The organism is Granulosicoccus antarcticus IMCC3135 (assembly GCF_002215215.1).
Classification (GTDB): Bacteria; Pseudomonadota; Gammaproteobacteria; order Granulosicoccales; family Granulosicoccaceae; genus Granulosicoccus; species Granulosicoccus antarcticus.
The window spans coordinates 4,304,574-4,361,852 of sequence record NZ_CP018632.1; the positions used below are offsets into that span (position 1 = coordinate 4,304,574).

The 57,279-nt window shown below is 51.4% G+C and carries 56 protein-coding genes and 3 pseudogenes (2 of these 59 running past the window's edge); 29 read left to right on the plus strand and 30 right to left on the minus strand.

All coding sequences use genetic code 11. The features are described 5' to 3' along the window. A protein-coding gene (locus IMCC3135_RS18570) for a multidrug effflux MFS transporter (protein ID WP_157736097.1) crosses the window boundary here: on the minus strand, positions 1–535 show its beginning. It extends 680 nt beyond the left edge of the window; 535 of the gene's 1,215 nt are visible here — the first part of the coding sequence; it begins with the start codon at positions 533–535; its stop codon lies beyond the left edge, outside the window. Between the two features lie 80 nt (positions 536–615). Between IMCC3135_RS18570 and IMCC3135_RS18575 the strand changes: the two genes are divergently transcribed. Together IMCC3135_RS18575 and IMCC3135_RS18580 are read left to right on the plus strand one after the other, a co-directional pair. After that, the gene (locus tag IMCC3135_RS18575; protein WP_169727490.1) at positions 616–1,518 is read left to right on the plus strand and encodes a LysR family transcriptional regulator; all 903 of its coding nucleotides are present in this window, start codon (positions 616–618) and stop codon (positions 1,516–1,518) included. Further along, positions 1,515–1,847 carry a hypothetical protein gene (locus IMCC3135_RS18580; RefSeq protein WP_088918971.1) on the plus strand — a complete coding sequence of 111 codons (333 nt, stop codon included), beginning with the start codon at positions 1,515–1,517 and terminating at the stop codon, positions 1,845–1,847. The genes IMCC3135_RS18575 and IMCC3135_RS18580 overlap by 4 nt, the downstream gene beginning before the upstream one ends. 10 nt (positions 1,848–1,857) lie before the next feature. Here IMCC3135_RS18580 and IMCC3135_RS18585 read toward each other — a convergent pair whose 3' ends face one another. The 3 genes from IMCC3135_RS18585 to IMCC3135_RS18595 form a co-directional block, all read right to left on the minus strand. Continuing rightward, positions 1,858–2,277 carry a GNAT family N-acetyltransferase gene (locus IMCC3135_RS18585; RefSeq protein ID WP_088918972.1) on the minus strand — a complete coding sequence of 140 codons (420 nt, stop codon included), beginning with the start codon at positions 2,275–2,277 and terminating at the stop codon, positions 1,858–1,860. A gap of 205 nt (positions 2,278–2,482) precedes the next feature. Then, positions 2,483–3,211 carry an alpha/beta fold hydrolase gene (locus tag IMCC3135_RS18590; protein ID WP_088918973.1) on the minus strand — a complete coding sequence of 243 codons (729 nt, stop codon included), beginning with the start codon at positions 3,209–3,211 and terminating at the stop codon, positions 2,483–2,485. A 261-nt stretch (positions 3,212–3,472) separates the two neighbouring features. Next, on the minus strand, positions 3,473–3,937 hold the full coding sequence (locus IMCC3135_RS18595; protein WP_088918974.1) for an Lrp/AsnC family transcriptional regulator: 465 nt from the start codon (positions 3,935–3,937) through the stop codon (positions 3,473–3,475). Positions 3,938–4,085: 148 nt separating this feature from the next. Here IMCC3135_RS18595 and mdeB point away from each other — a divergent pair, with 148 nt between their 5' ends. Further along, positions 4,086–6,764, plus strand: a complete 2,679-nt coding sequence (gene mdeB / locus IMCC3135_RS18600) for an alpha-ketoglutarate dehydrogenase (protein WP_088918975.1) — start codon at positions 4,086–4,088, stop codon at positions 6,762–6,764. A 113-nt stretch (positions 6,765–6,877) separates the two neighbouring features. On the opposite strand, the gene IMCC3135_RS18605 is transcribed toward mdeB, so the two are convergent. The 3 genes from IMCC3135_RS18605 to IMCC3135_RS18615 form a co-directional block, all read right to left on the minus strand. Next, positions 6,878–8,509 carry a dihydroxyacetone kinase subunit DhaK gene (locus tag IMCC3135_RS18605; RefSeq protein ID WP_088918976.1) on the minus strand — a complete coding sequence of 544 codons (1,632 nt, stop codon included), beginning with the start codon at positions 8,507–8,509 and terminating at the stop codon, positions 6,878–6,880. Between the two features lie 7 nt (positions 8,510–8,516). Beyond that, entirely contained in the window at positions 8,517–8,882 is a 366-nt protein-coding gene (locus IMCC3135_RS18610) for a cupin domain-containing protein (RefSeq protein ID WP_088918977.1), read from the minus strand. A 198-nt stretch (positions 8,883–9,080) separates the two neighbouring features. Further along, positions 9,081–10,382: an NAD(P)/FAD-dependent oxidoreductase gene (locus IMCC3135_RS18615; RefSeq protein ID WP_157736099.1), complete on the minus strand. Its 1,302-nt coding sequence runs from the start codon at positions 10,380–10,382 to the stop codon at positions 9,081–9,083. A 250-nt stretch (positions 10,383–10,632) separates the two neighbouring features. Between IMCC3135_RS18615 and IMCC3135_RS18620 the strand changes: the two genes are divergently transcribed. The 5 genes from IMCC3135_RS18620 to IMCC3135_RS18640 all read left to right on the plus strand — a co-directional run bounded on the left by IMCC3135_RS18620 (position 10,633) and on the right by IMCC3135_RS18640 (position 15,720). Then, positions 10,633–11,397 (plus strand): IclR family transcriptional regulator, encoded by a 765-nt coding sequence (locus IMCC3135_RS18620; RefSeq protein WP_088918979.1) that lies wholly within the window; start codon positions 10,633–10,635, stop codon positions 11,395–11,397. A 624-nt stretch (positions 11,398–12,021) separates the two neighbouring features. Beyond that, positions 12,022–13,014, plus strand: coding sequence for a TRAP transporter substrate-binding protein (locus IMCC3135_RS18625; RefSeq protein WP_088918980.1), 993 nt, complete (start codon positions 12,022–12,024; stop codon positions 13,012–13,014). Positions 13,015–13,154: 140 nt separating this feature from the next. Beyond that, positions 13,155–13,724 carry a TRAP transporter small permease gene (locus IMCC3135_RS18630; RefSeq protein WP_088918981.1) on the plus strand — a complete coding sequence of 190 codons (570 nt, stop codon included), beginning with the start codon at positions 13,155–13,157 and terminating at the stop codon, positions 13,722–13,724. Further along, positions 13,721–15,064 (plus strand): TRAP transporter large permease, encoded by a 1,344-nt coding sequence (locus IMCC3135_RS18635; RefSeq protein ID WP_088918982.1) that lies wholly within the window; start codon positions 13,721–13,723, stop codon positions 15,062–15,064. Before IMCC3135_RS18630 ends, IMCC3135_RS18635 begins: the two co-directional genes overlap by 4 nt. Before the next feature lie 161 nt (positions 15,065–15,225). After that, the gene (locus IMCC3135_RS18640; RefSeq protein ID WP_088918983.1) at positions 15,226–15,720 is read left to right on the plus strand and encodes a universal stress protein; all 495 of its coding nucleotides are present in this window, start codon (positions 15,226–15,228) and stop codon (positions 15,718–15,720) included. Between the two features lie 95 nt (positions 15,721–15,815). On the opposite strand, the gene IMCC3135_RS18645 is transcribed toward IMCC3135_RS18640, so the two are convergent. The 9 genes from IMCC3135_RS18645 to IMCC3135_RS18685 all read right to left on the minus strand — a co-directional run bounded on the left by IMCC3135_RS18645 (position 15,816) and on the right by IMCC3135_RS18685 (position 23,692). Next, positions 15,816–16,211: a CBS domain-containing protein gene (locus tag IMCC3135_RS18645; protein ID WP_088918984.1), complete on the minus strand. Its 396-nt coding sequence runs from the start codon at positions 16,209–16,211 to the stop codon at positions 15,816–15,818. After that, positions 16,211–16,408: a (Na+)-NQR maturation NqrM gene (gene nqrM / locus IMCC3135_RS18650; protein ID WP_205737602.1), complete on the minus strand. Its 198-nt coding sequence runs from the start codon at positions 16,406–16,408 to the stop codon at positions 16,211–16,213. The genes IMCC3135_RS18645 and nqrM overlap by 1 nt, the downstream gene beginning before the upstream one ends. Positions 16,409–16,435: 27 nt before the next feature. After that, the gene (locus IMCC3135_RS18655; protein ID WP_157736101.1) at positions 16,436–17,494 is read right to left on the minus strand and encodes an FAD:protein FMN transferase; all 1,059 of its coding nucleotides are present in this window, start codon (positions 17,492–17,494) and stop codon (positions 16,436–16,438) included. A 25-nt stretch (positions 17,495–17,519) separates the two neighbouring features. Beyond that, positions 17,520–18,743 carry an NADH:ubiquinone reductase (Na(+)-transporting) subunit F gene (gene nqrF / locus IMCC3135_RS18660; RefSeq protein WP_088918986.1) on the minus strand — a complete coding sequence of 408 codons (1,224 nt, stop codon included), beginning with the start codon at positions 18,741–18,743 and terminating at the stop codon, positions 17,520–17,522. Positions 18,744–18,809: 66 nt separating this feature from the next. Further along, positions 18,810–19,418: an NADH:ubiquinone reductase (Na(+)-transporting) subunit E gene (gene nqrE / locus IMCC3135_RS18665; protein ID WP_088918987.1), complete on the minus strand. Its 609-nt coding sequence runs from the start codon at positions 19,416–19,418 to the stop codon at positions 18,810–18,812. Continuing rightward, positions 19,418–20,080, minus strand: coding sequence for an NADH:ubiquinone reductase (Na(+)-transporting) subunit D (locus tag IMCC3135_RS18670; RefSeq protein WP_088918988.1), 663 nt, complete (start codon positions 20,078–20,080; stop codon positions 19,418–19,420). Before IMCC3135_RS18670 ends, nqrE begins: the two co-directional genes overlap by 1 nt. A gap of 2 nt (positions 20,081–20,082) precedes the next feature. Then, entirely contained in the window at positions 20,083–20,994 is a 912-nt protein-coding gene (locus IMCC3135_RS18675; protein ID WP_236994616.1) for a Na(+)-translocating NADH-quinone reductase subunit C, read from the minus strand. After that, a complete protein-coding gene (locus IMCC3135_RS18680) occupies positions 20,991–22,211 on the minus strand; it encodes an NADH:ubiquinone reductase (Na(+)-transporting) subunit B (protein WP_088918989.1) in 1,221 nt (406 codons plus the stop codon). Before IMCC3135_RS18680 ends, IMCC3135_RS18675 begins: the two co-directional genes overlap by 4 nt. Positions 22,212–22,216: 5 nt before the next feature. Beyond that, entirely contained in the window at positions 22,217–23,692 is a 1,476-nt protein-coding gene (locus IMCC3135_RS18685) for a Na(+)-translocating NADH-quinone reductase subunit A (RefSeq protein ID WP_236994617.1), read from the minus strand. A gap of 590 nt (positions 23,693–24,282) precedes the next feature. On the opposite strand from IMCC3135_RS18685, the gene IMCC3135_RS18695 reads away from it, so the two are divergent. The 4 genes from IMCC3135_RS18695 to IMCC3135_RS18710 all read left to right on the plus strand — a co-directional run bounded on the left by IMCC3135_RS18695 (position 24,283) and on the right by IMCC3135_RS18710 (position 28,838). Further along, the gene (locus tag IMCC3135_RS18695) at positions 24,283–25,302 is read left to right on the plus strand and encodes an ABC transporter substrate-binding protein (protein WP_088918991.1); all 1,020 of its coding nucleotides are present in this window, start codon (positions 24,283–24,285) and stop codon (positions 25,300–25,302) included. A 148-nt stretch (positions 25,303–25,450) separates the two neighbouring features. Continuing rightward, positions 25,451–26,929, plus strand: a complete 1,479-nt coding sequence (locus tag IMCC3135_RS18700) for an ATP-binding cassette domain-containing protein (protein WP_088918992.1) — start codon at positions 25,451–25,453, stop codon at positions 26,927–26,929. After that, the gene (locus IMCC3135_RS18705) at positions 26,926–27,858 is read left to right on the plus strand and encodes an ABC transporter permease (protein WP_205737604.1); all 933 of its coding nucleotides are present in this window, start codon (positions 26,926–26,928) and stop codon (positions 27,856–27,858) included. Before IMCC3135_RS18700 ends, IMCC3135_RS18705 begins: the two co-directional genes overlap by 4 nt. Then, on the plus strand, positions 27,855–28,838 hold the full coding sequence (locus IMCC3135_RS18710; RefSeq protein WP_088918993.1) for an ABC transporter permease: 984 nt from the start codon (positions 27,855–27,857) through the stop codon (positions 28,836–28,838). Before IMCC3135_RS18705 ends, IMCC3135_RS18710 begins: the two co-directional genes overlap by 4 nt. Positions 28,839–29,420: 582 nt before the next feature. Here IMCC3135_RS18710 and IMCC3135_RS18715 read toward each other — a convergent pair. From IMCC3135_RS18715 to IMCC3135_RS34210, 3 genes are all read right to left on the minus strand, one after another. Further along, positions 29,421–29,945: a hypothetical protein gene (locus tag IMCC3135_RS18715; RefSeq protein WP_088918994.1), complete on the minus strand. Its 525-nt coding sequence runs from the start codon at positions 29,943–29,945 to the stop codon at positions 29,421–29,423. 5 nt (positions 29,946–29,950) lie between these two features. Beyond that, a complete protein-coding gene (locus IMCC3135_RS18720) occupies positions 29,951–30,682 on the minus strand; it encodes a hypothetical protein (protein ID WP_088918995.1) in 732 nt (243 codons plus the stop codon). 227 nt (positions 30,683–30,909) lie between these two features. Then, the gene (locus IMCC3135_RS34210; protein WP_169727491.1) at positions 30,910–31,098 is read right to left on the minus strand and encodes a hypothetical protein; all 189 of its coding nucleotides are present in this window, start codon (positions 31,096–31,098) and stop codon (positions 30,910–30,912) included. Positions 31,099–32,387: 1,289 nt separating this feature from the next. Here IMCC3135_RS34210 and IMCC3135_RS35600 point away from each other — a divergent pair. The 5 genes from IMCC3135_RS35600 to IMCC3135_RS18745 all read left to right on the plus strand — a co-directional run bounded on the left by IMCC3135_RS35600 (position 32,388) and on the right by IMCC3135_RS18745 (position 38,001). Then, the gene (locus IMCC3135_RS35600) at positions 32,388–33,140 is read left to right on the plus strand and encodes an FG-GAP repeat domain-containing protein (RefSeq protein WP_088918996.1); all 753 of its coding nucleotides are present in this window, start codon (positions 32,388–32,390) and stop codon (positions 33,138–33,140) included. A gap of 648 nt (positions 33,141–33,788) precedes the next feature. Beyond that, a complete protein-coding gene (gene istA, locus IMCC3135_RS18730) occupies positions 33,789–35,348 on the plus strand; it encodes an IS21 family transposase (protein WP_088918997.1) in 1,560 nt (519 codons plus the stop codon). Next, positions 35,329–36,120, plus strand: coding sequence for an IS21-like element helper ATPase IstB (gene istB, locus IMCC3135_RS18735; RefSeq protein WP_088918998.1), 792 nt, complete (start codon positions 35,329–35,331; stop codon positions 36,118–36,120). The genes istA and istB overlap by 20 nt, the downstream gene beginning before the upstream one ends. Further along, positions 36,117–36,626, plus strand: coding sequence for a hypothetical protein (locus IMCC3135_RS18740; protein WP_088917073.1), 510 nt, complete (start codon positions 36,117–36,119; stop codon positions 36,624–36,626). Before istB ends, IMCC3135_RS18740 begins: the two co-directional genes overlap by 4 nt. Positions 36,627–36,687: 61 nt before the next feature. Continuing rightward, positions 36,688–38,001, plus strand: a complete 1,314-nt coding sequence (locus IMCC3135_RS18745; protein WP_088918999.1) for an FG-GAP-like repeat-containing protein — start codon at positions 36,688–36,690, stop codon at positions 37,999–38,001. A gap of 555 nt (positions 38,002–38,556) precedes the next feature. Here the strand turns inward: IMCC3135_RS18745 and IMCC3135_RS18750 are convergent. Further along, positions 38,557–40,115 (minus strand): IS3 family transposase gene (locus tag IMCC3135_RS18750; RefSeq protein WP_418251401.1). Its coding sequence is split into 2 segments (ribosomal slippage): positions 38,557–39,647 and positions 39,647–40,115, totalling 1,560 coding nucleotides; the frame shifts between segments, so codons are not numbered across the junction. A gap of 679 nt (positions 40,116–40,794) precedes the next feature. Here IMCC3135_RS18750 and IMCC3135_RS18755 point away from each other — a divergent pair. The 4 genes and pseudogenes from IMCC3135_RS18755 to IMCC3135_RS18765 form a co-directional block, all read left to right on the plus strand. Further along, positions 40,795–41,169 (plus strand): annotated as a pseudogene (locus tag IMCC3135_RS18755) (tyrosine-type recombinase/integrase); the annotation flags it as partial. After that, positions 41,162–41,656 (plus strand): annotated as a pseudogene (locus tag IMCC3135_RS18760) (IS91 family transposase); the annotation flags it as partial. The pseudogenes IMCC3135_RS18755 and IMCC3135_RS18760, both read left to right, overlap by 8 nt. A 112-nt stretch (positions 41,657–41,768) precedes the next feature. Further along, complete coding sequence (locus IMCC3135_RS35605) at positions 41,769–41,903, plus strand: transposase (RefSeq protein ID WP_157736105.1); 135 nt, start codon at positions 41,769–41,771, stop codon at positions 41,901–41,903. Then, positions 41,878–42,435 (plus strand): IS91 family transposase, encoded by a 558-nt coding sequence (locus IMCC3135_RS18765; RefSeq protein WP_157736107.1) that lies wholly within the window; start codon positions 41,878–41,880, stop codon positions 42,433–42,435. The genes IMCC3135_RS35605 and IMCC3135_RS18765 overlap by 26 nt, the downstream gene beginning before the upstream one ends. 361 nt (positions 42,436–42,796) lie before the next feature. Here IMCC3135_RS18765 and IMCC3135_RS18770 read toward each other — a convergent pair whose 3' ends face one another. Further along, entirely contained in the window at positions 42,797–43,108 is a 312-nt protein-coding gene (locus IMCC3135_RS18770) for a helix-turn-helix domain-containing protein (protein WP_088919003.1), read from the minus strand. Between the two features lie 14 nt (positions 43,109–43,122). Beyond that, positions 43,123–43,482 carry a type II toxin-antitoxin system RelE/ParE family toxin gene (locus IMCC3135_RS18775; protein WP_205737606.1) on the minus strand — a complete coding sequence of 120 codons (360 nt, stop codon included), beginning with the start codon at positions 43,480–43,482 and terminating at the stop codon, positions 43,123–43,125. 448 nt (positions 43,483–43,930) lie between these two features. Here IMCC3135_RS18775 and IMCC3135_RS18780 point away from each other — a divergent pair, with 448 nt between their 5' ends. From IMCC3135_RS18780 to IMCC3135_RS34535, 3 genes and pseudogenes are all read left to right on the plus strand, one after another. Continuing rightward, positions 43,931–44,215, plus strand: coding sequence for a hypothetical protein (locus IMCC3135_RS18780; protein ID WP_088919004.1), 285 nt, complete (start codon positions 43,931–43,933; stop codon positions 44,213–44,215). Positions 44,216–44,314: 99 nt separating this feature from the next. Then, positions 44,315–45,271, plus strand: a pseudogene (locus IMCC3135_RS18785) (IS4 family transposase); the annotation flags it as partial. Then, positions 45,271–45,555, plus strand: a complete 285-nt coding sequence (locus IMCC3135_RS34535) for a hypothetical protein (protein ID WP_088919006.1) — start codon at positions 45,271–45,273, stop codon at positions 45,553–45,555. The pseudogene IMCC3135_RS18785 and the gene IMCC3135_RS34535, both read left to right, overlap by 1 nt. Positions 45,556–45,632: 77 nt before the next feature. Here the strand turns inward: IMCC3135_RS34535 and IMCC3135_RS18795 are convergent, their stop codons facing one another. Together IMCC3135_RS18795 and IMCC3135_RS18800 are read right to left on the minus strand one after the other, a co-directional pair. Continuing rightward, positions 45,633–46,550 (minus strand): SEL1-like repeat protein, encoded by a 918-nt coding sequence (locus IMCC3135_RS18795; protein WP_088919007.1) that lies wholly within the window; start codon positions 46,548–46,550, stop codon positions 45,633–45,635. Positions 46,551–46,626: 76 nt separating this feature from the next. Then, entirely contained in the window at positions 46,627–48,375 is a 1,749-nt protein-coding gene (locus IMCC3135_RS18800) for a DUF7453 family protein (protein ID WP_157736111.1), read from the minus strand. Between the two features lie 220 nt (positions 48,376–48,595). On the opposite strand from IMCC3135_RS18800, the gene IMCC3135_RS34225 reads away from it, so the two are divergent. Beyond that, entirely contained in the window at positions 48,596–48,733 is a 138-nt protein-coding gene (locus tag IMCC3135_RS34225; RefSeq protein ID WP_157736112.1) for a hypothetical protein, read from the plus strand. A gap of 18 nt (positions 48,734–48,751) precedes the next feature. On the opposite strand, the gene IMCC3135_RS18805 is transcribed toward IMCC3135_RS34225, so the two are convergent. Beyond that, positions 48,752–49,144, minus strand: coding sequence for a hypothetical protein (locus IMCC3135_RS18805; RefSeq protein WP_157736114.1), 393 nt, complete (start codon positions 49,142–49,144; stop codon positions 48,752–48,754). Between the two features lie 35 nt (positions 49,145–49,179). Between IMCC3135_RS18805 and IMCC3135_RS18810 the strand changes: the two genes are divergently transcribed. The 3 genes from IMCC3135_RS18810 to IMCC3135_RS18820 are packed head-to-tail and all read left to right on the plus strand — an operon-like array spanning position 49,180 to position 51,667. Further along, positions 49,180–49,614 (plus strand): hypothetical protein, encoded by a 435-nt coding sequence (locus IMCC3135_RS18810; RefSeq protein ID WP_088919010.1) that lies wholly within the window; start codon positions 49,180–49,182, stop codon positions 49,612–49,614. A gap of 20 nt (positions 49,615–49,634) precedes the next feature. After that, a complete protein-coding gene (locus IMCC3135_RS18815; protein ID WP_088919011.1) occupies positions 49,635–50,645 on the plus strand; it encodes a transposase in 1,011 nt (336 codons plus the stop codon). 35 nt (positions 50,646–50,680) lie between these two features. Then, positions 50,681–51,667, plus strand: a complete 987-nt coding sequence (locus IMCC3135_RS18820) for a tyrosine-type recombinase/integrase (protein ID WP_088919012.1) — start codon at positions 50,681–50,683, stop codon at positions 51,665–51,667. Between the two features lie 333 nt (positions 51,668–52,000). On the opposite strand, the gene tnpA (IMCC3135_RS18825) is transcribed toward IMCC3135_RS18820, so the two are convergent. Then, a complete protein-coding gene (gene tnpA, locus IMCC3135_RS18825) occupies positions 52,001–52,435 on the minus strand; it encodes an IS200/IS605 family transposase (protein WP_088915928.1) in 435 nt (144 codons plus the stop codon). Between the two features lie 227 nt (positions 52,436–52,662). Next, the gene (gene tnpA / locus IMCC3135_RS18830) at positions 52,663–53,097 is read right to left on the minus strand and encodes an IS200/IS605 family transposase (RefSeq protein WP_088915928.1); all 435 of its coding nucleotides are present in this window, start codon (positions 53,095–53,097) and stop codon (positions 52,663–52,665) included. A 324-nt stretch (positions 53,098–53,421) separates the two neighbouring features. Here tnpA (IMCC3135_RS18830) and IMCC3135_RS18835 point away from each other — a divergent pair, with 324 nt between their 5' ends. Continuing rightward, positions 53,422–53,853, plus strand: coding sequence for a DKNYY domain-containing protein (locus tag IMCC3135_RS18835; protein WP_157736116.1), 432 nt, complete (start codon positions 53,422–53,424; stop codon positions 53,851–53,853). Between the two features lie 148 nt (positions 53,854–54,001). Here the strand turns inward: IMCC3135_RS18835 and IMCC3135_RS18840 are convergent, their stop codons facing one another. From IMCC3135_RS18840 to IMCC3135_RS18850, 3 genes are all read right to left on the minus strand, one after another. After that, positions 54,002–54,529, minus strand: coding sequence for a hypothetical protein (locus IMCC3135_RS18840; protein ID WP_088919014.1), 528 nt, complete (start codon positions 54,527–54,529; stop codon positions 54,002–54,004). A 126-nt stretch (positions 54,530–54,655) separates the two neighbouring features. Beyond that, a complete protein-coding gene (locus tag IMCC3135_RS18845) occupies positions 54,656–56,503 on the minus strand; it encodes a hypothetical protein (RefSeq protein ID WP_157736117.1) in 1,848 nt (615 codons plus the stop codon). Between the two features lie 355 nt (positions 56,504–56,858). Further along, positions 56,859–57,279: the 3' portion of an IS66 family transposase gene (locus tag IMCC3135_RS18850; protein ID WP_088919016.1), read on the minus strand. The gene runs 185 nt beyond the window's last position; only the last 421 of its 606 coding nucleotides appear in the window; its start codon lies beyond the right edge, outside the window — the gene reads right to left on this strand; its stop codon occupies positions 56,859–56,861.

The window sequence follows — 57,279 nt, forward strand, 5'->3', positions numbered from 1 at the left end:
ACAGGTACAACGCCAAGCCATAAACTGCCAGGAACAGGAAAATAGGACGCCAGCCCCAGGTTGCCAGAATTGCCGAACCAACGATCGGCGCAACCAGCGGCGCTGCCATCATGATGAACGCGATGGTAGACATCACCTGTGCTGCCTGCTGGCGTGGGAATCGATCCCGCACGATGGCCGGAACAACAACCGTGGTAACGCCCCCGCTTGCCGCCTGCAAAAAGCGCAGCAACAGCAATGACTCGAAACTTTCACACATCGTGATAGCCAGGCTTGCCACCATAAAGCACAACAACCCGATCCCGGCCACAAGACGGCGACCTTTGTGATCGCTGAGCGGGCCGCCGACCAGACTGCCAAAGGCGTAGCCGATGAAAAAGCTGCTGACTGTCAATTCCAGGTGGTGCAGGTCCGTTCCCAGATCCCGTGATATCTGCGACAGAGCAGGCAGATAAGCATCAATGGAGAACGGGGTAAGACTGATTATGGCCGCTAGCAGCAGGCTGAGCTGGGGGGTTGAGAGTGGTTTGGGCAACGAGGTCAACCGACAGTGGATTCAGGCCTAGACTGCCTGTTACTAGTCATGCAGTCAAATACATGTTATGCATATCATCTATGAAAAAAACCGATTACATGTCTCTTGACGGTAAAAGCCTTGTTCAGCTGCAATTGATCTATCGATTAGGCTCCATCAGTGCTGCGGCGTTGGAGCTGGGAGTCAACCAATCTACCGTTAGCCATAACCTGGAACGACTGCGACGCATCCTGGACGACCCTCTGTTCATCAAGAGTGGTCGCGGCCTGGTGGCCAGCGCAAAAATGGAAGCCATGCAGAGCCCGATGGAAGAGGTAATGGCAGGCCTGGCTCGTATTGCCAACCCCCTGCCCTTTGACCCTGCGACCTGTGTCAGAGAGTTCAATATCATGGCCAATGATTTTGAACATGACATCATCATTCCCGGCTTGTTCAAGTTACTGGCCCAGCAAGCACCGCAGGTCAGCTTGCGTACACAGATCTCATCACTGGGTGACTCCGACCCCCTGCTGGTTTCGCGTGCGGATGTCGAATTGACTCCTCGTGCGCCTACCGAAGGCAGCGGTCTGATAGCCCAGCCTTTACTGCAGGATGAGCTGGTCATGTTCTACGATGCCCAGCAGCGCTCGGCCCCGGCTACGCTGGAAAAGTGCCTGAACGCAAGGCATGCCATTGCCCAATTTGATACCAACCCGACGGCTGGTCGCGTTGACAGAGCACTGTACCAGATGGGCAAAAGCCGAAAGATTGCCTACAAGGCACCCGGCTTTGCGGCCCTGGGAGCCGTGCTGCGCGGCAGCACCCTGGTCGCCAGCTGCCCGTCGCGACTGGCACAAGGTGCTTTGCAGGGGCTGCAAACATGCCCACTGCCGATGCCGATCGAACCGCTGACTTTTTTCATGACCTGGCACGTCAGACATCGTGAGTCTGCCGAGCACCGCTGGCTAAGGCAGCTGATTCGTTCGGTGGCAGACTCATTATGATTAGACTCCTGATTGCAGGTGCCTTTTTTCTTTCAGCCAACCTGGGCGCATCCTCTGTCAATGTAGATATTCGCGACATCATTACCGGGTCTGACAAAATATTGATAGGCACCATAAAAAGCGCCTCTCCCAATGAACGTGTACTGCTAATACTCTACAAGCTTGCCCACGCCTATGAACCAAACTATTCACAAGGCATTTTTCTGATTCTGCCCGACGGTACGGTCGTGAACAAGACGGGGGAACAGCTGATAGGCATCAAGAGCCAGTGCTTGCCGCAAAATCAATACATCAAGGGCAAGTTGATAATGCAACAACTCCACACTTAGCGGGACACTCTTAATCTGGCTGAAAATTCATCGACATTCTGTAATACGACACGTTCGCCTTATAGAATCTTTCACCCTCAATACTCAGCCCGAACCTTTCATAGAACGCCCGCGCACTTTCCCTGGCATCGCACCAAAACACAGTAGCTCCAGCGCATTGCACATAGTGAATGACATGGCGAATCAATGCCGCCCCCAAACCCATTCCCTGGTGCTCTGCCTCAACTGCGAATTTCCTGAGTCGTACTGCTCCTGCATCCTCATAGACGGAAGCGACACCCACCAAGACCTCCTCCAGGTAGATCCCATAGTGCAAAGCACTCTCATCGCCTTCCACCTCACAGTATTCTTTTGGCTTATCTGGCCATAGCACTCGTTGACGAATATCCAGCGTCGCCACACAGGTGATCTTCCTGATTTTCATTTCCATTACAGCACCCTGCGCTACAAAAACAGTATTTGACGCTCATCTGGCAGATTCACTGGTCGGAGTCGCAGGACTACACCACAGCAGCTACTTCTGCCTATTGGAAACCAAGCTGCGAAAGAAAGTGAACTGAGAACCCCAGATCACTTTGATGTCGTCAAGCGAAATATAAACCTGCTGCAAAAGCTGATTGCTCAATCAACCTTTGTCAAACGTGCTTCAACAACTCCTTGGCAAGCTCTTCAGGCAAGTCCACCATCACATCATGGCTACTGGGCAGTTTAACCACTTGCCAGCTCGGATCACTTGCGTACTTCTCGGCAAAATACCGGAACGGGCTAGGATCCCAGCCATCGGCCAGTATGAATACCTTGTTTGCCACTGCCTGAGCCTTACCCGTTAACAGAGCTGGCATCTCAAAGGTTGCCAGTGCCTGAGGGACGCAGCGACGATCAACCCACGGTCTGTTTTTCTCCGCTATTCCAAACATTTCAGCCGGAATCGGCGGCATCATGCCTTGCAAATCCACCTCACCATTCCCTCTGAACGCCTGCATGAAGACTTCAGCGACCTCAGGCACCAAGGCTGTTTGCAACAAGTCGATCAACGAGTCACCATTTTCTGGAACAAAGGCATCCAGGTAGACCAATGTCTTGATTTTTTCAGGAATTCGTTCCGCCAACTGAGTAATGACCATGCCGCCATAGGAGTGGCCACATAACAGCACATCGTCCAGCTCTTCAGATTCAATGCAACCCTGGACATCACGCACATGTGTCTCCAGTGTGATCGCCTCATTCGCCTGATGCGCCCTCTCTCCAACACCTGTGTGTGTTGGTGTGAATACAGCATGCCCCTGGCTTCTCAACAAAGCGGCCAAATCCCGATAGCACCAACCACCATGCCAAGCCCCATGAACCAGAACGATATTTGCCATTTTGCATTCCTCTGTGTGTTGTTCGGTTGACCCTGCACTCAAGATACCACCCTTGAATAAGTGCGCAAGCCTTTAAAGCTATAAGCCATTTTGCATGGCTAGCACCGGCAAGTAGCTTGCACCCAAGGTTTTCAGCCGCTCAGTTGTGAGCATCACAACCTTGTTCGAAGCACCCCAGCCTTCAATCATACGAGTTGTATCGGGACCAAGTTGCTGGCAGAGCAAGTTACGGAACCGATTCATAGCGTTTGTCGAACGACGTCAAAAAAGTCGCGCCATCTGCCCCTTGACCCGTCGAATGGGAATTGATGATTCGATATTGGCCACGCCCACCACCTTGGTCAATCGCCCCGTGAGAAACCGTTCAAACTCATGCAGATCGACAACGGCAACGCGTAGCAAATAATCCCTATTGCCTGTCATCAGCCAACAGTCCATGACTTCGGGTAGTAGCTTGATTTCCTCTTCGAAGTGGCTCAGGCGCTCATCAATCTGATGATCAAGCTTGATCGACACGAAGACAGTGAAGGCAAATCCCAGTTTGCTTTCATCAATATTGGCGCTGTAACCGGTAATGATGCCCAGACTCTCCAGGTTACGGACACGCCGGGCACAGGGCGTTGCTGATAGCCCGACCTGCTCGCTGAGTTCCTGATTGGATAATCGGGCATTGTGCTGCAGGGCTGCCAGAATCTTGTTGTCGATCTTGTCGAGTGAATAGGCCATTCGTTGATTGTAGTGAAATTCTTCAACATTTTCGACATTAGTAGCTCAAACCTCCAACTTATCGTGTTTTAACATACGTATTTGAAGAAATTGAGCAGACAAGCATCGCTATTATTTCCCCATTGAATCTGTTTGGAATGTCTTTGCGATGAACGACGGTCAGTCAATTGCCCCCGGCCAGGATCCAGACCCGCAAGAAACCTCGGAATGGATCGAGTCATTGGAAACTCTGACTGAAACCCAGGGAGCTGAACGCGCCCGATTTGTGCTGTCTCAAGTACACCAGCGCGCACGCTTGCTGGGTGTCACGACTCAAGCTCTGCCTTACTCTGCCTATCGCAATACCATTCCCGTCTCCCAACAAGCACCCTACCCGGGTGATCTGGAGATCGAACAACGAATCAACACCCTGATTCGCTGGAACGCACTCGTCATGGTTGTCCGAGCTAACAAAGCTTATGGGGAACTGGGCGGACACATCGCATCGTATGCCTCGGCTGCGGAGATTTTCGAAGTGGGATTCAATCACTTTTTCAAGGCTCGAAGTGACCAGTCAGCAGGTGACCTGGTCTACTTCCAGCCGCATTCCGCACCCGGGATCTACGCACGATCCTATCTGGAAGGACGCTTGAGCGAGGCCGATATTGCCAGCTACCGACAGGAGCTCTCAGGCAACGGCCTGTGCTCCTATCCACACCCCTGGCTCATGAACGAGTACTGGCAGCTGCCGACAGGCTCCATGGGGATCGGACCCTTGTCAGCGGTCTACCAGGCGCGTTTCATGCGCTATCTCCAGGCGCGCGATCTGGCACAGACTGATCAGCGACATGTCTGGGGTGTGTTCGGCGATGGTGAAATGGATGAACCTGAATCTGTGGCCGGACTGACGCTGGCCGCCCGTGAGAAACTGGACAACCTGACGTTCATCGTGAACTGCAATCTGCAACGCCTGGATGGACCGGTACGCGGCAATGGTCAGATCATCCAGGAGCTGGAATCCCTGTTCGTGGGTGCCGGCTGGAACGTCATCAAGGTACTGTGGGGATCGGAATGGGATGATCTTTTCGCACGCGACACGAACAATGTGCTGTTGCGTCGTTTTGCAGAAACCGTGGATGGCGAGTATCAGAACCTAGGCTCAAAGGACGGTGACTATAATCGTCACAAATTCTTCGACGCCGATCCGGAGACCGCCGCTCTGGTGGACTCCATGTCCGATGCACAAATTCATGCCTTGAAGCGTGGCGGCCACGATTACCAGAAGCTGTATGCAGCCTTCGCGGCAGCCAAGGCACACAAGGGCCAGCCAACCGTCATCCTGACCAAGACGAAAAAAGGCTTTGGTATGGGCGGCGCTGGCGAGAGTCGCATGACAGCGCACCAGGCAAAAAAACTGGATGTCGAGGCATTGCTGGAATTTCGTGATCGCTTTGCCCTGCCACTGGACAACCAGCAGGTCGAGGAGTTGCAGTTCTACAAACCAGCCGATGATAGTGCCGAGATTCGTTACCTGAAAAAGCGTCGTGAAGAGCTGGGGGGCTATCTCCCCATGCGTTCCCTTAACGCTTCTACAGCCATTGCGCAGCGTCCACCGCTTGAGAGCTATGCAAAGTTCGCACTCAACGCCAATGGCAAGCAGATGTCCACCACCATGGCGGCAGTGCGCATTCTTTCCGCACTGTTGAAGGACAAGCAGTTCGGCCCTCGTATCGTCCCCATCGTGGCAGATGAGGCACGCACGTTTGGCATGGACAACCTGTTTCGCCAGATAGGTATCTATGCTCCTGAAGGTCAGCTATACGAGCCGCAAGATGCCAATTCGATGTTGTTCTACAAGGAAAGCAGCAACGGTCAGTTACTCGAAGAAGGCATCACGGAGGCCGGTGCGATCAGTTCATGGACCGCTGCGGCCACCGCCTATTCGACTCATGATATCGAGCTTCTGCCTGTCTATATCTATTACTCGATGTTCGGATTCCAGCGTGTCGGCGATCTTATCTGGGCAGCAGCAGATCAACGTGCGCGCGGGTTCCTGCTCGGTGCCACCGCCGGTAGAACCACACTGTCGGGAGAAGGCTTGCAACACCAGGATGGCTCCAGTCATATTCTGGCGGCTGCAGTCCCTAATTGTCGTGCTTTTGATCCGAGTTTTGCCTGCGAGGTCGCTGTCATCATGGAGTACGGCATGGAACGCATGCTGGATGAGCGATGCGATGAATTCTTCTACATCACGGTAATGAACGAGAACTATGCACAGCCCTCGCTGAACGAGACCAACAGACAGGGCATCATCAGAGGCCTGTATCACCTGGAGAATCGGGGCACAGAAAACAGCCCACGAGTGCGACTGCTGGGCTCTGGCACCATCCTGATGGAAGTCATTGCAGCTGCGCACATTCTGGCTGAACAGTTTGGCATTGCCAGCGATATCTACAGTGCTACCAGCTATACCGAACTGGCCAGAGAGGCCGCCACTGTTGAGCGTGAAAACCGCCTTGGCCTCAATACGCCGCCCGCCAAAAGCCATGTAGAAACATTATTGCAAGGCCACGCCCCCGTCATTGCCGCCAGCGATTATATCCGTGCTTTCCCACAACAGATATCACCCTATATTGATGCACGCATGACTGTTCTGGGCACTGACGGCTTCGGACGCTCGGCCAATCGCAAGGCCTTGCGCCGATTCTTCGAAGTCGACCGTGAGCACATTGCACTGGCCGCCATCGAAGCACTGGTGCGAGCCGGATCACTGGATCCGTCCATGACTGCCGAAGCCATCGACACTCTCGGGATTGATACAAGTGCATCTGCACCCTGGACGGTTTGATTGGGTAGGTGCAAGGTATGTGGTGTCACATCGTACTGGTCTACAGCTGTAGACCAGTACGAAAATACTATCGCTTATAAGCAAATGCTCAAGTAGACGGTATTACAACGCCCTTATAGCTGAGCGATTTTTTCGAATATTCTTGCAACACCTTCAGCCCCAGGGTCAGCATACCCATCCAGAGAGCGGGCTTCCAGATACGCAGAACGCCCAGCCTTTGCCGATAACATTTTAGCTGTTGCATCAGCACCAGCACGTGCCTGTACAGCGGCATCCTGAATGCTCGACCCGGAAACAAGTGCATCTAACGCAGGCTTCAAGGAATCGATCATGGTGCGATCTCCCGGACCCGCTCCTCCGTATTTCTGCATCGCATCCAGACCTGCAGACAGAGAGCTTGCCCAATCAGAATTGTTTCTGAATGCTTCTGCGGCATTCGCAAACAGGATGGCAAACAATACGCCACTTGAGCCCCCCATCAACTTACTGGTCAAATCGCTTAGCGTCGTGAACAGCTCGGCCCCGTTGGCCATGGGTAAATTATCCAACTCGCCCTGAATGGTTCGAGCAGCAGCGGCAAATGTGGTTCCAGTGTCACCGTCGCCTACCTTTGCATCAAGCTCGTTAAGGTCAGCCTCGCTGGAAAGACAGGAAGCAATGATGGCTTCTATGACTTTTCGAACCTCCGGCTCGTTCGAGCTTGCAAAACTGGGAACCCCCGGTAACGCAGGTGGAACAATTGGCTCTGACTTGACTACCGGACTAATTTGCGGCCATGCATTGCAATCAATATTACTTAGCAATGCCTGCCTGTAACTCGATTCCAGTGGCACCAGCGAAATTGAAAAACCAGGCATGTCCAGAGCTGTCATGATCGGTACCGGACCCATTGTAAAGTCCACTACTTTTGCCAGATCACTGGCCATGAACTCCTTGAACAATATCGAGCATTCCAGGCCGTTGAGACCGCCCAGGTTATTAAACAGAGCTAAATGTCGCTTGGATTCATCAACACAAGCCAGGAGTCGGCTGGAAAAATTCTGCATCAGCGCCGTGCAATCCGAGAAACTTTTAACATCGACACCTGGCTCCCCGTGAATGCCCAGTCCCACTTCCACTTCATTGTCGGCAATCCTGTCTTGCTTGTCACTGCCTGGGACCGTAGAAGTATCACGTGAAAGACCCAAAGTTTTGATATCACCCGCAACCGCCTGTGCAGCTTCAAAGACTGCTTCCAGAGACTCTCCCTGTTCAGACAGATATCCTGCAACCTTGTGGACGAAAATAGTTCCAGCAAGACCACGAGGCTGTACAGCGTCGGCAATTGCAATATCGTCACCCACGATCACCATTTCTACTTTGTAGCCCATCGCCTTGGCTTTCTCGGCAGCCAGACCAAAGTTCAAACGATCACCCGTATAGTTCTTGATTATGAGCAGGCAGCCACTTGTGCCACAGACATTCAAGATGGCCGACAAAACCGCATCGACACTGGGTGATGCATTGACTTCGCCGCAAACTGCTGCCGTTAACAGACCCGGACCGATCAACCCCGCATGAGCTGGCTCATGACCGGAACCACCTCCAGAAATGATAGCCACTTTGTTCTTATCCCAATCGGCACGAACAACGACTCGTGCATGACTCGATGGATCAAAACGTCGCAACCGACCACCTGCTGATGCAATAAGACCATCGATTGCATCTGTCACTATCGTTCGTCGTTCGTTGTAGAAATTTTTCATGTCTATTTCACTTGATCAGATCGCTAATGGCGAAGCACTTCTTGATATGTACCGGCACATGCCATTGTGCTTCAAAGCCTGCCTCCATCACGAAACTGTCACCCGCCTTTACAGTCTGTATTGAGCCATCAGCCAGATTGGTTATATGAGCCTCACCTTCCAGAATATGACAAAACTCGGTAATACTTTTATAGCTGGCGTTGAACTTTCCCGCCGAACATTCCCAAATTCCAAATCGCGTTCCGGTTTGAGTGTCATTGCTGTACAACCAGGACCCTTGCTCAGGGTTCCCTTCAACAATATCAGCACCAATGTCTTTTGAAACGCGCTCGATCTCTGGAGATCCGAAACGAATGAATGTCGCCTGTGTCATTATTAATTCCTGGTCAAGTGATAAAAAACTAACGCCATCTTAAACATTCGATATTTCGTTCATCGCACCAGGCTTTATCCTTGCGTGGCACCAGACATCAGCCCGTGAAAAACTACTTACTACAACTACTGAACGCTGTAATAAATTCCGATTTAAAGTCTGTTTAATCAATAAGCATAAAAACTGTAGACATCGCACTTAAATACCGCTCGTTAACTTGTCAAATTTGTCTTTCAAACTCAATACCGGAGCGCCCAGCGGCAGAAGCGCATTCAATGCAGCATGACACGGTATGGATTTCATCGACTGAACCGGGAACGGTAACGCATGCTCTGGTTCACCCAATATCTTGGATGTTAAAGCTCGTCCCATAACGGATGTCATGGCAATACCACGGCCACTAAAGCCCAAAGCTGCCGTTATACCGGGCGCTGGCTCATGAATATGCGGAATCATTTCTTGTGTCACCGCAATACGGCCGCCCCAGGTACGCTCAAGCCCAATGCCTCGAAGTTGTGGAAAAACAGTCTCAACACCCTTACGTAATCGCTGGTGCCCACCTAACAGGCCAACACTTTCGGAACTGCCAACGCAACCAAATATCAAGCGCCCGTCGCGATCATATCGGGAAAAATAGATTGCCTTGCGCGTATCAGCTATCGTGACTTTATTGGGTAGAACAGAGGCCTGCTGCGCCGCACTCAAAGGCTCTGTTGCAACGGCAATGCTCACCAGAGGGAAGAACGTTTTTCGAATTCCAGGCGTCAATGCATCACGCGAATAGGCATTTGTTGTCAAGACAACCTGCTCGGCACTCACCGAGCCTGCAGCTGTGCTCACACGCCAACGACCGTTCATGCGATTCAAGCCCTGGACAGCTTCGCCACAAAATATTCTGGCACCGCGGGCCTGAGCAGCTTTCGCATAGCCTCTTGTCAATGACAATGGCTGAACGCTACCGCCTTTTCGATGAAAAAGCGCAAAACGATACTCCGGTGATCCGCTCACACTCTCGACATCACCACCTTCCAGAATATCGATCTCCGCACCCACACCTTGCCAAGCTGCATGCAGACGCTCCAACGACTTGAGTGAACCACTGGTATGCGCAGCTTGCACCCAACCGTTCTGAACATCATCGCACTCAACTCCAAAATGCCTGATGTCACGAAATAGCTCATCTGCAGACTGCAACGTGGTCTTTACTAACAGCTCGGCACGAGCACCTCCGAAACGCTTGGCAAGCTCATCGGGAGTTTGCCGCCAGAGTGGATTGCATTGACCGCCACTGCGCCCGGACGCACCCCATCCAATGTCGCGCTCTTCGAGCAACACTACGGATAGCCCAGCCTCGGCCAGCCCGACAGCCGTTCGGCAACCTGTAAGTCCGCCGCCAACGATGACGACGTCTGCGTCTATATCCCCTTTCAGTGACTCACACTCAGGCTTGGCAGACGCCGTTACCGACCAATGGATTTCTTCGACAGGATGCTTGCTCATACCTTCACCCATTTTTCGCCTACGGCGGTCGTGTCGTATTGATCAATCATGATTTGAAAGTTCCGGTTCAGAGCCCAAACATTAGTTTTACAATATGATATATCTATTTCACAATACAATAACAAAAAATGTGAAACCAAACCAAACACATCTTCCTTTAATTGCAAAATCAGGCATTTTTATTCATACTGCGCGCGTTCTCAAATAATGCCATTCTAGTGGCACACCTTCTGGTCATTGGAGCCCGCGCGTGGCACGTGAAGTACAAAGCTCTATCATTGAAAAGCTTGTGGTTGTCCTGGACGTATTAGCTCGCACCCCAGGCAAACTGAGCCAGTCCGAGATTGTGACGGCAACCGGCTTCAACAAAAGCTCAATCCACCGAATCCTGTCAATACTGCTAGGCCAGGGCTTGGTGCGTCTTGACGAAAGAGACAAAACGTACTCGGTAGGCCCCAAGCTGGTGAGCTGGGCCAGATCTGCCTGGCAAAAAACCGATCTAGCGCAAATAGAAGATCAAGACCTCATAGATCTCAGCAACGCCACAGGCATGAATGTCGCGATCTCTGTACTGAGCGATTACACCGTCACCTTCATCCGCACACGAATAATCAATCCCTACAAGCTAGCCGTCAAGGTTGGCGGACAATCAGACCTGCACTGCACAGCAGCAGGCAAGCTCTTTCTGGGCTTCATGAGCAAGTTCGAGCTAGACACCTATCTGGACACAACCGAACTCGAAAAATACACAGAGACAACGCTGACAGATCAAAAGTCACTTTTAAACGATATAGAACTGGCACGAGAACTCGGCTACGCAAAAGGCAACCGCGAGGAGTTCTGGCAGGTTGTTGGCATTGCAGCCCCAATTGTCGACTACGATAACCGCATCATGGCGGCATTGAGCCTATGGACACCAACACGCTTTGCCTCCATGTCAACGCTTGAGCAGGACGTTCCTGCGATGCTGGAGACTGCGGCCAAAATATCTGCTCGATTTGGATCAATGGCCTGACTTCACGCCCCCAATATCAAGCTAGCTTCAACGCAATGACGACACTTGCGGCAGCCTAACTGCTACCACACAAACTCAAACCACTTACCCTCGCACGATCTGGATTCAGCACCTGACCCCTTAGAGCGACAACAACATTTCGCAGATGCACCAGCCTGCGCACCCTATCCGTCATTGCCACTGCACTTTACCTGCATTGACGCGCCCTTCTCTGTGATTTCACCATGAGACTGAGCCAACTCAAACTAATATCCTGAATATCAGCTGAAATACAAGCACTTAGTGTCGTCACAACACTCAGAAGCGTCCGCTTGAATCTTATCAATACTATTATTTCTGTGTTGCGCATTGTGTTTTTTATATATAACATTGTAAAACTTCGATGTTATTTTATCGGTACCGGAATCTGCATGTAGATGTGACAGAACGATTCGAAATGAATCGCCTGGTGATCAATCAGCACGCAACATTCGAATCGATAGCAATACCGATCGAGGTGTCTCGCTCGCAATCACAGATTTGGAACCAACCACAGTAACGCCATCACTACAGCGTCATTGCATCTGGTGAATAGCCAATTAGAGGCAGATCCAGCACCCCCATCCACCCCGCGAAGGAAATAAAATGAAATTGTCATTCAAACTCAAAGCCTCTTCTGCGCTGTTAAGCGCAGCATTGCTGGCCGCCGCCTCTTCGCCAGCCATGGCAAAAGAATTTAAAATTTCTTTAGGTGGCGGAGAAGGCACTGCTCAACATGCGTTGGCAGCAAAATTCGTTGAAGGCCTGGAAGCGAATACAGAGCACACCGCTCGCATCTATTCCAACAGCCAACTGGGCTCAGAACAAGACACAGTCAACGATGCATCCATGGGTGTTCTGGATTTTTCAGTGGTTGCTATCAATAACATCACCCCGTTCTCACCGACTGTCGGCGTATTCACCCTGCCCTATATCATTGAAACTCTTGAAGAGGCTGAAACTCTGGTGCAAAGCCCCGCTGCACAGGAGCTGATAGAAAACACGGTTCGCGATGCGGGTGTACGCATAGTCGGCTGGACTTTCTCCGGCTTCAGAGTGCTGACCAATTCCAAGCGACCTGTAGAAGGTCTTGCCGACTTACAAAATCTTGTTATTCGCGTACCTAAAAACGAAATAATGATCGATACCTACCGCGCCTGGGGTGTCAACCCGACACCCATGGCCTGGGCTGAACTTTTTTCAGCACTACAGCAAAAAGTAGTTGACGGTCAAGATCTTGCCCTCGTTGATATCGCCTCTTTGAAATTCTACGAGGTTCAAAAGTACATCACCAACATCCACTACAACTTCCTGCTCGAGCCGATGATCATATCTGAAGGTGTGTTCCAGGATCAGTCTGAAGCTGACCAGGCAGCGATTCTGGCTGCAGGTAAAGAGGCAACGCTATACAGCGCCGAATTCCTACGCTCAAGCGAAGCAGACGCGATTGCCAAGCTCAAAGAGAAAGGCATGGAATTTTTTGACGTGGACGAATCAGAATGGATTGAAAAGGCGACTACCACCGTTTGGCCCAAGTACTACGACAGCGTTGGTGGCAAAGACAAAGTTGATGCCGTCATCGCAGCTCTTGGTCGATAAATAGCCAACATCCGTAACTGAATGCTCGCCAGCTCAGTTGAACTGGCGAGCTCCTTCCCTCAACCAGACCCCACAAGCGCCACTTCCAATGATGCATCTTGGGCGCACGGGCTAATTAACCAAATTTCAGAGAAACAGCTATGGGCAAAAAACTTTTGTATTTCATAGACAATTTCGAGGGCTATGTCTGCAGAACCCTTCTAGCGGTTTTTGTCACTCTGCTGTTCGCACAAATTATCTCTCGTCAGGTATTCGGGCATTCCTTAGCCTGGACTGAAGAGCTATCTGTCTATATGTTCGTCTGGTTTGTCTACTTTGGTGCCGCTTATGCGGCCCGACTCAACGCCCACAACCGCGTGACCTTTCAATACAAGTTCATGCCTGCCTGGCTGCCTCGAAAACTCGAATTCATTACTGACATGATCTGGGTCGCCTTCAACTGCTACTTCATCTACCTGTCATACGATTTTGTTTTTAATAAAATGAATCTATTCTGGAAATCACAAACCCTTGGCGTTCCAATGAAATATATCTACATGATATTACCCATTGGATTCACGCTTATTACAATACGAGTCCTTCAGGTCAACTACTATAAATTCATCAAGGGTGAGGGAATCCCGGACCTTGATTCACAAGAAATGGATGAGCTGGTAAATCAATCTGCAAATTCCGAAGATACTACTGATGCTGCAGGGAGCAGAAAATGAACGAATCACTATTAGTTCTCATCCTGTTCGGCACATTCATAGGGCTTTTATTCATGGGAGCCCCCATCAGCATTTCCCTGGGTGTCTCTGCACTGGCATCGTTGTTATACCTTGGCGAAAACCCTATTAAATTTGTTCAAGTGGCCTTCACATCCGTAGGCTCTTTTCCGCTCATGGCTCTGCCCGCATTTGTACTGGCAGGCGCGTTGATGGAAGCCGCCGGCATCTCCAAACGGCTGGTCACCTTGGCAGAAAGCTTTGCAGGTCCTGTTACAGGCGGAATCTCGGCAGCCACCGTCCTGGCCTGCATGTTCTTTGGCGCCATATCAGGATCTGGACCAGCTACCACGGCCGCCGTGGGCATGCTCATGATTCCAGCCATGGTCAACCGTGGCTATGACAAAGGGTATGCATCAGCAATAACAGCCTCTGCTGGTGGCTTGGGTATTATCATCCCTCCCTCGATACCCATGGTTATCTTTGGCATCTCGGCCATTGGCCTAAGCGTACCCGCAGATGCAATTGCTCTGCACGGTGAGTTCCAGACAGTATCAATTACCAAAATGTTCATTGCAGGCGTGCTGCCCGGACTTGTAATATCTCTGAGTTTGTTGATTCTCAATTATATTCGTTGCCGCCGACTAGGCTACAAGGGAACATCTGAAGGATGGGATATCAAGCATATCGGCCACTCCGTACGCACAGGATTCTGGTCAATAATGGCGCCACTTGTGATACTCGGTGGCATCTATACAGGATTCTTCACTCCGACTGAATCAGCCATAGTTGCCATTTATTACACGGTGTTCGTAGGTGCATTCATTCACAAAGAGCTCACCTGGGCGAAAATATTCCGCTCCTTGGAAACAACCACTTGGTTGACCGGACGCATACTATTGATTCTGTTTACAGCGACCGTATTCGGGCGCGTTCTGGTTGAGAATCAAATTCCAGCCATTGTGGCTGAATCGATGCTGAGCATGACCGACAATTTGTTTGTCATATGGGCACTCATTATCGTGTTCTTGCTATTTGTTGGCATGTTCATGGAAACCCTCGCCGCTATCATGATCCTGACACCCGTGCTCCTACCAGTAACCTATAGCCTGGGCATTGATCCGATTCACTTTGGCATTGTGATGATCTGCACGCTCTCCATTGGATTCGCAACACCTCCGCTGGGAGAGAACCTGTTTGTCGCTGCAGGTATATCCAACATTTCTCTGGAGGATGTGACGACAAAAGCACTGCCATTCGTATTCATATCCACCATTGCAGTTTTTCTTATTGCCTATTTCCCGCAGATATCATTATTTCTACCGCGTATTCTGGGTTACTAGGAAACAGCTTCAGACAAACTTTTTCTTCTGATGCCAGAGTTGCAATTAAACCATGACCAGCAGCTCTACATTGCAAGCTCTGGCACAGAAGAGACTGACTCTATAACCAAACCTGCTCATCTGGTTGCAGGCTAACTTTTCTCAGATACGGATGACTCCCCATGCTTCCCGACATACGCAAAATACTGTACTGCACCGACTTTTCCGAAAGCTCGATCGCTGCATTCAAATACGCTGTCTATTTGACAAAAACTACTGATGCAGAAATCCATATCTTGCATGTCGTGGAAAAACTCTCCAACGATGCAAAATTGACATTTCAGACTTACGTCTCCGATGACGAAACTCGACGAAGAATGCTCAAAGAGAGGGTCAACGTCGCACAACAAACGCTGATTGATAGGCAGGATGCGTTTTGGAACGCCCTTTCAGAAGAAGAGCAAGGGCTTCGACATAAAATAGCATCATCTCAAGTTATCGAATCGTATCCGGCTGAAACCATTCTAAAAGTTTCCGGCGAACTGGATGCTGACCTGGTGATCATGGGAAGTCATGAAAGAGGACTTGTACGCACTTTTCTAGGCAGCGTCGCCAAAAGCGTATTGCGTCGATCTACAGTTCCGGTAATGGTAGTACCAGTCTCCGAGCTGCAATAACCAAGACACACGGACAGTATCCCTGAGTCTTCTTGCCTTGCACGGCGCAGAATGCGCCCTTTCGCTTGCGTAGCAGCCCAAGAACGCGGCTGGTATCAGGCCAGTGCTTCCAATGCCCGCAGTACATCACGCCGACTGACCTGTCCGACCAATCGATTATTCTGCATGACAGGGTAACGTCGAAACGGTGAGTCAATGAACAGCTGTGCCAGTGCCAGGATGCTGGTATCCGCTTCGATCGTGGTCACCTGTTTACTCATGTAGTCCTTTACCTGTCCAGCATAATCATCGTAATAGCCAGCACTGAGAGCCACTTTCATGCAGTCCTGCTCTGAGAGTATGCCAACAAGATTGCCATGGTCGTCGACAACCGGGGCTCCGGATATACGCTTTTCGACCAACAGGCTGATTGCCAGACGCATTTCCATATCTGGCTTGAACGTGACCAGACTTGCGGCCATGTAGTCACTGACTTTGATTGACTTCAGCATCAGAATTCCCCTTTCGCGATGGCGGCACGCTTGCTACTGCAAGGTCGTGAACAGCTTTGACATTCACCTGATCCGTTCACGGCATTCAGACCGCCACAACTACCAGCGATGGGCGATCGTCCCATGAGCACACCGATGGCCATTCCCGCAATTGCGAGAGCCATGATTCCGAAAGTAACGAAAAACATTGCCATCATAGTGTGCTCTCCAGAGAACTGAGTCTGTTAACCGTACAGTGCAGCAAATGCTGGACTGTGACGCTCGGCCAGCGAACTGCCTGACTTCAGTATCAGCTGTGCAGCAATGTCATGCTGTTCAGCAAACGCCATAGCCTTGTCGGCACCCATGATCATGAGGGATGTCGACAGTGCATCGGCTGCCATGGCCGAATCGGCAACGACGCTGACAGAAGCCAGTCCGTTGTTAACCGGTTGACCAGTACGTGGATCAATTGCATGTGAATAACGCTGACCGCCATCATCAAAGAAATTGCGGTAGTCGCCAGATGTAGCAATAGCCTTGTCTTCCAGTTCCAGTACCCGGAATACATCCCGACGACCGACTTCTGGCTTTTCGATAGCCACTTTCCAGGCGCTGCCATCCGGCTTGCGTCCTTTGGCGGCAAGCTCTCCACCGACTTCTACCAGATAGCTATCCAGTCCTCGTGCATCCAGTGCTGCCACGACGCGATCAACGGCGTGTCCCTTGGCTATACCAGAAAGATCCAGCTGGATTTCAGGCTTGCGCTTGCGAATGGCGTTGGCACCCAGATCAATCTCCAGATACTCGTGACCAATCTGTGCCAGAGTCTGGCTGATAGCCTGCTTGGCTGGACGATGCCCACGTGAGCCATCCGCACTGGGAGCTGCACCGGCGCCGAAGCCCCAGAGATCAACCAGAGGACCTACCGTGGTATCAAAAGCACCATCGGTCTGCTCACTCAGAGTCATTGCGTGGGCGATGACTCGAGCCGTTGCTGACGAGACTACCTGCCAGTCACCGTCAACGCTTCGATTCAGAATTGATAATTCTGATTCGGGGCGCCAAGTGGACATATGCGTATCCACATTCTGCAGAACCGCCAGTACTTCCTGGTCAAGATTCTCGATGGATTCGCCACCGTAGCGAACACTGTAACCGGTACCCATGACCAGGCCTTCGAAGCCGGCCAACTCAGGTTCACGGGCAGTACCACTGCATCCGACTAACGCCAGAACTGCAGGTGGTAGAAAAATACCACCACTCAGCATTAGTGAAGATTTTAGAAAGCTGCGTCTTTTCATAGTTCTCATTTGCCTCGTAATTGACTCAGCCGCCGAAGTCGTCAAGCATGATATTTTCGTCTTCTACACCCAGTTCCTGCAGCATGTCGACCACCGCGGCGTTCATCATCGGCGGGCCACACATATAGAATTCACAGTCTTCTGGAGTAGCGTGATCTTTAAGGTAATTCTCTAACAATACATTATGAATGAAGCCGGTATAACCAGTCCATTCATCCTCTGGAGTTGGATCTGACAATGCCAGATGCCACTCGAAATTCGGGTTCTCTGCCTGCAGACGATCGAACTCTTCTGCATAGAATGTCTCTCGCAGACTACGAGCACCGTACCAGAACGAAATCTTGCGATCGCTGTTCAAACGCATCAGCTGATCAAAGATATGTGATCGCATGGGGGCCATTCCAGCACCACCACCGATGAATACCATTTCGTTCTTCGTCTCTTTCGCAAAGAACTCGCCAAAGGGTCCGGAAATAGTTGCCTTGTCACCTGGTTGCAGGTTGAAGATCCATGAAGACATCTCACCAGCCGGCACTTCGTCGATACGACTCGGCGGTGGCGATGCGATACGAACATTCAACATGATGATACCCGCCTCTTCCGGGTAGTTCGCCATTGAGTAGGCTCGCATGACAGTCTCAGGCACCTTGGATTCGATTTTCCAGAGGTTGAAACGATCCCAGTCTCCACGAAATTTTTCTTCGACCACAAAGTCGCTGTACTTCACGACATGGGGTGGGCATTCGATCTGGATATAACCACCCGCACGAAACGGCACAGACTCACCCGCAGGCAATTCCAGCACCAGCTCTTTGATGAAGGTTGCCACATTGTTGTTTGAGCGCACTGTGCACTCCCACTTACGTACACCGAAGACTTCATCGGGTACTTCAATGCGCATGTTCTGCTTGACGGTCAGCTGGCAGGACAGACGACCGCCCTCTGCCGCTTCACGCTTGTTGATATGTCCTGTCTCAGTTGGCAGGATGGAGCCACCGCCTTCCAGCACCCGAACTCGGCACTGACCGCAAGTACCACCACCACCACAGGCTGAAGCGACATAAAGCTCTGCGTCAGCCAGAGCACCCAGCAGCTTTGAGCCCACCGGTGTCTGGATGGTCTTCTCACCGTTGATAAGGACATCAACGTTGCCACTGGCAACCAGTTTTGATTTGGCACCCAGGATAATTCCCACGAGCACCAACAGTATTATCGTAAAGAGTACGACACCGAGGATAATCTCAACCATGACAGCACGCTCCCGTGTGTCTGAATTCAGTCACATTCATGTTTATATTATGCAGTCGCTTTAGCATCAGAGTTGAATGCCGGAGAATGCCATGAAGCCCATGGACATCAGGCCCGCTGTAATAAAGGTGATCCCCAACCCTTGTAATCCGGCAGGTACGTCGCTGTATTTCAATTTTTCGCGTATTCCAGCCAATGCTGTGATCGCCAATGCCCAGCCAGCACCACTGCCCACACCGTAAACCACACTTTCACTGAAGTTGTAGTCACGTTCCACCATGAACAATGAGCCACCGAGAATCGCACAGTTCACCGTGATGAGTGGCAGAAAAACACCCAGCGCGTTGTACAAGGCTGGAAAATATTTATCGAGCAACATCTCGAGAATCTGCACCAGAGCCGCGATGACGCCGATGTAGCAGATCAGACCCAGAAAGCTCAGATCCACATCTGGCAAACCCATCCATGCCAGTGCCCCGTCATTCAACAGATACTGATAGAGAAGATTATTGGCAGGCACCGTAATGGCCTGAACAAAGATAACGGCTGTACCCAGGCCCATGGCCGTCTGGATGTTTTTGGAAACAGCCAGAAAGGTACACATCCCCAGAAAGAACGAGAGTGCCAGGTTCTCTATGAAGATCGATTTGACGAACAGACTGAGTAAGGCCTCCATTAGAGAACCTCCGAGCTATGAGTCTCATGGATCCGGAACTCAGCCTTTTCCACTTGTGCTGTCTTCCAGGTACGGATTCCCCAGATCATCAAACCGATGATGAAGAAAGCACTTGGCGGCAGAAGCATCAAACCATTGGTGTAATACCAGCCTCCATCGTTGACCGATGGCAGAATGGTGTAACCCAGCAATGAGCCAGAACCGAACAACTCTCGAACCGCACCAACAATGATGAGCACCAGGCTGTAACCAAGACCGTTACCCAGACCGTCAAGCATACTGATCATGGGTGGATTCTTCATGGCGAAGGCTTCAGCACGCCCCAGTACGATACAGTTGGTGATGATCAGACCAACAAATACCGACAAGGATTTGGCAACGTCATAGGCAAAAGCCTGCAGCAATTGATCCACGACGATAACCAGTGAGGCGATGACCGTCATCTGGACGATGATACGAATACTGGAAGGCACATGATTGCGAATCAATGAGATTGATCCGTTCGAGAAAGCGACAACTGTTGTCAGTGCTACCGCCATCAGTATGGCAGCAGCCAACGTGGTGGTTACCGCCAGCGCCGAACAGATACCCAGTATCTGGAAGGTAATCGGGTTGTTATCGACCAAGGGGTCGAACACCACCTTTTTAGAATCAGCATCCATTATCACGCCCCTTGCTGTCTGAGGTTGTCGAGAAACTTACCGAAGCCCTGCTCATCGAGCCAGTAGCGCAGCAACTGGCTGACACCCCGACTGGTGAGTGTGGCACCGGCCAGGCCATCGACCTGGTAGTCGGCATTGGCTGAACTTGAATCAACCACACCTTTGATTACCTGAATTCTGACGTCACCTGTTTCATCATAAGCAAGCTTGCCTTTCCACTTGGCCTGCCAGTTAGGATTGTCCACTTCGCCGCCCAGTCCGGGTGTCTCTTTCTGATCGTAAAACTTGAGTCCTTCGATCGTTTTCAAGTCGGTATCCAGAGACACAAAACCGTACAACGTGGACCACAGGCCCAGACCATGTACTGGCAGGATGATCTGAGTGAAGTCATCCTCTGTTCCAACCAGATAGATCTCCGCGTAACGAGCTCGGCGGCCAATACCGGCCAGATCATCTTCAGAAGAAATGGCAACACTCATGGCCGGATCGCGAGCCGCTACATACTGGTCGTAGCTCTCACCAGAGACCTCATCAGTAAATTCTCCGTTATCCAGATCAACCATACGACGTGTGACATTGGCAAATGCCGCTTCGATGTCTTCACCTGGCTGCAGTAAACCGGCAACCGCAAGAATGTTGCGCTTGCGATCAAGTGCCGCGTTGCTTTCCTGCATGGGCCGCAGCATGACGGCTGCTCCTGCTACAACGATCGAGCAGGCCAGGCACATGATGAGAGCGACAGCCAGTGTCTTTTTCGTGCTGTCGTTAGGCTCGGCCAGTACAGCCTTCACCCGATCCATCAAACCGTTACCTGTTGGCGATTCGCTACCAGGCATTTTATCGTGTCGCACGATCTGTTGAGGATCAGCGGCCTCTTGCTTCTGCTCGGGGGCCTTGTCAGTGGGATTGCTCACTTGACTACTCCCGCTCGTCGCACTCGCCGGCGAACATTGGCTTGAACGACTCCATAATCGATCAATGGAGCGACCAGATTGGCAAACAGAATGGCCAGCATGATGCCCTCAGGATAAGCCGGGTTGACCACACGAATGATCACTGTCATGAAGCCGATCAGTGCACCAAAGATCCAGCGGCCTGTATTGGTCATGGACGCACTGACAGGGTCTGTGGCCATGAACACCATACCGAAGGCAAATCCACCTACAACCAGATGCCAGTACCACGGCATACCGAACATGGGATTGGTATCACTGCCGATAAGGTTAAGCAGCATACTGGTGCCAACCATACCGAGGAACACGCCCAGGATGATGCGCCATGAGGCAATACGCGTATAGATAAGAAACGCGGCACCCAGCAGACAAGCCAGAGTTGATGTTGCACCAATAGAGCCCTGGATAGAACCGAAGAAGGCATCCATCCACTCGATACCGCCACTGCGGATCGCATCAATACCACCTTGCGCACCCAAACTCAGAGCTGTGGCGCCACTGAAACCGTCAACAGCTGTCCACACGGCATCGCCGGAGAGTTGCGCAGGATAGGCAAAGAACAGAAAGGCACGACCAGTGAGTGCCGGGTTCAGGAAGTTCTTGCCAGTACCGCCGAAGACCTCCTTTCCGATCACAACACCAAAGGATATGCCCAGAGCAGCCTGCCACAAAGGAACCGTCGGTGGCAAGATCAAGGCATACAGCATCGAGGTGACGAGAAAGCCTTCGTTAACCTCATGATTACGTATGGCTGCAAAGGTCACTTCCCAGAAGCCGCCCGCCATCAAGGTCACGATATAGATCGGCAGAAAATACATGAGACCATGCAGGAAGCTGTCGTAAATACTGGCGGCGCTGTAGTCAACGCCCAGCATTCCCAACACAGCACCGCGCCAACCTTCGGCGGTGGCAATGCCCATGTCAGCCATGGCCAGATTGGCCTGATAACCTGTATTCCACAAGCCTAGAAAAATACAAGGCAAAGTGGCCAGTACGACATAGCTCATCACCCTTTTCAGGTCGATGGCATCGCGCACATGCGGAGAGGTGCGCGTAACGTCGGAGGGGGTATAGAGAAAGGTGTCCACCATCTCGTACAGGGCAAAGTACTTTTCGTACTGACCGCCCTTTGCGAATAGTGGGTGTACGCGGTCTAGCCAGCGTCGCATCGGTGACATGTTCGTTAGCCTTCCTTCTCGATTAGTTCGAGGTTGCTGCGCAGTACCGTTCCGTAGTCGTACTTACCAGAACATACAAATGCGCACAGCGCGAGGTCTTCCTCATCGAGCTCAAGACAGCCCAGCTTCTGTGCCATGTCGGAGTCTCCTACCAACAGCGAGCGAAGCAGCTGAGTGGGCAGAATGTCCATCGGCATGACTCGTTCGAAATTGCCGGTTGGCACCATGGCACGCGGGCTGCCGTTCGTCGATGTATGAAAGTCGAACGACGAGTTGTCGCGTTTGAAACTGGAAAAGAGGACATTGGTGATCGAGAATTTATTGCTGGCCGGATTGATCCAACCGAGTAATTCTCGTTCGCGCCCTTCTGCCAGCACCGAAATCTGAGTGTGATAACGACCGAGGTAAGCCGTCTTGTTAGCTGCCCGTCGACCCGAAAGCACAGAGCCAGAAATGATTCGACATTCGACTTTTTCAAGTTCTTCATGAATCAGATCCTGCGTACTGGCACCCAGACGAGTGCGCAGCAGACGAGGCTTGTTCACCACAGGCCCAGCTAGTGCAATGACACGCTCTAGCCACAACTTGCCTGTTGTAAACAGCTTGCCAATGGCGATGACATCCTGATAACCAATGTGCCACACCATTCGCGATTCGTTAACGGGGTGCAGATAATGAATATGCGTACCGGGCAAGCCGGCAGGATGTGGACCAGAGAAATCCGTTACGCGAACACCAGCACCGTGTGTCGATGGCAGGTTTTCAGGCACAGCAATGGATCCACCTTCTGCCTTGCAGACATGCACAGGGCCGTCGGTCAGCTTGGTGAGTACTTTCAATCCATTCGAGAAATCTTCGGCATGCTCTGCCAGCATCACTTGCGGATCAGCGGCCAGTGGATTGCTATCCATGGCCGAGACAAAAATAGCCTCAGCACTTGATGTCGAGTGCGGCACTTTACTGTAGGGCCGAGTTCGAAAGGCAGTCCAGAGACCGCTGTTACACAATGCCTCCCGCACCGCTTCGCCTTCAACACCGATCAGTGCATCAGATGCCACCGGATCGATAATCGTGACATCCCTATCTTCGTTGTCATCCAGACGAATAACAACCGACTGGAGTACACGGCGAGAACCGCGATTAATGGATTCGACAATACCAGACCCAGGTGCCGTGAACTTGGCAGCTGGATCGTACTTGTCTGTAAACAAAGGCTGGCCCACGGTGACATGGTCACCTTCGGCTACAGCCATCGTTGGTCGCAGGCCGATGTAATCTCGGCCTATCAGAGCGACCGATTTTATCGGTTGCCCTTCGTGTATTTTCTGTTCGGGCTTGCCTTCAATTGGCAGGTCAAGACCCTTGTCGATGCGTATCGCACTCATCGTTGCTCGCCCCGGCAGGTTGAGCAACGCAGCACTAGACCCCAGATTGGCAAAGAAACGCTCCTCTTGGTAAATCGTGGTGTGTTGATGCTGCACGACCCGCGACGGAATCGAGCTGCGCTGGTAATAAATAGAACGTCCGTATCTTACCCTGCTTAAGTTCAGAAGTGGTAGTTACAACGGACAGGCCGTTACGTTAACGGCTACCTACCGAGCATACTGAAGCACTCTGACGGTTACAACTGCAATGCGTCCGTAGCACTTGCAATATTTGCCTCGTCGATAAATACAGCCATCGACGACGCCTCTTTCAAATCAACAATTTAGCAAGGCGAAGACCTTCGATTTGAAATGCCGTGACTCTAGTGATGAGCCTCCAACCCCTGACAACACAGCATCGAGCACCTTGTACAGAGGTGGTATCGAGTTGGATTATTGCCAGTAAGATGCAATGCTTCGCCCTGGATATGTCTGCATTTGATCCCCTCGAACAAAGCCTGCCGCAGTTGGCATCAGGCACAAATATGCAGCTTTACCAAGCACGTACTCTTTACAAATTATTCCTCCTGATCAATAGTAACGTGACTGCCTGACAAAACCCGATTGCAGATTCACCACTGCAACTGTCATGGCATGACCAGAAACTGAAACGGCCCACGCCGTCAAACATGAGGAAGGAAGAGCACATGAAATTACCATCGTCCTTACTGGCTACCGCTGTCGGTATAGCACTAACACTTCCTCAGCTGGCAACAGCTGACACCTCGGGTATGAGCATCGCTCTTTCCAATAACTATGCTGGCAATTCCTGGCGACAGGCCATGCTGGAAGTCTGGGAAACCAATGCCAAGGAAGCCGTGGATAGCGGCGTGGTCAAGGCGGCAGATACCTTCACGACCTCTGAGAATCAAGCCACCGAACAAGCAGCACAGATTCAGAATTTGATCCTGCAAGGTTATGACGCCATTGTCGTCAATGCAGCGTCACCCACAGCTATCAATGGTGCTGTCAAAGAGGCTTGCGATGCCGGCATCAAGGTCATCTCATTTGATGGCATCGTGACGGAACCCTGCGCCTGGCGTATAGCCGTGGATTTCAAGAAGATGGGCAGCGACCAGGTGAAGTACCTGACAGAGCGCTATCCGGACGGCGGCAACCTGTTGGAAATTCGCGGGCTGGCAGGCGTCTTTGTCGATGACGAGATTCACGCAGGCATTGAAGAGGAAATCAAGAATACGAACCTTACGATCGTTGGCTCGGTGCATGGCGACTGGGCTCAGGATGTTGCTCAAAAGGCGGTAGCAGGCATTCTGCCCAGCATGCCGGAGATCATTGGTGTCGTCACTCAGGGCGGCGATGGTTATGGGGCGGCCCAGGCTATTGCAGCCAGCGACAGAAGCATGCCGACCATCATCATGGGCAATCGTCAGGACGAACTGCAATGGTGGTCAGAACAGAAAGCTGACAACGGCTACGAAACCTACTCGGCCTCTATCGCCCCTGGTGTCAGCGCCCTGGCCTTCTGGGTTGCACAGCAGATCCTTGATGGCCAGGAGGTTCCCAAAGATCTGGTTGTCCCTATCCATACCGTCGTAGCAGATACGCTGGCCGAGTCTCTGGCAGGCACTCCGAAAGGCTCTGTGGCCAATGTGTCCTACACACTTGACGATGCCAAGCAGACCATTTCCGATGCCAAAGGAAGCTAGCTAACACAGGGCTTCGCTCCAAGTGCGGCCGGTCCAGATGTATCGGATCGGCCGCACCGCTTTTGCGCCTCCTGAATCCGAGACACCTCTTTGAGGAGCGCCTGGCCAATGCCATTGGCGCTTCAACTCCACCTGCCACGTTGACTTGATGAACAATGCAATACCGGAGACACCCGCCTCCACCGCGCCGTTGGTGCACCTGGATGCCGTACAGAAACACTTCGGCAAACTACAAGCGCTCAAAGGCATCACCCTGAGCATCTCGGCAGGAGAATGCCTGGGACTGGTAGGTCATAACGGTGCCGGTAAATCAACGCTCGTCAAAATCATCAATGGCAGGCTATCGCCGACCCTGGGCGCAATTAGTTATCGCGGAGCTGCCAGCTCGAATGCGGTTGCCGGCAATGCTGAACAAGCGCGGGCAGCAGGCATTCGCAGTGTCTTTCAGGAACTCTCTCTGTGCCCTAACCTGACGGTACTGGAAAACTATCGCATACCGTTTCGCGACATGCCGCGCCTGGGCTGGCGAGGCGTGGCAAGCACGCGCGTCATGAAATCACTGGACACCATCTTTCCAGGCCATTCCATCCAGGCAGGTAATACGGTTGAAGATCTGAGTATTGCCGAGCGCCAGATGGTCGAGATTGCCATCGCTTTTTCCGAGCGCAAAGAGCCAGCCTCACTGATGATCCTGGATGAGCCAACCTCCTCGCTTGATGCGGCCATTGCCAGGCAACTACTGGACTATATAAACACCTTCTGCCGCGCGGGCGGCTCGGTCATCTTCATCTCTCATATGCTGGGGGAGATATTCGATGTCGCCTCACGCATCATCGTCATGAAAGACGGCACCATCACCGACGATCGAGCCACCGCAGACTTCAACCGTCAGAGCCTGGTCGACGCCATGGGCCATGTCATCCCCGAGGGTAAAGCAGCCGAGCAATCAGGCGTCCGGACTCTGGGCGAGCAGGTACTGAGTACCGAAGGCGGACTGAACGCCAGAAAACACGAAATTGTCGGACTGGCAGGTCTTGCCGGTCATGGCCAGACCCACGCACTGGCCACCTACTACCTGGACAGCACCTCACGCTGGAGAGGCTCCCGCAACTCCCAGGTCGTCTTTGTCGCTGGCGATCGCGCCCGTGACGGACTGATGCCTCTATGGTCGATTCTGCAGAACCTGAGCTTGAAAACACTGATCGAGTTTGGCACAGGCTTTCTCATTGATCGCAAGCGAGAGCAACAACTCGCCGTCGACTGGAAACAGAAGATCGGCATCCGCACGGATGATCTTGATAGCCCGATCCTGTCCCTCTCGGGCGGCAATCAGCAAAAGGTCCTGTTTGCCAGAGCACTGGCCTCCACCGCCCCCATAGTCGTCATGGACGATCCGATGCGCGGCGTGGATGTGGGCACCAAGAAGGATGTCTACGCCATGATCCAGCAAGAAGCTGCCAAAGGCCGCACCTTCTTGTGGTACTCCACCGAGACCGATGAAATTCTGGAATGCGACCGGGTGTTCGTCTATCGCGATGGCCAGATATCCGCCGAACTGATTGGTGAAGACATTACCGAGGAAAATATCCTGACCGCCTCTTTTGGCATGAAGGAGAGCGCCGCATGAATATGAATCGCGATCATTTCAGAATTCTGTTACCGGTCTTGTCACTGGCGGTTCTGCTAGCCGGCGTCTTCTACCTACAACCACGAGCCATGAGTTACTTCGGCTTGAACCTGTTGTTCAATCTGGCCGTACCGGTAGCGCTGGCAACGATTGCCCAGATGATGATCATCATGGTCAATGACATCGATCTGTCCATCGGCACCTTTGTCAGCTTTTGCGCCTGCGTAACCGCCACCTTCGTGGTGGATACCCCCCTGTTTGGTTACCTGATTCTGCTCATGGCGATCGGCGCCTATGCTGCCATTGGTGCACTGATTCATCACAAGAACCTGCCAGCCATTGTCGTCACCCTCGGCACCTCGTTCATCTGGGGTGGCCTGGCAATCCTGATTCTGCCATCGCCCGGCGGCTCATCACCCGAATGGCTGCATGCCATCATGAAATCCAAACCACCACTGGTACCGATGGCTATCATTGCCTCGGTGATCATCGGTGTGCTCACGCATCTGCTGATCAAGCGATCCTCCTTTGGCGTGCTGCTTCGAGGTGTCGGGGGTAATGATCGAACTCTGTCCCGGGCTGGCTGGTCAGTGCTCAAACTCAAGGCCAGCGCCTATGGCCTGGCAGGCTTGTTTGGTGTGCTTTCGGGCATGGCACTCATCGGCCTGACTACCTCGGCCGATGCCAATATTGCCTTACGCTATACCTTGCTCTCGGTGGCGGGTGTGATTCTGGGTGGCGGTGAGTTTACCGGCGGTCGCGTCTCACCCATTGGTGCCGTGATCGGCGCTCTGACACTCACCCTGGCAGCCAGCTTCCTGTCATTCCTCAAGCTCTCACCTGACTGGCAAATTGGTTCACAAGGAGCCATCCTGATTCTGGTGCTCGCTGCTCGCCTGGCTTTCACAAGAAAGGCGGCACAGCAATGACCAATCAGGCAGCAGCACCACTGACTCGCCAGAGTAAAAACCCTTTGTCACTATTCAATAAACCATGGATCTGGGCCTATGTGGCAGCCGCCGCCGCCTTTCTTGGCACCATGGCCATCTCTGGTGGTCAGGGCGCAGGCTCGCTGTTCTACACCGCAATGACATTCGCCTCGTTTGCAGCGATTGTCGGCGTTGGCCAGATGCTGGTCATAACCCTGGGACCCGGCAACGTAGACCTGTCCATCCCCTCCAGCATGACACTGGCCGCCACACTCGCCCTCAAGGTCATGAACTCCGAACCCAATATGGTTTTGATTGGATTGACCACCGCATTGCTGGTGGGCCTTGGTTGCGGCATCTTCAACTTCAGTCTTATTATCCTGCTACGCATCCCGCCTATCATCGCCACCCTGTCCTCCTCCTTTATCTTCCAGTCCCTGGCCATCTGGTCAAACCGCGGCTTGCGAATCAAGCCACCGGAGTCCATGTCGCAGTTTGTGACCGGCGGTGTGCTAGGCATACCGAACGTAGCCCTGGTCGGCATTGCCATCGCCATCGCCGTCTGGGTGGTACTGGAGCGAGGCATTGCCGGTCGCTGGATTATGGCCATTGGCCAGAACATGCGAGCCGCCAGCTTCAGTGGCATACCGGTTAACACCGTACGTTTCGCCGTCTATGTCAGCTGTGCTGTACTAGCCTCCATCGCAGGTTTTCTGCTAGCCAACTTCTCCGGTGGTGCCGCCCTGAATATGGGCTCTGAATACATGCTGATGTCCATAGCCGTTGTGGTTATCGGCGGCAGCTCGATTGCCGGTGGTAATTCAAACGTACCCGGCATCTGGGGCGCTTCCTTGTTCATGTTTTTAGTGGTGTCGATGCTTAACTCCTATGGGCTGGGAGCTGGCGTTAGACTTATCATGACGGGAATTATCATTGTGGCGGTGGTGTCGCTGGCGAGTAAGCGTGGGGAGGTGCGTTGAAGTCTGGTGCCCTACCCTTGGGATCTTGGCGCAGTGATATGTCTATGCTATCGACAGGTTGTTGGTCATATGTTTAAAAAACGGTGGAATTTCGACATGTTTTTGAAAGGTGTCGGATAGTGCATTGGATTTTGGGTGTGTAGAGAGATTGGTATTCCGGTGCTTTGGATTTTTGGGTCAGCATTTATTGTTATCGAAATATCCTTTTGATTCGGGGGAAAGCATTGAACTCGCTAAAATTGGAGAGCTTGATTTGCAAAGTGCTGACACTCTGATAGTGGGTTTTGATTAATCGGCAATATTTTACATAATGATGATTATGCACAATAATACAAGCTCGACCCTTTACGCTGTATGGAGCCTAAATGTTCGCTATTTAGCCTTTTGCGTCACGGCCTAGCGTACGTTTCCGGGCGATTGGACTTCAGACCCATATTTTTGGCCGTTTGATATTTAAATTCCGTATTTCAAATCCCTGCTACACTCTGCCAAAAATTACCCACGAAAAATTTAAAAACAGTCTGCCCATATAGCCATCAATAATATCTCGGCGCTGCACAGCGCGATTGCTCTGAACGCAGATCAGCGTCGTTCACATAGCTTGAGAACTACGTAAGGCGGCAGAGTTGGAACGGCAGCCGGAGTTGGATTATTATTCGGCTTCGTTTCGTGGTCAGTGTACTCTCCAGGATGGTGATTAACGGAGAACGGCTGAAGCATAGGATGGCCCCCACGACCTTGTATCACGATATTGAAGGTTTTCCCAGAAGGGTGGGTATGGGGTGGAATATTTCCCACAGTCAAAGTGACGAATTCGGCGCCCCCGGTCGCGCCTACGCTGGCAAACGCTCCTGCTCCGCTTAGTCCAAACACAGTACGACCCGCCCCCGGTGCGAAATCACTCCACCCATCCGGGCATTCAATTCTATTGAAAGCCATCACAGCTCCTCGCGGCACTGCTACTGCAAGTGCTTCTTTAGCCTGAAATGCTGCTTCGACAGCTTTTTGTACGCATTCGTTTATATCACCACAATCTGGTTGCGCAAAGACACGCGGTGAAACACTTACCGCCACAGTCAGTAATGCTACAGCTATCCAGTTCTTCATGGATTTTACACTCCTCTGTTAAGCCACTTCCAAGGACGGGCTTTTCTTTTATATATGAGTTCAACTTTATATAGTTCGTCATACACTCGACTGTCCCCTCGATAGTGGCATCTTGCGCGATCGGCTAACCGCTGCACCTCTGCATACGCATCAACTAAAATCACTGGAGAGCTATCCAAGTCGATTTCTGAGATTCTTTGGTCGTATAGTGCTCGCGCTTGCCGGAATCCCTTTATAGGCGAAGGTATATGGCTAGAGTCCAACTTGATCTCGCCGATTTTCAATCCAAACACTGTGAATCGCGGCCGGCTAGCGCCTAAATCATTCAACGAATCTGCAACTGTCTGTCGAAATTCCCTTCCCGTTACAACTACAGAGCACCTCAGAATACTTTGTGTTTCTGAAAAGAATGTTTTTTGAATTGTTTCGAGACGATCAAAAGATACACTAACACCGTCAATCAGCGCTTTACGTTCGGCAGTCGCCCAATTGCGCGTCTCGTTTAACGCAGTGTCAACCGCTGCAATATGTTCGGCTGTCATCTTGTCGCCTTTATCAAGCAACCGCTCAGCGTGAATAGTCATAATCTCGATCGATTGCAACGCTTTTTCAGATGTACTGTCCAACTTGATTGGGTCGGTCAAAATTCCTGTGAAATCCTCCCATGGCCCGGCTTGAGCGACTGGCGAAACCGACACGAGCAATCCAACTAGTGAAAATAAAAGCACTTCACGCATACGAGTTCCTCCAGTGAATTCTGCGAGAACCTACCACCAGTAGAATCACTTACTGCTATCACAGTCGATGATACGATCACACAACTCTTGAGAATAAGCAACACTAGCATCGTCGGACACAGCTATTGCAAGTTGACGCTGGGCGCTGCCGATTCTTAACTCCCCATAGATAAGAGGAAGATTAAATTCCACCATGGCTGAATCGCAGACGCTCCAGCTACCAGAGTTTATTCCCATGCGAATCCCCATATTTTTACACAATCCTCACCCGAACCACCATCTAATTTAATATAAATACTCCCTTTAACATTCCAGCCACTCCAAGCAGTGATATTTTGCCCGGGTTGAAAAATTTTTATTATTGCATCCTGACTTTCGTCAGCAGCTTGTGCGGAGAACGTGATAAATAAAATCAATACAGGGCTGCGACACCACCCCAAATTTACGTGGTGAATTCGCCTGCTATGATTTCTCATTTCCTATAATCCTCTTGCTAAAGGCTATTTCCGCTCTTGGCCGATTCCAGACGGTCAGTGGCTGCCTGATCCGGGGCAGTTAAGCCTTGATTGAAAGCTCTGGATCATGTTGAGTTATTCTGCCAGAAAAGCGCATGTTCATTGACTCTTGAGAGGCTACTCCACATGATCTGGAACTCAATCCGCTTCATGTTGAGCACAACGTGATTGCGATTCCTCTATCGCCCCTTAACAGTCGTTAACACCCGTATTGCTCCTTGTAAATTCGGCCATATCAAAGTTGGCTCGAGTGATCAGAAGACTAGATATTCGATCACTCGGTCAGGAACCGATATGTTGCTATTAACTGCAATGCTATTCAAAAACACCAAAGAGCCCCGCCAAGAAGAGACAGTCCGGCGAAATTATTTATCGCCAGCATTGCTCCAAGAAGCAACGGTATCCAAGACACTTTAGCAAGATATTTATACCCACCTTGCGGTATTTTCGGTTTATTTGGACGAGCGACTAACATGTACTTGCCGCTCCAGCTCCGGCACCAGCAATAGCGCCAATTACCCCGCACCAAACTGTTCCTACTATGGGTATCACCGTGCCCGCGCCCGCACCAGTAAAACCACCCAATATTCCGCCGCCAATAAAAGCGACAGCGCATTTCAACTTACCCTTCCTAATCTTTACCGCTCATGAGACTGGCCTCTAGCTGTCTTTCCGATATAAAGGAATGGCAAGCGTGATAGTTGTCGTAGGTGTTTATCTTGAGTGAAATCATGCACTCGCGCAAGCTACTCCATTGTATAGGGGCCTTGAACTTCAACCGACCAGAGATGTATCCTAAGTGTAGCGGCCCGATCTGGCAAAATCAGCCAGTTTGCGTCCCACAATGGGATTGTAGGACAGTGACTATATCTATTCAGCGTCCAACTTGACACTTTTTGGCGTTCTGCCTTCGTTAGAGTACTTTCCTGCGCGGTTGAGATTCAATGTCCTCTACCAGTCGATTTAAGAGACAGTTTTCTATTGTTCGCGTACGTTTTCGTACCGCTGGACTCCAGCCCCCTATACCGAGCTCGGCATAAACAACTATCCTGACAAGTCGTGTACGTGAGAACAGTTCACGTGAAAACGTAAATACATGGTGGGGAAGAGCCTGCGGCGACGTTATATAAATAGGGATAGACGCTTGAAAAGGCCAATATTTCAACATGAGTATGTGAGAGGATATAGTTATGAGAAGAGCAGGCACTTGCTTAATCTTATACTCGCTGTTATCACCGCCAGTCTTGGCTCAGGCAGGCTCGTTTGCAGTAGACAGTTGCGAGGCTGTAGTTGCCGCCGATGTAAATAACGATGGTAAGACGGATCTACTTTGTCCGTACGACTATGGGAATGCAAAGACCAGAACTTTTGTGCAGCTGTCGGGCGGTACGACATCAAGTGCCTGGACACCCTGGTCGCCTGATCATGGGGCTGGCTCGTTTGCTGTTGGTAGCTGCAGAGATATCGTTGCAGGTGACGTGAATGGAGACGGTAAGACGGATCTACTTTGTCCGTACGACTATGGGAATGCAAAGACCAGAACTTTTGTGCAGCTGTCGGGCGGTACGACATCAAGTGCCTGGACACCCTGGTCGCCTGATCATGGGGCTGGCTCGTTTGCTGTTGGTAGCTGCAGAGATATCGTTGCAGGTGACGTGAATGGAGACGGCAAGACGGATCTACTTTGTCCGTACGACTATGGGAATGCAAAGACCAGAACTTTTGTGCAGCTGTCGGGCGGTTCGACATCAAGTGAGTGGACACCCTGGTCGCCTGATCATGGGGCTGGCTCGTTTGCTGTTGTATACGACGCTCAATACCCGCGCATAGTTGCCGGGGAGCTAGTGCATTATAAAACAACCCTGCTCATCACTTCTGTTCAGGGTTCCAGGTTAGTTTGTTACCGATCCTCTGATTCGCGTGACACAGACTCAATCAACTGATAGGAAGGAATGGCCGTGTAGAAAGACGCGACGCCAGTCCTGATTTGACGGTCCGATCTGACGCCGCATCCCCAACCGTGTTTTCACACAGCCAAGTGAAGTATCGCACTTCATTAGGTTTCAATCCAGAGCTACCCGGCAGGGATTGCCGATGGACGACCTGGACACTGCACGGCGCTACCACTGCGCTCGTTGCCACCAACCGGTCATTATCTGCCGCCACTGTGATCGAGGCAATATCTACTGCTTCGATGGATGCGCCCAGGCTGCAAATAAAGAACGCTGCAAACGAAACGCAAAACGCTACCGACGCAGTCCTAAAGGCAGGCGTAGCACTGCCGCCCGTCAACGTCGTAACCGGTTGCGTAAAGCAATGCTTGAATCGGATCTCGAGTCGAGCAAACAACCCCCGCTCACGCTAAAGCCACCTGACTCAGAACCGAGTGCAACACCCTGCGATTCACCCATAGTAACGCACCGGGGTTCCGTCGAGGAGTCCGGCAGTGCTCCACTGATATCCAGGCCAACACAGTCTCGTTTTGTTTACTGCAACGGGTGTCAACGTGCCTGCAATGAGGCTATGAGAATCGATTTCCTGCGAACAACACGACATCACTCTCGACATCGGAATTACAAAGGGACACCACCATGACGATTCATGCTGAGTTGCATAGCCAGATTCTACGGCTTCACTTTGTCGAGCACTGGGGTGTCAATACCATCGCCCGCCAGCTGCATATTCATCACAGCGTGGTTGAACGTGTACTGAGCCAGGTTGGTGTGCCACAATCTGAGCGAACCGAGTCACGATCGATACGCGATCCCTACAACGACTTCATCGTAGCCACGCTGGACAAGTTCCCCGATCTGACCGCTACTCGCCTATATGTGATGGCATGTAATCGCGGGTATAACGGGTGTTCCAGTCACTTTCGTGCTCGCGTGGCGGAGCTGCGTCCCCGGAAAAATCCGGAGGCCTTCCAGCGTCTCAAGACTTTTCCAGGAGAACAAATGCAATGTGACTGGGGCTCATTCGGTCATCTGCAAATCGGCCGGGCCAAGCGTCCGTTGATGGCCTTTGTGATGGTGCTTTCCTGGAGCCGCATGATCTTCGTACGCTTCTATCTTAACGCACGCATGGAGAGTTTTCTGCGGGGACATGTTGCTGCCTTCGAGCATCTCGGCGTTGCTCGAGTTGTATTGTACGACAACCTGAAATCGGCTGTCATTCAACGCCACGGTGATGCGATCACATTCAATCCCGAACTGCTAAAACTCTCGGCACACTATCGTTTCGAACCGCGCCCCTGCGCACCGTACAGGGGGAATGAGAAGGGCCGAGTTGAAAGAGGAGTTCGTTTTATACGCGAGAATTTCTTTGCGGCCCGTGACTTCCGTGATCTGGATGATCTGAATAGACAGGCCGACCAATGGTGCACTGAGCACAGTACCCAACGCCCTTGCCAGGCGGATACATCAATCACGGTCGGTGAAGCGTTTGAAAAGGAGAAGGAGCACCTGATTGCATTACCGGACAATCCGTATCCAGCCGATGATCGGGTCAGTGTGTCCATCGGAAAAACACCGTACGCACGCTACGATCTCAACGATTATAGCTTGCCACACACTCATGTGCGTCGCGTGCTGACAGTACTTGCCTCGATGGGCACGGTGCGAATCACTGATGGTGCCAAGGTGATTGCCAGCCATGTTCGCAGTTATGGTAAAGGCGAACAGATTGAAGATCCTGCGCATCTGCAGGCACTCGTTAACTACAAGCGTCGGGGGCGTGCACACCGCGGCCAGGATCGGCTTTCGCAGTCTGCACCGAGCAGTACTGCACTACTGACACAAGGCGCCAAGCGTGGCTACCGGCCTAGCCAGGTGGTTGCCCAGCTACTGAACCTGCTGGACAGCTACGGGGCACAGGAGCTTGAACACGCCATTGCAGAGGCATTGAGACAACAGGTTCCACATCCCAATGCTGTGCGCATTGTGCTTGAACGACGGCGTGATGAGCACAACCGTCCACCACCACTGATCGTACCCTTGCCAGCTAACGCACGCGCTAATCACATTGTCGTGCGCCCGGGCTCATTGGATTGCTATGACCAGTTGAGCGACAACGACAACGACAACGACAACGACAACGACAACGACAACGACAATAGCGTGCCGGGAGAGACAGATGACGACTCCATTAAATAGTGAATTACAACAACGCGCCCTGGCCTTGAAACTTCATGGCCTTCTAGCACATTGGGATGAACTCTCAAAGGATCAGATTGCCTGGATCCCCTCTTTGCTGCAGTGGGAAGAGGTAGAACGAACACAGCGCGGCCTTGAACGACGTCTAAGCAGCGCTCACATTGGGCGCTTCAAGCCACTGGCAGACTTCGACTGGCAATGGCCTGAACAATGCGACAATGGCGCCATCTCGGAGCTGATGAATCTGGAGTTTATTCACGAGACAAGCAATATCATACTGATCGGTTCAAATGGCTTGGGCAAATCCACTGTGGCTCAAAACATCACGCATGAAGCGGTGATGCAAGGTCATACCGCGTTGTATGTCAATGCTGCCGAAATGCTTGGAGATCTGGCATCACAGGATGGTGATAACGCGTTGCGACGCCGGCTCAGATATTACGCTCACCCCTCATTGCTGGTCATTGATGAGTTGGGCTATCTGTCCTATGGCGATCGACATGCGGATCTTCTATTTGAGATCGTCAACCGTCGCTACGAGAAGAAGCCGATCATTGTTACTACCAACAAACCGTTTAGCGAATGGGCATCCATGTTCCCCAACAACGGCAGTGTGGTCTCCATTGTTGATCGACTGGTGCATCATTCAGAAATACTGGTGATCAAGGGTGAATCGTATCGAGTCCATGAGGCAAAAAAAAGAGCAGCTTCAAAGAAAGGGACCCGAGCCAAAGTGACAAGAACGCCCAAACCAAAAGGCAAAGACTCATGAACTCACGTTGTGTTGATGTGGCCTTCTACTGGACGCCAGAGGAAGCTGCCGCCATTGTTGATTATCTTGACCGTTTGCGCGATACGGTTTGGGAGCTCTACAGCGAGGACATCATAGAGTGCCGCACGCCGGAGCTTGATGAGCAATGTGATCCACGCCAGCGGCATCTTTGTTTTGACGATGAAATAGACCGAATGGCAGGGGATGATAAACAGGAATCGACCTCATGTAACCAGTCCGGTAGAACCTCACAAGAGCCGGGTGTGATGAACGACAAAACCAAACTATGGGACGCACTGCCATCAATCGACGCTCTGTCCTCACTGAGTGACGAGGATATCGGTGAAATGCATAATTTGCTCCGTGCGCTATTGCACGCCTGCGAAGAACTCTACAAGGATCCGATAAGGCGCATGGGCGAACAAAGACATCAAGAACTTCACCCCCCGTGGAAGCGTGGCCTGTCCCGATCGTCAATGCCCAACTGGGACGACGAGGACTTCTAACAAAGACATGCTTTTCTAGCATCTGGATCCTGCGGGGTCCAGTGTCAGGCAGTCTCATTTATTGAAAAACTCTCCGGCAAATAGCCGCGCTTTTGATCCAGCAAAGACAGCTGTTGGTAGCTGCAGAGATATCGTTGCAGGTGACGTGAATGGAGACGGCAAGACGGATCTACTTTGTCCGTACGACTTTGGGAAGGCAATGACCACAACCTTTGTGCAACTGTCGGGCGGTACGACATCAAGTGCGTGGACACCCTGGTCGCCTGATCATGGGGCTGGCTCGTTTGCTGTTGGTAGCTGCAGTGATATTGTTGCAGGCGACGTGAATGGAGACGGCAAGACGGATCTACTTTGTCCATACGACTATGGGAAGGAAGCAACCACAACCTTTGTGCAACTGTCGAGCGGTACGACATCAAGTGCGTGGACACCCTGGTCGCCTGATCATGGGACTGGTTCGTTTGCTGTTGGTAGCTGCAGTGATATTGTTGCAGGCGACGTGAATGGAGACGGCAAGACGGATCTACTTTGTCCATACGACTATGGGAAGGCCGCAACCACAACCTTTGTGCAATTGTCGGGCGGTATGACATCAAATGAGTGGACACCCTGGTCGCCTGATCATGGGGCTGACACGTTTGCTGTTCGTAGCTGTAAAGACATCGTTGCAGGCGACGTGAATGGAGACGGCAAGACGGATCTACTTTGTCCGTATGACTATGGGAAGGAAGCAACCACAACCTTTGTGCAACTGTCGGATGGTCCGACCTCCAGCACATGGACACCCTGGTCACCAGTGCATGCTAATACCATGATAGATTTTTGGGCAATGTTAGAACCAGGCATTGGTAAGACACGCGAGTGTAGTCAGAATAATAACTGTCACTCTAATCCAGCCTGTGAAATAAGAAAAAAACTACGCAAGCTCGACTGTGAGAGGATCAAGGTGAGTCATATTATTTCATCAGAGCCGACGGAAGCTGCTATACATGAATCCCGAAAGCAGATGTCCAACAGAAATCTAGATGTAATTCCAACAGCTGTCAGAGCAGAATTGCAAGCTTATTTCTCTTCCGACATACTAGATGAAGTTAGATACACTAGCGACTACTCAAACGTTCTCTCTATATCTCAATACGCTCTCGATTGGGCTGGTATGGATGCAATAGTATTTGGTCACATAGTTGTATTTCGAGAGTTATCAAATGCGCTTAATAACATGGGACTTTGGGCGCATGAGCTGGAGCATGTTAAGCAATATAAGAGATTAGGAATTGATGGATTTTCACAGTACTACACACATGCTTCCTCCAGAATTGAGGCTGCAGCGGAGGCTCAAAGGAAGTATATTTGTAGCCAATTGAATAGCTGCTGAATATTTTATAGCAGTGTATTGCAACTTTATTGAGCCGATGATTTCACATCTCACTTTTTCGATAAAAACTTGCTAGAAGGCAAGGCACTCATTTCCTTACCCAGTAGCAAATTGCCACAGAAAACTGGACTGCAGCTGCTGTGGGCTGGGAAGAGGCCAAGTGGTAGTCACCAGCGCAACATCCGCTTGCCAGCCAGCCGTTCGGAATTGACCGGCACTGATAGATGAACCCTTAGGGTGTCATTTCGCCCTCTCCCGCAATGGATCCCTTCTGTACGGCGATCATCACATTACCCTCTATACTGGCTCCCAGAACATAAGCGGGTGTGATTTTCCGTTCAGTGAGATTAAATATATGAAAACATTGACTTTGATGCCTCACTTTCAAGTGGCCATTAAAAGGCTCTGATCAGCTTCGACTTGTTGGTGCTTGTAGGCACGGAATTTCTTGGTGACTCCCTCCGGACTCGCCATCTGTTGGGCTTTCAGGTGCATATTCCGGAGCAACATGAACAGTCATTCTCGGCGTTTTTCAAGGTAGTTGTCGCTTTTTGTTTAAGCTGCTTTTCTAATCTCTTCAGTTCTTGTCGAATTTTCCGGATTCAGCGTCACAGGGCCGATCGGATTCCAGTTTCTTGTTGCACTTTTCCACCTCTCTGGTTTTGCCAATTTCTTTTTCTCATATAGCTCATGACGCTTCATCAAAATCTCTTTATCCTCGCCTCGATGACGCTGATCTGGGGTGACAAAATTGATTCGACTATGGCGGTGCTCGTGGTTGTACCACTGCACAAATTCTTGAACCCACTGTCGCGCAAGCTCTAACGATTTGAAGCCCTCTGATGGCCAGCGAGGACAGTATTTGACGGTTCGGAACAGAGACTCAATATACGGATTATCATTACTCACACCAGGGCGACTTCGAGAAGCCAGCACACCTAGGTCATACATTTTTGTCTGCATGGTCAGACACTTCATCGGGCTGCCATTGTCCGAATGCAATACCAAATTATCCCCTAGGTACTTTTCAGCTAATACCGTACGCTGAAGCAACTCAGCAGCAAGATCTCCGCTTTCCACGGCGTTGACTTCCCATCCAACAATCTTCCTGCTGTAGATGTCTTCAATCATATACAAGTAGAAAAATTGTCCGCGTACCTGCGACGTCATATGGCTTATGTCCCAACTCCAGACTTCGTTTGGTACATTGGCCGTATAGCTGGTAGGTTTTTTCAAACTTCCCTTAGGCTTGTCTCTTCCTCGATGCACTAACAATCCATTGGCCTTTAAAACTCGATTGAACGTAGACTCTGACGCAAGATATATTCCTCTATCAGCTAGGCGTGGCACGATCTGACTCGGTGGAGAGCTGGCAAATTCATCCGTGCAACAAATGTCGACTATTGCTCGTTGCTCTTCATCAGATAGCTTGTTCATCGGCACCGGTCTGATTGCAGAGGGTCGCAGATCTTCCGCAATCCCATCACTACTGCACCAGCGTTGAAGCGTTCTTATAGAGATGCAGGCCACCTCACACGCTTTGTGCTTGCGAGCTCCTGACTCCATCGCTTCATTGATCCATAGCACCATCTTCTGCCGCTTTGAAAGCGAGGTCATTCGCCCTCGTTTTCCTCCCAGAGGGCGTCCAACTTTTTTCGCAAAAGTAACAGCGCAGCTGCCTCCGCTAGTGCCTTTTCCTTGCGATCCAGTTCTTTCTCAAGCTCTTTGATTCGCTTTTTGTCGGCCTTAATGCTGTTATCTGTTTTCTTCGTCTGTTCGCTGTGTTTCATGTTTCCCTGTATGCAGGCATGCTTCCAGACTGCAACATGCTCCGGGTAGATACCCTTGGAACGGCAATACTCTCCCAGCTCGATCTCAGACATTAACGCTGATTCCAAGACGACCGCAAACTTCTGGTCAGGCGACCACTTATCTGAGGGTATGTCCTGCTGTTTTATCTGCGAATTTGAGTCTACCTGATAGTGTGTTTTCCATTTGTGTAATGTCGAGAAAGCAATGCCTTCTTCTATAGCAAACTGGCGCTCTGACAGCGTCGAACTTGCTAACTTCCTAATGACTGCTTGCTTGTATTCATCTGATGTACGCTCTCTCACAACTCATTCCTGCCGCCTCCTGCTTTTCCTCTAAAGGGGGCGACAACTATCCTGACACAGGGGGGTATGTAGATACGTTGAAATAGCAAACTCCTGCCACATGCTGCATTCCTCGCTATTCAGAGGAGATACAGCTAAATGATGAATATTTCTATTTTGAATGAATTGGTGAAACAACGGAACGAGTAATTTTAGTGCACTACAAGCCACCCCTTTTCGGTGCGCTGGGGGCTGAAACTCAGAATCCCTTCACCTTATTGCGCAAAGGGGAAAGCGTTTAAACGTTGTGCGCAGCATGACGATTTAACGCCCGTTGAACTGAGCCATCCGTCGTACAACCGGCACCGTCTATCTCTATAAGGAAATTGTATTCAGCTGCCTTGAGGTTTCAGCGTGAAAGGTGACCCTTCTTCGGTTTTTCGTCATCTGAGTACCTCCGCCGGATAAGAATATTAGCTGCCTACCAGGGCTGAATGCGTTCGATTTCACTCTCGATCAAGCCGTATCTTCACAACAGGCAATACCGTGGCACAGACCCTACCGGAGCGAGGTCTGACCTATCGTGCTGGCCTATCCTGTTGCGGTACGTCAGTGCATCGTTATCCCTTCCGTTGATCGTGAATGAGAAGATAAAGTAGAAAAATGGAGGTGGCCTTTTCGGCACCTCGGACACACGACGAAAGATCGGGCCGTGGTCATGTCAGATGCCTTGTTGCTGGCTCTGCGAGTGTATTGGCGCAGCTATCGACCACCGCACTGGCTATTTGAAGGCCAGAGCTCTGATCGACCTCTATCCGGTGCCGCCATACGCCGCGTATTCACAACCTCCAAAAGAAAAGCGGGTATCGAGAAAGTCGGTGGCATTCATTCCCTGCGTCACGCCTACGCCACTCACCAGCTTGAAGCAGGCATGCACATACACCAACTGCAACATCAGCTGGGACATCGCTCCATTCAATCCACACTGCACTACGTCCATTGGGTACCCAACTACCGTGAAGTCACTGAGGCCGGCATTGATCTGATTGCGGCACTGGAGCGAGTCGATGAATAATCCGTGCACCCTGAAATCAGTCTTGTTCCAGCATTTGCCACATTACCAACAGACTCACACCTTGAGCCCGCATCAGAGCCAGGTGTGCTCACATATCCTGACGTGCCATACACCGGCACTGGGTTCTGTGGCCGAGCAGCAGTGTGACCAGTGCGACTACACGCGGCCGTGTTACCACTCGTGTCGAGACCGGCATTGCCCAAGCTGCCAGCGCGATGCGTCACAAGCCTGGTGCGAACGACAACGTGAAGCGCAGTTGCCGGTCAACTACCACCATCTGGTGTTCACCCTGCCGTCGAGCTTGAATGCGCGGGTCTCATTGCACCCCGAGGTGATCTACCGGACTCTGTTTGAATCCGTCTGGAATACGTTGTCGCACTTCGGCAACGATCCAAAGCGCCTGAATGGGCAGATCGGAGCGACGATGGTGTTGCACACCTGGGGAGAGAACCTGAGCCGCCATGTCCATCTACACTGCCTGGTGCCAGGAGGGGCACCAATGGCATTCACTTAAGTGAAATATCGCCATTAGGATAACCGTAAGTCATTGATTTTTAGCTTCAACACCGCCAATTTATGCATTAAATGCGCTTAAGTGAATGCCATTGGGAGGGGCACTGGGATCTGATGGTGCCTGGCATGCTGCCAGCGAAACCTACCTGTTCCCGGTCAGGGCACTGTCTCGCCGGGTCCGGGGACGGATGGTCAGTGCATTACGCATCGCGGCCAATTAAGGGTGAGTTGCATCGAATCAAACATCCTGGCGAGATCGACCAGCGGCTGGATGAACTGATGAAACCGGACTGGGTGGTGTTCAGCAAACCCTGTCCAACCCACGCCGGCTCAGTCATCGACTACCTCGGACGTTACAGTCATCGGATTGCTATCAGTGATCAGCGTATCGTCAGCGTTGACAACGACCAGGTGAGATTCCAGTACAAGGACTACGCCGGTGGTGGAGAGCGGAAGACGATGGCACTGGATGCGATGGAATTCATCCGCCGCTACCTGTTGCACGTCTTGCCCAAGGGATTGATGCGTATCCGGCACTATGGCCTACTGGCGAATCGCTGCCGGCGCAAGAAAATCAAGTTGGTTCGTGAAGCGCTCAACGCGACAAATGACCCCGTGAAAGGACAAGAAAAACCGAGTACAACAAGCAGCAAAGACACAGTCGTCGTGTGCCCGAGGTGTCGGAAAGGCCACCTGCATTTTTCTACTTTATCTTCTCATTCAAGATCAACGGAAGGGATAACGATGCACTGACGTACCGCAACAGGATAGGCCAGCACGATAGGTCAGACCTCGCTCCGGTAGGGTCTGTGCCGCGGTATTGCCTGTTGTAAAGATACGGCTTGTTCGAGAGTGAAATCGAACGCATTCAGCCCTGGTAGGCAGCTAATATTCTTATCCGGTGGAGGTACTCAGATGGCGCAAAACCGAAAAAGGGTCACCTTTCACGCTGAAACCTCAAGGCAGCCGAATACAATTTCCTTATAGAGATAGACGGTGCCGGTTGTACGACGGACGGCTCAGTTCAACGGGCGTTAAATCGTCATGCTGCGCACAACGTTTAAACGCTTTCCCCTTTTGCGCAACGCGATAATTCATTCAATAAATAGCAGAATCAACCGTCGACAGTTGTGCACAGAGTGATGTCGCTGTGGCCGGGAAAGGAGGCCACAACCTTCAGCTCTCCACCCAGCGCAGAAACATAACCATTCAGGGTAGATAACTTCATGTCGTTTCGACGCTCCAGGCGCGAAATACTGTGTTGCCCACTCTCCAGGCGATCGGCCAACTGCTCTTGAGTGATGTTCAGTGCTTGGCGAAGCTCGCGCAACGTCATTTCGTCGGCAATGAGCTCCCGCCCATGTGCGAGCACTCTCTTCTGACGCTCCGGCGACAGCTGTGCAATCTTGTCTTGTAAGGTGCTCATTTCTATGACTCCCGTTACTCTGATGGTGCCACGTGATCGGCATATCGCCGGTCAGCCGTCTTGATCAGATCTTTGTAAAACTTCCTCTGGTTCATGCCAGCTTTATCGCCAGCGACTAACACAATCCCTACCCGTTTTGGATCGAACGCAAACGCCACTCTCCAGACGCCACCCTCATGATCGAACCTGAGTTCCTTCATGTTGGCGTGTGCTGAGCCGTTTAGTGTGTCGACCTTTGGCCTGCCCAGACTCGGCCCGAATTCCGCCAACACCAACAGTCGCCCCAGCAGAGCCTCCTGTAAACCGGCATCCATGGCATCGAATTCCACTTCGAAGTCACGTTGAAACTCTATCGACCATATCATCACAAACATTATGCCTTAAATAGCATATGCCATACAAGGCATGATTTATGTGAAATGAATCAACCGCAGCAGTGCCCATCCAGCATGGATAAATCAGTAGAAAAAGTTCGTTTGCGCAACGGCACTATACGCCCTACTCTCCCCTTTGAAGGGGGAGATTGAAGGTTGCGTGTCCCACAACAAGCTTGTGGGCCACGCAATCGTAAGATACTGATTTATTTGAATTCGGTTGATCGCTGGAGCAATAGTCGCCCGCAATGAGCCATATACACGATACGGGACGCGAAAGATGAACGAAGTGGAGGCTGTGAAACCGTCGCCCCCCCCCTATAGACCAATGGCACTCGGTTAGATCCAGAGCTTTGATCTAAAAGAGATTTTTGGAAGGTTGCAGTGGCCGGTTCCGGCGAGTACGTTTCAAGTTACGACGCCATCAACGTAACCGGAACCAGCTACCATGCAGCCTACCTGTGAGTTGCCCTCAGAGCAACACCTGCGTGCCAGACTCGACTCTGTCGGTGTCTTCAATTTAATTACCGATGATCGCTTCCTGGCCACCATCGAGGCTCAGCTTCCTGCGCATCGAGAGCGCACCTACCCACCGACTGAGGCTCTGGCGATGTTCGTCGCACAGGTGCTCAACGACGACAGCTCCTGCCAACGGGCGGTCAACGATCGCATCATCCGCTGTCTGAGCCACGGATTGCGTCCGCCGGGAACATCGACAGCAGCTTATTGCTAGGCACGCGCTCGCTTGCCCGTATTGCTGGTCGAAACGCTCTTCAAAGCAGTTGGCCAACAAGTCTGTGATAACGCCTTGCCTGAGTAGCTCTGGCGTGGGCGTCCTGTCTATTTCATCGATGGCACTGGGCTCTCAATGCCGGACACGCCCGACAACCAGCGAGAGTTTCCGCAGCCCTCCAGTCAGAAAAAAGGGGTTGATTTCCCCGAAGCTCGCATGGTTGCATTGTCGTGCGCGGCCACGGGTGCGATCATTGATGCGTTGATAGCACCAGCCAAGGGTAAGGCCACGGGGGAGCTGTCGCAAATGAGGACTCTGGCTCGCAGTTTGACGCAAGGGGACGTTCTGGTCGGCGATGCAATCTACGAGACCTACTGGACGTTTGTGATGCTGCAGAATATCGGATGCGATGGGGTTTTCGAAATCAACGGCAGTCGCTCTCGCCCCGAAAAACGACGCGCCTACCTAACGCTGAATCGACCGATCAGACCTGAATGGATGGATGCCGAGACTTACGAATCGTGCCCCAGGCAAATCAGTGTTCGTCAGGTGATCAGCCGTCGTCGTGGATATCAGGATACCTTTTTCATTACCTCATTCACTGACCAACGTCTGGTCAGCGCCAAAGGTATTGTTGCACTGTACTTACGTCGATGGAATGTGGAGACAGATTTTCGCTCGCTCAAATGCGCTCTGGACGCAGGGATACTGAGCTGTCTCAGTGCCGAGATGATCAGGAAGGAACTCTGGGTGCACCTGCTTGCTTACAATTTGACACGATTATTGATGAGTGAAGCCGCGACTCTGACACATAGGGAGCCGCGCTCAATCAGCTTCCGGCATACCGTGCAACTGTGGAGCGCCTGGTCCCAGTGTGGTCAGCAACTTGATATCCAGGGTTGGAACTATTTACTCCACGCGGTTGCAGGACCTCGGGTCGCAAATCGCCCGGGACGACGAGAGCCAAGAGCCATTAAACGAAGGCCCAAATCGCGCAAATTGTTGGATATTCAGCGATCAGCCGCGCGAACTTGCTGTCATATGTATGAGCAGTGATGGCTTATCCGAGTGCCATTGCCCTTTGGGGGGTTATGAGCAGTTATGCCGCGTGTCCATCTGAGATCCAAAGACTGTCATTGCGCATCGTTGATTTCAGCGTCAATTTTCTGGATAGCGGACGTTGCCACCGGGGTGACCGCTTCGACTCTTCTCGACCCAATCCGGCTGTTCGCCTGATGATGGCGACAGTCCGGTTTGTAGATCAAAAAGGTGAACACTTTGCTGGGGAAAGTGTTCACCTTGATTCCATTCCTGATGAAGCAACTACATATGAAAGCTAATTATATATCGGGTAAAACTGTGTCCGTGATACATGACTTAGCTTTGAACTGTACGCAAGCTTCGCCAAACATTTAACCTATTGTATAACTGGCGGGCTAGGCAGGCCTTCCTTGTAAAGCTCTCTTAGTCGCTCCCGTTGCTGCATATTCCTAAGCCGTTTCTCCTCTCTCGCGACCTGTTTTCGCTCAGCTATTTCCTTGGTCTGTGCTGGTGAGCTCCCACCCAGACGCTTTGCGGAATTACAGCCGTTGCTGCTTCCGTACTCACATGCCTTTTCGTATAGCTTGCGCGCCATGGGAACGTTACGCGGCCCTCCCTCGCCATAAAGGAAAAAATTACCAGCATACATACAAGCGTTAATGTGACCTCCGTAACAAGCCTCTTCGTACTGTTGTCTCGCATCACTTTTTGAAATAGTAGCGTCCTCAGAAATATCCTCTATATCAGTGACGCCGTTCGGATCCAGTAGGCTCTCGGCGTTTATATAGTCATCCGGATCTACATTCAGGATTATCGTTTCGAGTTTGTTACCCGCAGTGATGAAGAGTGATACTCTCGCTCGATAAGCATTTTCAGGACAATTTGCACCGACTTCGCTAGCTTGCTTTCTGGAGTATGTAAATCGTTCTCTCGGATCAGCGCACATGCGCAGTGTTTTCTGAGCAGCAAAATTATCAAACTTCACCACCGGATTATAAATAGTGTCGTCATCCGTGACCTGAAACGCAAACCCGACCGCGTAAAATGGCGTGATGTTACTGACCACCTCGCAATTTTTCGCACCAACTGTATACCAGCCTTCTTCTTTCCACAGCTCCTGACCACCAAACGAGTAGTTGTTGACAGTGGCGACTGAGAGCGTCTGCGTTTCGCTATCATTGCACACGCGAACCTTATCACTTGAATACGCCAAAGATGGCGCTAATAGATACAGCATCACAACGCAGACTAGCCGTGAAACTACGCATCCTTTGTCTTTGTAAAATTTGTACATCAGATCTCAGACCACATCTCAATCACTTCACGAGCATATCGAACAACCATTTTTTCAGAACCTCCTTGCGCAAAAGCTAGTCAACGACCAGTACCAATGTCGAAGAACTCTCGCTAGTCGTTCTTGGTCGGCCGGTCGCTAGAATAAATGCACCTGCACCATCACGCTCGTGAATTGACGAATTCTCAAGATCTCCTACTACGATTGTTCCACCTGTATTAACCCTAACTGTGTCTCCATTAGTTATAACCCGCTGCGGAGAGCCAGAGATTTGTGCTTGCCATACTGAATCGATAGGCGCTTCTGAAGTTAGGGCATCATCTATTTCGGCTGCAAAGAACAATCTTCCATCTTGAGTCGTTCTGAAATCGAAGAAGTCGCGAAAAAACAAGCTGTCTGTGAGTGCTCCGGGTACGGAGCCTGCCGTGCTTGCCACCATAGTCAAAGTCGATGCACCCGGAGAACTAAAGTCTTCGTATGGTTGCAGGGTTCGCATCTGGCTCGCAAAAATCACTATTTCATCTTCGTCGCGGAATCTGAGTCTAGCTGAGAATAGGCCTTGGTCATCGAACTTGAGTCCGATGCTAGTTCCTCCCACCAGGCTATCCACAAATACTGAGGGCTCAATGACTCTTTGCCCAAGCGCAGTTTCTACAGTTTCATCGCCTAGTAATAGAGTCGCAAGCGAACCATCACGAGAAGTTCGAAAGTACGCTGACTTTCTGAAGAAAAAATCATCTTCATTGCGTACAGTCGAGAAGTGCGCAAAGCCTCCATCCGCAAAATTTGTTACGAAACTTGAATCGTCACGAAAATAAGTTGGCGCATCTACAATATCACCGGTTGCGTTGTAGTCGAGCAGATACTGATTCTCTAGCTCACGCACGTAAGATTTGCTAGCTGGGCAGGACTCCCCTGTGAACTGGGCAGGAAATGAAACGCTGCCGTCGAAGTTCGTGACTATATCGTTTTCTCCACGCAAAGAAGTACCGAGCATCTCGATACGGCAGGTTGTGCCATTAAGCATAGGTTGGTTTTCAAGACCTAAAACACGAATCCCGTCCCGGGACTGCTCAGCTACAATTTCCACGCCACCATCCTTCGCGTGCACGAGTACATCTGGAAACGAAGCCCCGGCATCTAAGCCCGCTTTGAAAAATACTTCATCACCGAAAGTTACAAATGCTCCGAACGCGTCATAACGGAAAGACTCTCCACTCGGCGACGTTATTGAATCCCCAGTCCACGCGACTAGGTCAACAAAGCCTTCTGTGGAGATCTTAACTAAAGCGGAACCAGGTCGAGCGCCACTTAAATTTAAAATCGCTGTGACGCTATCATTATCGTTGATGGAAAATTGACCGAAGGATGCTACTCGAGTGCTTGCCGGTATACCTTCTATTGAATCACCTTCGCTAATCACGACATTGTGCGTTTCTATAGTGCCAGCGAGCAAGACCAACCTAGAGCGGTCTTCAATTCTAACACTGGTCCGAAAAGCAACTCCTCCAGACGAATTGAGAGAAATATTCGATGAGAAGAGTGACGCAGCAAATTCCTGACCACCCAGAATATAAGCAGTAATGTTTGGATCAGTTACCGTACCTGAATCAGTTACCGTACCTGAATCAGTTACCGTACCTGGATCAGTTATCGTACCTGGATCAGTTATCGTACCTGGATCAGTTACCGTACCCGCATCAGTTATCGTACCCGGATCAGCCATCGGATCTGTAGTATCTGCTTCACCTCCTGAACCGCCACCGCAGGCTGCCACGAGGAACACAGAAAATATACATACACCTATGTGACGAAAACCAATCATCCTTAAAACTCTTTAAAATTGTTGTTATAAGTTAACTAACTAATCGATCAAACTCAAGATAGACAACCACGAAGAGAGTCGCACATCACACATCTCAGGAGTGGTGAACATTTTGATAAAGAAGTGTTCACCTTTTGGCACGATTTGTCACTAGCCGAAAGTCTAGAAATACCGATTAAATGGGCTTGCTAGTGCATAATAAATATGCAAAAGTGAACAGATGACTAACGAACTGTTCACTGTTGAAGGAAAACGCAAATATCTGACCAGCGAGGAGCAAGGTAGATTCATGGCGGGGGCCAATGCCCACGAACGTGCCGAGGTGCGTACGTTCTGCCTGACTCTTGCCTACTCGTGAGTGACGACTTCTCAGCCGTCACATCGCTTCACGCTCATTCTGATGATCTTCGATCCAGTTTTCGATCTTGACCTGCAGCTTCTCCATCTGCCCCTCTGAGATACCCTCAGGGCAGTAAGCTTCCTCGAGCCAGTGGGTAATGCACATGTCGACCTCATCAACTGCCATAGCCGGCTCGGCGTTGTGAATGTGCTGCGTCAGCTCGGTAATACCCAGCGCAGTGCCGTTCTTCCAGACGAACTTTCGATTGTTGATATCAACCTTTAGTGTATCCAGTAGATCTGCAACGTGTTCGCTGATCCGCTCGTATTCGCGCTCGTCGGGTAAGTTGACCTCATCAAACATTGCCTCGATTGTTGCGCTGTCTAGCTCAAGGGTAACAGGCTTGCATCGCTTGAAAAATCCGAACATGACATCATCTCCAGACACCGTGTGATCGGTGAATAATGGGCTACAGAGAGCATTGGTCAACAACGATTACCTTGCTCATGTTTCTATGGACCCAGTGGTACAGCGCTATCGGCCAGCTGCGTCCGGCGTTCTCACACCACGCCGCCTTCGTCTGGTTCGTCGTCTGTGTAGCTGGACTGAGCATACGCTCGGATAACTTGGGTGTGTCGAGTATAGTACGTGCGCTGTCACTTGACGGCGACCGCGCCTATGCCAGCCTACTGCGCAACATCCATAGTAAAGCGATCGATCTGAGCGTGCTGAGAAGCACCTGGATGAAAGTGGTTCTGAGAGTTTTTGGTGATCGTATCGAGCGGGTCAACGGCCGAGTTGTGTTGATCGCCAACGGCAAGAAGATCGCCAAGTCAGGCAAGAGGATGCCCGGTGTCAAGAGTCTGTTTCAAGAATCCGAATCGAATCGGGCCACGTAGGCACCAAGCCCTCATTCATCATGGGCCATTCCACGCAGGCGATTTCTACCCTGGCACGGGCGGCCGATTCTCTGTTGGCCGTGCCGCTGGATATCCAGATTCACGAAGGTGTGATCTTTTCCAACCGCGACAAACGCACTTTGCTGGACAAACTGGTGTCTCAGGTGTCCGGGCTGGGCCTTGCCGAACCGAGCTATCTCGTAGCCGATGCGTACTACGCAAGCGGCAAAATCATCAAGGGCATGCTCACACAAGGGCACGATCTGGTGACCCGGGCTCGCTCGGATTGTGTGGCTTATCACTTGGCCCCCAAGACGAAGGGCAAGGCTCGACGTGGACGGCCCGGACTCTACGGCAAGAAAGTGAAACTAACCAACCTGTTTCGCAGCGCTCTGAAAATCCAGACCCTCATCAGCCCGGTATATGATGAGAGGAACGTCAGGCTTCGGGTTCGAAGTATCGATCTATTGTGGCAGCCAGCCGGGCGACTGGTGCGCTTTGTTCTGGTGGAGCATCCCGTGCGAGGACGACTGGTGCTGATGTGCACCGATCGGTCGTTGGAGCCTGTTGAGATTATTCGACTTTATGGATTACGCTTCAAAATCGAGCTGGGATTCAAGCAGGCAGCACATATCGTCGGTAGCTTTGGATATCATTTTTGGATGGCGGACATGAGGCGGATCAAGCGCCGTGGCGGCAATCAGTACATGCATCATGAATCCAAGCAGTACCGGGAAGCTATCAGGAGAAAGCTGAACGCCTACCACGTGTTCCTGTTTATGGGCGTGGTTACACAAGGGCTGATGCACTATCTCTCGGCATGTCATACCGAGTCAGTATGGCTGTGCTTCAGATCCTGGTTGCGCACCCTTCGTACAGGCGTTGCTCCGAGTGAAATGGTGGTTAAGCTGGCGTTGAGAAATGAGTTACCCGAATTTCTGCTCGTTGGGGCTCAAACCAATCCCATTGCGAAATTCATAGGCGAGCATCAAACCCTTGGATATAGCAATAACTGGAAAAAGGCCGCCTGAAAATATCGCCACTCACGAGATATTTAATAAGGCATATGAAACAGCTCGCTGCAAAGACGGATACGAAGGCTCTTCAGCTCGGCAAGTTGACGCTGGTTTTGCCGGCGCTCATCATTGAGGCTGGCAAACCCACCGCCAAACGGTTTGTCGAATTCTTCACGGCCAACATCCGGAACCCGAACACGCGCGATGCTTACGGACGAGCTGTGCGGGATTTTTTCGTCTGGTGCGATGAGCACGGTATCGGGCCGCTGATCGACATCGAGGCGGTTCACATTGCCGCCTACATCGAGCAGATGATCCAAGACAAAGCTCCACAAACGGTCAAGCAACGATTGGCAGCGATCAAAGCGCTTTTTGCCTTCCTGGTCATGGGCGGCATACTCTCGGCTAATCCGGCCTCAGCGGTTCGAGGTCCTCGGCATTCAACGGCCAAAGGCAAGACTCCCATCTTGATGGCCGCCGATGCGAGAGCTCTGATCAACTCCATTCCCACCGATACACTACCAGGCCTACGCAATCGGGCCATCATTGCCACGATGACCTACAGCTTTGCGCGGGTGTCGGCAACGCTGGGCATGAACGTCAAAGACGTGTCTCCTCAGCATCATCGTCTATGGCTACGACTGCATGAAAAAGGCGGCAAGGTGAAAGACATCCCCTATCATCACAACCTAGAAACCTACTTGCGCGAATACATCGAAGCCGCTGAGCTGGAGGAAGGCCCCCTATTCCAAACCTTGCGTGGCCGCTCTGGCAAGCTGAACGAAAAACGACTTCATCGGACCGAATGCCTGGCCATGGTGAAGCGTCGTTGCAGGAATGCCGGATTAGAGAATGCCGAGAGGCTGTGCAACCATACATTTCGGGGGACGGGCATCACCGCCTACTTGCGTAACGACGATGCCAAGCTGGAGCATGCTCAGCAGTTGGCGGGACATTCGGATCCTAAAACAACCCTGCTCTATGATCGGCGCTCTGATGAAATTTCACTCGATGAGGTAGAGAAGATCGGGATTTAATCTGCCAAAATACCGATGATATTCGATCTAATCGAGCACCGCGCAGAGCTTGTCTCAACAGCAATCGCATGAATCCGATGATGCTCCTAGAGTACATTTCTGAGCGACTGAGGTTCAGGTCCGAGCTAGTGTCCTCACTCCCACCACAACAGGGCCTGTCTTGTATATATTATACGTAATGATGATTAAACACATTACAAATATGTCCCTTCATGTTGCACTTGTCTAAAAGATCCCTACGCGGAGCGCAGGGGCTTGAGTCGGCCCCATAGGGGCCCGGTATGCCTGGCCGTCAGAGACGACCAGGAAGCCAACCCCCCAGCATTTACATAACTACAGCCCGAGCTGGCGCTGCTCTATTTGTTGATCCTTCTTATCTTGATACCGAACATAAGCCTGGATCTTTTCCAGATCCAAACCCACCGTGTCAACGCAGTACCCCTTTGTCCAGAAGTGATTGCCCCAATACGGCTTTGTCCGTAACTCTTTGAAACGCTGGAGAACTCGTATTGCCGTCCTCCCCTTCACCATTCCGACATAATCCGATACCGACAGCTTCGGCGGTATCGACACGATCAAGTGAACGTGGTCGATCTGCACGTTCAACTCCACCACTTCGCACTTCTTCTGCTCCGAAAAAGCCCTAATACAACTGGATACTTCTTGTTTCACCGAACCGGCAAGAACCCGGTACCGATACTTGGGTGTCCAAACCACATGATATTGGCAGTGCCATATCGTGTGTGATAGCTTCTTAAAACGACTCATTGGTATTCCTCGAATGAGGCTATGGGGATAGCTCACGAGAGGTTTACCATTGAGTCGGACTATCGGCAAAGCCTCAGCCCTCTGACCACGTCCGGAGGACGTGGGTTTCTACGATACGACTAAAAGATCCCTACGCGGAGCGCAGGGGCTTGAGTCGGCCCCATAGGGGCCCGGTATGCCTGGCCGTCAGAGACGACCAGGAAGCCAACCCCCCAGCATTTACATAACTACAGCCCGAGCTGGCGCTGCTCTATTTGTTGATCCTTCTTATCTTGATACCGAACATAAGCCTGGATCTTTTCCAGATCCAAACCCACCGTGTCAACGCAGTACCCCTTTGTCCAGAAGTGATTGCCCCAATACGGCTTTGTCCGTAACTCTTTGAAACGCTGGAGAACTCGTATTGCCGTCCTCCCCTTCACCATTCCGACATAATCCGATACCGACAGCTTCGGCGGTATCGACACGATCAAGTGAACGTGGTCGATCTGCACGTTCAACTCCACCACTTCGCACTTCTTCTGCTCCGAAAAAGCCCTAATACAACTGGATACTTCTTGTTTCACCGAACCGGCAAGAACCCGGTACCGATACTTGGGTGTCCAAACCACATGATATTGGCAGTGCCATATCGTGTGTGATAGCTTCTTAAAACGACTCATTGGTATTCCTCGAATGAGGCTATGGGGATAGCTCACGAGAGGTTTACCATTGAGTCGGACTATCGGCAAAGCCTCAGCCCTCTGACCACGTCCGGAGGACGTGGGTTTCTACGATACGACTAAACGCTCGCTGTTTAGACAAGCGTGCGTTTCCGGCCAGCTATACCTCAGACTCCCTGGAAAAACGTTGCGAGGCTACCTCAACACGGGGATACAGGTGACGGAATCGAGCCAGAACTCACGAAACGCCAACAGGTCGTTCATACGGTCTGGGATGGCAGCGGTCGCGTTGCGCGCCCTCTGGCAGGTGCCAAGACCTTCACCGTGCTCCAAATAGACAGCTACGCCAAGGATCAGCATGCGCTCTACCGGCAGTTCGTCATTCCAGACGCGAATCCCGCCACCTTCACCCTGTTCAACGATTGGTACGCCGTTGATCGTGCGTACACGTTATACAATGGCGCCATCCTACCAGACAGGGACGCGCGCACTTTCGAGATAAAGAACGACTATTGGACGCGCGATGCACACGACGTGTACTTCCTGAATCAGGCCATCCAGGCCTGTGAGCATGTCTCCTTCACGATCGTCTTCGAGCGACGGGCCAAGAATGCACAGTGCACCTACGTTAACAATGACCGCGTGGACGGAGTCGATCGACCCAGTTTTTGTGCCCTTAGGGGTCGTGAAACAATAAACTATACTTTTCAGTCGCCCCTGCATCCTGCCCTTCTGCGTTGTTTGTCGGTTGAATAGCCCGCTATTCGCCCTCCTCACGCCTTGCCGGGCAGGCGCAGGACCAACCGAAAAGTATAGTTAATTATTTCACGCCCCCTTAGTGAGCATGCAGTGGATTGCTCAAGCGTGACATCTGGCTTTATATGAATTTTAGTGATTTCTGTTGCTACGCATTCACTTGAAACGTATCAAAGACTAGTTGGAATTCAGCATCTGCATCGCCTTCTAGCCCATGACACGACAGGATGTAATTGCTGTCGAATTTATGAACCGCTTGTATGTTCAAAGGAACTTCTTCGCCTTCAATCGTAAAGTGTTTACCGATAATCCGAGCAACTCGGCTTCCGTTTAAATCCAAGTACTGTATGGAGCCGTCCGAACCATCAAGTACTGATACAAGGAATTCAAGGCTCATATTGGGTACTCCTGCTACATCCGTAATAGACACCCCGCAAAAATTCGTATTGGGTGTTTCAAACCGAACACCATTCCCATCCGAATCAACGGTAAAAGTCCAGGAAGCTGGATATTTGAGTTGGATACGGGAGTCTTGATAAAACAACGCAGGGATATCGCTGTCGTCATTGGAGCTGACGGTCGAGTCACTATCTGTTGTATCGTTTGTCTCACTACTTACGTCATCACTGGGTGTGACGCTCTCAATATTAGGGGTGAACACAGGAAACGGAGTCATGCTTGTGCTCAACATGACTCCGTTTCTAGAGGGCTACCCCATTTCGGCAGATCAGTCCTCCCGGGCGTTTCTGCAGGCAGACAGACTACCCGGGGGTGAATCATCCCACCACTCGGCTCTCACACCTCAGCGTGGCCCACCAGGTAATATCATCAGCTCATCTTGCTCCGTGTCTCTGAAAAAACTGCTCAGCTGAATCACCAGATCGTCGAACCCATCGCCATTGAGATCACCACCTGCTTCGACGTCATAAGCGTAACTGACGCTCACATACTCGCCGTTGGCACTGCTGGAACTGACATAAGGTGTGTCGGATTTAAGCAAGGGGCTGCCGGCTTCCAGTAGCTCCGCTACGGTGATCTTGGAATGGCCGGCAAGGGTGCCTGCATACACCAGCACATGATTGCCCACCGCAAATTCCTCGATCAGTAGATCGTCGAACCCGTCGCCATCCACATCCCCGGCCGAATGAAGATTGATCAGTTGCCCATCGATGTCGACCAGTACGATTTGAGCCTTCACATCTGCCATGCTGTAGCTCTGACCTCCAGTCAGTTGAGAGGGATTGAGTATCGCCTTCACACCCGAGAAAAAATCGAGTTCGTCTGTATCGATCACCACATCCAACAGGCCATCGGCGTCAATATCGCCAACATTGTGCCTGATTTCCATGTCCACGAGCCGGGCGAGACTGCCGTTTTCCAGGCCATTAGCAACCGTGTCGACGTTGCCGGCAGCCCGTGCCGATGAGCCGAAAACGATCACCGTATCAATAGCGGTATTTCCCGAACCTGCCTGCTCGCTATAGGTCAATGCGAAATCGTCGAAACCGTTGCCATCCACATCGCCCAGCGCAATGATATTCTCGAACTCGAAGCCGTCGTCAGCTATCAATTGCTCGGCATAGTTGTCAACCTGGAGCTGAGAGATGTCGAGCTGACCTACCGGGAAAGACATCCGACCGTACAGAATGTGTGCGGCCCTGCCAGCTGGTGTTACCTGGCCGTTCGGGAGTATGGCCAAATCCTCGAATCCATCGCCGTTGACGTCTCCAACCGGCCTGAGTGCACCGCCTAATTGACCCGGTTCGACTCCATCGATGCGGATCCCATTCTGTCCGTCCAAGCCACTGTTGTCATTGCTAGGCAAGCCCGGGTCTAACCGTAATGTGAAACCAGGGTAAATCCGATCCACGCCCCTGAGCAATGAGCTGACCTTGTCTGCATTGCCATCGCCATTGAAGTCCAGTACTGACTCAGGCAGAGACTCGTAGGAGAGAGGAATCAACTCATCGATATCGAGTGCGTTGAGCGACGCATTGCCTGGCAACAGCCCTACTTCGTCATCCTGTGTATTCGCGCGAAGAATCAGTTCGTCGTTGTTGTCCTGGTCCAGATCAGCCATGATGAATACTTGGCTGTCCGACTCACCGATGCGTATTCCCAGTTCATCCACATTCAGCGTCTCAAGGCCAAAATTCAGAAAACTGTTACTGGCCATGCTCTCGATCAGCTCGGCATCGGTTGGGTCGGTTGGGCCAGAGTCTGACCCTGCTACTTCAATGCCTTCGTAGCGAACCCCCGACGTATGATTAATCACGTTGTAGAGCCCTGGAGGCAGCGTGCAGGATAGACCTCCTTCACACAGAGACTCATAGGTTTCGGCGTTCTGCACCTGGTACCAACCGTTATCGGGCCAAGTAATGATGTCGCCGTCGACTGTTGGTACCAATGAATCTGTCGGGTCAGAGTCCGACCCTGCGACCTCTATGCCTTCGTAGCGAACCCCCGACGTATGGTTGATCACGTTGTAGAGCCCTAGCGGCACTGTGCAGGATAGACCTCCTTCACACAGAGACTCAAAGGTACTGGCGTCTTGCACCTGATACCAGCCGTCGTCAGGCCAGGAAATAGTGTCGCCGTCGACTGTTGGATTGGCCCAGCTGGCTGTGCTGATGATAAGACTGCTGGTCAAGCCGATTCCGAATGAGCATCGCGATTTAATCATCCTGTATCTAACCTATATACGTGGGTAGCGACATATTATAATATGTGCTAGCCAAATTCCTAGATTTGATCACAACTTGTATCTTGGTATTTTGACCGCCCTCCCCCTGCGTCAGGATAGTTGACCTCTACCCTCGGGTGGATTCTTAAGAATTAGCAGGGAGCGGTCAATAGAGAAATTATGGGTTATTCACCAGAACGTCTTGAAGCGGTATTGAAAAAGATACTGCCACCGGATCAGCGATCAATTCCTGATCTAGCACGCGAAGAAGGCATCTCCGAACCGTACGCGTTCACGGCACCAACTCAGCCGTACAGCCAGGTCAGCTATGAGTGAGCTGTAGTGGCGGGTTGAACACGAATCGTGTTTCCACGCGACCATTGAGCATCGATTCGGTGCAAGCTGTTCGCAGGAACTGATAGCTTGAGATACCCAGGCGCTTGGTTCGTCCATGAATTCGAAGTCGAGACCCTCGCTGCAACGTTTTCTGGAAACTGTTCCGAAGCCGTCGCATCCGACGAAAATAAGTTGCCTCATCAATGCACTGATTCTGCCACCGATGTCGTGTGCGAATGACGGCGTGGGAAATCAATAACAAACGCCGGCCGACTCTTCCTGCGCTGCCAACACGTTCGCTGATATCGACAAATTTGCGAATCAGGTGCGGCCAGCACAGCTGACGGCGACTCTCGGGTACGCGGTTGTAACCGGCGTAATCATCGGTGAGCAGAAAACCGGCGAAC

Bases quoted from the DNA above. Each gene is read 5' to 3' on its own strand.
- IMCC3135_RS18575 (WP_169727490.1), top strand. From the start codon at position 616: ATGAAAAAAACCGATTACATGTCTCTTGACGGTAAAAGCCTTGTTCAG.
- IMCC3135_RS18580 (WP_088918971.1), top strand. From the start codon at position 1,515: ATGATTAGACTCCTGATTGCAGGTGCCTTTTTTCTTTCAGCCAACCTG.
- IMCC3135_RS18585 (WP_088918972.1), bottom strand. From the start codon at position 2,277: ATGGAAATGAAAATCAGGAAGATCACCTGTGTGGCGACGCTGGATATT.
- IMCC3135_RS18590 (WP_088918973.1), bottom strand. From the start codon at position 3,211: ATGGCAAATATCGTTCTGGTTCATGGGGCTTGGCATGGTGGTTGGTGC.
- IMCC3135_RS18595 (WP_088918974.1), bottom strand. From the start codon at position 3,937: ATGGCCTATTCACTCGACAAGATCGACAACAAGATTCTGGCAGCCCTG.
- mdeB (WP_088918975.1), top strand. From the start codon at position 4,086: ATGAACGACGGTCAGTCAATTGCCCCCGGCCAGGATCCAGACCCGCAA.
- IMCC3135_RS18605 (WP_088918976.1), bottom strand. From the start codon at position 8,509: ATGAAAAATTTCTACAACGAACGACGAACGATAGTGACAGATGCAATC.
- IMCC3135_RS18610 (WP_088918977.1), bottom strand. From the start codon at position 8,882: ATGACACAGGCGACATTCATTCGTTTCGGATCTCCAGAGATCGAGCGC.
- IMCC3135_RS18615 (WP_157736099.1), bottom strand. From the start codon at position 10,382: ATGAGCAAGCATCCTGTCGAAGAAATCCATTGGTCGGTAACGGCGTCT.
- IMCC3135_RS18625 (WP_088918980.1), top strand. From the start codon at position 12,022: ATGAAATTGTCATTCAAACTCAAAGCCTCTTCTGCGCTGTTAAGCGCA.
- IMCC3135_RS18630 (WP_088918981.1), top strand. From the start codon at position 13,155: ATGGGCAAAAAACTTTTGTATTTCATAGACAATTTCGAGGGCTATGTC.
- IMCC3135_RS18635 (WP_088918982.1), top strand. From the start codon at position 13,721: ATGAACGAATCACTATTAGTTCTCATCCTGTTCGGCACATTCATAGGG.
- IMCC3135_RS18640 (WP_088918983.1), top strand. From the start codon at position 15,226: ATGCTTCCCGACATACGCAAAATACTGTACTGCACCGACTTTTCCGAA.
- IMCC3135_RS18645 (WP_088918984.1), bottom strand. From the start codon at position 16,211: ATGCTGAAGTCAATCAAAGTCAGTGACTACATGGCCGCAAGTCTGGTC.
- nqrM (WP_205737602.1), bottom strand. From the start codon at position 16,408: ATGATGGCAATGTTTTTCGTTACTTTCGGAATCATGGCTCTCGCAATT.
- IMCC3135_RS18655 (WP_157736101.1), bottom strand. From the start codon at position 17,494: ATGAAAAGACGCAGCTTTCTAAAATCTTCACTAATGCTGAGTGGTGGT.
- nqrF (WP_088918986.1), bottom strand. From the start codon at position 18,743: ATGGTTGAGATTATCCTCGGTGTCGTACTCTTTACGATAATACTGTTG.
- nqrE (WP_088918987.1), bottom strand. From the start codon at position 19,418: ATGGAGGCCTTACTCAGTCTGTTCGTCAAATCGATCTTCATAGAGAAC.
- IMCC3135_RS18670 (WP_088918988.1), bottom strand. From the start codon at position 20,080: ATGGATGCTGATTCTAAAAAGGTGGTGTTCGACCCCTTGGTCGATAAC.
- IMCC3135_RS18680 (WP_088918989.1), bottom strand. From the start codon at position 22,211: ATGTCACCGATGCGACGCTGGCTAGACCGCGTACACCCACTATTCGCA.
- IMCC3135_RS18695 (WP_088918991.1), top strand. From the start codon at position 24,283: ATGAAATTACCATCGTCCTTACTGGCTACCGCTGTCGGTATAGCACTA.
- IMCC3135_RS18700 (WP_088918992.1), top strand. From the start codon at position 25,451: ATGAACAATGCAATACCGGAGACACCCGCCTCCACCGCGCCGTTGGTG.
- IMCC3135_RS18705 (WP_205737604.1), top strand. From the start codon at position 26,926: ATGAATATGAATCGCGATCATTTCAGAATTCTGTTACCGGTCTTGTCA.
- IMCC3135_RS18710 (WP_088918993.1), top strand. From the start codon at position 27,855: ATGACCAATCAGGCAGCAGCACCACTGACTCGCCAGAGTAAAAACCCT.
- IMCC3135_RS18715 (WP_088918994.1), bottom strand. From the start codon at position 29,945: ATGAAGAACTGGATAGCTGTAGCATTACTGACTGTGGCGGTAAGTGTT.
- IMCC3135_RS18720 (WP_088918995.1), bottom strand. From the start codon at position 30,682: ATGCGTGAAGTGCTTTTATTTTCACTAGTTGGATTGCTCGTGTCGGTT.
- IMCC3135_RS35600 (WP_088918996.1), top strand. From the start codon at position 32,388: ATGAGAAGAGCAGGCACTTGCTTAATCTTATACTCGCTGTTATCACCG.
- istA (WP_088918997.1), top strand. From the start codon at position 33,789: ATGACGATTCATGCTGAGTTGCATAGCCAGATTCTACGGCTTCACTTT.
- istB (WP_088918998.1), top strand. From the start codon at position 35,329: ATGACGACTCCATTAAATAGTGAATTACAACAACGCGCCCTGGCCTTG.
- IMCC3135_RS18740 (WP_088917073.1), top strand. From the start codon at position 36,117: ATGAACTCACGTTGTGTTGATGTGGCCTTCTACTGGACGCCAGAGGAA.
- IMCC3135_RS35605 (WP_157736105.1), top strand. From the start codon at position 41,769: ATGCCATTGGGAGGGGCACTGGGATCTGATGGTGCCTGGCATGCTGCC.
- IMCC3135_RS18770 (WP_088919003.1), bottom strand. From the start codon at position 43,108: ATGAGCACCTTACAAGACAAGATTGCACAGCTGTCGCCGGAGCGTCAG.
- IMCC3135_RS18775 (WP_205737606.1), bottom strand. From the start codon at position 43,482: ATGTTTGTGATGATATGGTCGATAGAGTTTCAACGTGACTTCGAAGTG.
- IMCC3135_RS18780 (WP_088919004.1), top strand. From the start codon at position 43,931: ATGCAGCCTACCTGTGAGTTGCCCTCAGAGCAACACCTGCGTGCCAGA.
- IMCC3135_RS34535 (WP_088919006.1), top strand. From the start codon at position 45,271: ATGGCTTATCCGAGTGCCATTGCCCTTTGGGGGGTTATGAGCAGTTAT.
- IMCC3135_RS18795 (WP_088919007.1), bottom strand. From the start codon at position 46,550: ATGTACAAATTTTACAAAGACAAAGGATGCGTAGTTTCACGGCTAGTC.
- IMCC3135_RS18800 (WP_157736111.1), bottom strand. From the start codon at position 48,375: ATGATTGGTTTTCGTCACATAGGTGTATGTATATTTTCTGTGTTCCTC.
- IMCC3135_RS34225 (WP_157736112.1), top strand. From the start codon at position 48,596: ATGACTAACGAACTGTTCACTGTTGAAGGAAAACGCAAATATCTGACC.
- IMCC3135_RS18805 (WP_157736114.1), bottom strand. From the start codon at position 49,144: ATGTTCGGATTTTTCAAGCGATGCAAGCCTGTTACCCTTGAGCTAGAC.
- IMCC3135_RS18810 (WP_088919010.1), top strand. From the start codon at position 49,180: ATGGGCTACAGAGAGCATTGGTCAACAACGATTACCTTGCTCATGTTT.
- IMCC3135_RS18815 (WP_088919011.1), top strand. From the start codon at position 49,635: ATGGGCCATTCCACGCAGGCGATTTCTACCCTGGCACGGGCGGCCGAT.
- IMCC3135_RS18820 (WP_088919012.1), top strand. From the start codon at position 50,681: ATGAAACAGCTCGCTGCAAAGACGGATACGAAGGCTCTTCAGCTCGGC.
- tnpA (WP_088915928.1), bottom strand. From the start codon at position 52,435: ATGAGTCGTTTTAAGAAGCTATCACACACGATATGGCACTGCCAATAT.
- tnpA (WP_088915928.1), bottom strand. From the start codon at position 53,097: ATGAGTCGTTTTAAGAAGCTATCACACACGATATGGCACTGCCAATAT.
- IMCC3135_RS18840 (WP_088919014.1), bottom strand. From the start codon at position 54,529: ATGACTCCGTTTCCTGTGTTCACCCCTAATATTGAGAGCGTCACACCC.